Annotated in this window: 41 protein-coding genes and 2 tRNA genes; 22 read left to right on the forward strand and 21 right to left on the reverse strand. The window is 67.4% G+C overall.

Annotated elements, in window-relative coordinates:
- The first annotated feature begins 294 nt into the window (after positions 1–294).
- Both ACWDU1_RS02640 and ACWDU1_RS02645 read left to right on the forward strand, forming a co-directional pair.
- On the forward strand, positions 295–3,561 hold the full coding sequence (locus ACWDU1_RS02640; RefSeq protein WP_449995291.1) for an arabinosyltransferase domain-containing protein: 3,267 nt from the start codon (positions 295–297) through the stop codon (positions 3,559–3,561).
- 122 nt (positions 3,562–3,683) lie between these two features.
- The gene (locus tag ACWDU1_RS02645; protein WP_449995293.1) at positions 3,684–3,845 is read left to right on the forward strand and encodes a hypothetical protein; all 162 of its coding nucleotides are present in this window, start codon (positions 3,684–3,686) and stop codon (positions 3,843–3,845) included.
- 162 nt (positions 3,846–4,007) lie between these two features.
- Here ACWDU1_RS02645 and ACWDU1_RS02650 read toward each other — a convergent pair whose 3' ends face one another.
- Complete coding sequence (locus tag ACWDU1_RS02650) at positions 4,008–4,787, reverse strand: decaprenylphospho-beta-D-erythro-pentofuranosid-2-ulose 2-reductase (RefSeq protein WP_449995295.1); 780 nt, start codon at positions 4,785–4,787, stop codon at positions 4,008–4,010.
- Positions 4,784–6,259, reverse strand: coding sequence for an FAD-binding protein (locus ACWDU1_RS02655; protein ID WP_449995297.1), 1,476 nt, complete (start codon positions 6,257–6,259; stop codon positions 4,784–4,786). Before ACWDU1_RS02655 ends, ACWDU1_RS02650 begins: the two co-directional genes overlap by 4 nt.
- 181 nt (positions 6,260–6,440) lie before the next feature.
- Here ACWDU1_RS02655 and ACWDU1_RS02660 point away from each other — a divergent pair, with 181 nt between their 5' ends.
- Positions 6,441–6,902 carry a GtrA family protein gene (locus tag ACWDU1_RS02660; protein ID WP_449995299.1) on the forward strand — a complete coding sequence of 154 codons (462 nt, stop codon included), beginning with the start codon at positions 6,441–6,443 and terminating at the stop codon, positions 6,900–6,902.
- A 113-nt stretch (positions 6,903–7,015) separates the two neighbouring features.
- Here ACWDU1_RS02660 and ACWDU1_RS02665 read toward each other — a convergent pair whose 3' ends face one another.
- A complete protein-coding gene (locus tag ACWDU1_RS02665; protein ID WP_449995301.1) occupies positions 7,016–7,510 on the reverse strand; it encodes a hypothetical protein in 495 nt (164 codons plus the stop codon).
- 214 nt (positions 7,511–7,724) lie between these two features.
- Between ACWDU1_RS02665 and ACWDU1_RS02670 the strand changes: the two genes are divergently transcribed.
- Positions 7,725–8,351 (forward strand): DUF4282 domain-containing protein, encoded by a 627-nt coding sequence (locus tag ACWDU1_RS02670; protein ID WP_449995303.1) that lies wholly within the window; start codon positions 7,725–7,727, stop codon positions 8,349–8,351.
- 61 nt (positions 8,352–8,412) lie between these two features.
- On the opposite strand, the gene ACWDU1_RS02675 is transcribed toward ACWDU1_RS02670, so the two are convergent.
- Both ACWDU1_RS02675 and rfbA read right to left on the reverse strand, forming a co-directional pair.
- Positions 8,413–8,952, reverse strand: a complete 540-nt coding sequence (locus ACWDU1_RS02675) for a dTDP-4-dehydrorhamnose 3,5-epimerase family protein (protein ID WP_449995305.1) — start codon at positions 8,950–8,952, stop codon at positions 8,413–8,415.
- 22 nt (positions 8,953–8,974) lie between these two features.
- Positions 8,975–9,847 (reverse strand): glucose-1-phosphate thymidylyltransferase RfbA, encoded by an 873-nt coding sequence (gene rfbA, locus ACWDU1_RS02680; protein ID WP_449995307.1) that lies wholly within the window; start codon positions 9,845–9,847, stop codon positions 8,975–8,977.
- A 548-nt stretch (positions 9,848–10,395) separates the two neighbouring features.
- On the opposite strand from rfbA, the gene ACWDU1_RS02685 reads away from it, so the two are divergent.
- Positions 10,396–11,436 carry an ATP-grasp domain-containing protein gene (locus ACWDU1_RS02685; RefSeq protein WP_449995364.1) on the forward strand — a complete coding sequence of 347 codons (1,041 nt, stop codon included), beginning with the start codon at positions 10,396–10,398 and terminating at the stop codon, positions 11,434–11,436.
- Positions 11,437–11,475: 39 nt separating this feature from the next.
- Entirely contained in the window at positions 11,476–13,458 is a 1,983-nt protein-coding gene (locus ACWDU1_RS02690; RefSeq protein ID WP_449995309.1) for a hypothetical protein, read from the forward strand.
- Between the two features lie 7 nt (positions 13,459–13,465).
- On the opposite strand, the gene ACWDU1_RS02695 is transcribed toward ACWDU1_RS02690, so the two are convergent.
- Complete coding sequence (locus ACWDU1_RS02695) at positions 13,466–14,287, reverse strand: LLM class F420-dependent oxidoreductase (protein ID WP_449995311.1); 822 nt, start codon at positions 14,285–14,287, stop codon at positions 13,466–13,468.
- A gap of 55 nt (positions 14,288–14,342) precedes the next feature.
- On the opposite strand from ACWDU1_RS02695, the gene rfbB reads away from it, so the two are divergent.
- The gene (gene rfbB, locus ACWDU1_RS02700) at positions 14,343–15,353 is read left to right on the forward strand and encodes a dTDP-glucose 4,6-dehydratase (RefSeq protein ID WP_449995313.1); all 1,011 of its coding nucleotides are present in this window, start codon (positions 14,343–14,345) and stop codon (positions 15,351–15,353) included.
- A gap of 84 nt (positions 15,354–15,437) precedes the next feature.
- Here rfbB and ACWDU1_RS02705 read toward each other — a convergent pair whose 3' ends face one another.
- Positions 15,438–16,958 (reverse strand): DUF2142 domain-containing protein, encoded by a 1,521-nt coding sequence (locus ACWDU1_RS02705; RefSeq protein WP_449995315.1) that lies wholly within the window; start codon positions 16,956–16,958, stop codon positions 15,438–15,440.
- Positions 16,955–17,962: a glycosyltransferase gene (locus tag ACWDU1_RS02710; RefSeq protein WP_449995317.1), complete on the reverse strand. Its 1,008-nt coding sequence runs from the start codon at positions 17,960–17,962 to the stop codon at positions 16,955–16,957. The genes ACWDU1_RS02705 and ACWDU1_RS02710 overlap by 4 nt, the downstream gene beginning before the upstream one ends.
- Positions 17,963–18,061: 99 nt before the next feature.
- On the opposite strand from ACWDU1_RS02710, the gene ACWDU1_RS02715 reads away from it, so the two are divergent.
- Positions 18,062–18,613 (forward strand): GtrA family protein, encoded by a 552-nt coding sequence (locus ACWDU1_RS02715; protein ID WP_449995318.1) that lies wholly within the window; start codon positions 18,062–18,064, stop codon positions 18,611–18,613.
- Positions 18,614–18,760: 147 nt separating this feature from the next.
- Complete coding sequence (locus ACWDU1_RS02720) at positions 18,761–20,662, forward strand: glycosyltransferase (protein ID WP_449995366.1); 1,902 nt, start codon at positions 18,761–18,763, stop codon at positions 20,660–20,662.
- Positions 20,663–20,714: 52 nt separating this feature from the next.
- Here ACWDU1_RS02720 and ACWDU1_RS02725 read toward each other — a convergent pair whose 3' ends face one another.
- From ACWDU1_RS02725 to ACWDU1_RS02750, 6 genes are all read right to left on the reverse strand, one after another.
- A complete protein-coding gene (locus tag ACWDU1_RS02725) occupies positions 20,715–21,566 on the reverse strand; it encodes an SDR family oxidoreductase (RefSeq protein ID WP_449995320.1) in 852 nt (283 codons plus the stop codon).
- A 165-nt stretch (positions 21,567–21,731) separates the two neighbouring features.
- Entirely contained in the window at positions 21,732–22,436 is a 705-nt protein-coding gene (locus ACWDU1_RS02730; protein ID WP_449995322.1) for a hypothetical protein, read from the reverse strand.
- A gap of 114 nt (positions 22,437–22,550) precedes the next feature.
- Complete coding sequence (gene glfT1, locus ACWDU1_RS02735; RefSeq protein ID WP_449995324.1) at positions 22,551–23,555, reverse strand: galactofuranosyltransferase GlfT1; 1,005 nt, start codon at positions 23,553–23,555, stop codon at positions 22,551–22,553.
- A 71-nt stretch (positions 23,556–23,626) separates the two neighbouring features.
- On the reverse strand, positions 23,627–24,481 hold the full coding sequence (gene wzt / locus ACWDU1_RS02740; protein ID WP_449995326.1) for a galactan export ABC transporter ATP-binding subunit Wzt/RfbE: 855 nt from the start codon (positions 24,479–24,481) through the stop codon (positions 23,627–23,629).
- A gap of 13 nt (positions 24,482–24,494) precedes the next feature.
- Positions 24,495–25,391 (reverse strand): galactan export ABC transporter permease subunit Wzm/RfbD, encoded by an 897-nt coding sequence (gene wzm, locus ACWDU1_RS02745; protein WP_449995328.1) that lies wholly within the window; start codon positions 25,389–25,391, stop codon positions 24,495–24,497.
- Between the two features lie 169 nt (positions 25,392–25,560).
- The gene (locus tag ACWDU1_RS02750) at positions 25,561–26,151 is read right to left on the reverse strand and encodes a bacterial proteasome activator family protein (RefSeq protein ID WP_449995330.1); all 591 of its coding nucleotides are present in this window, start codon (positions 26,149–26,151) and stop codon (positions 25,561–25,563) included.
- Positions 26,152–26,377: 226 nt separating this feature from the next.
- Here ACWDU1_RS02750 and ACWDU1_RS02755 point away from each other — a divergent pair, with 226 nt between their 5' ends.
- Positions 26,378–27,580, forward strand: coding sequence for a cysteine desulfurase-like protein (locus ACWDU1_RS02755; RefSeq protein WP_449995332.1), 1,203 nt, complete (start codon positions 26,378–26,380; stop codon positions 27,578–27,580).
- A 17-nt stretch (positions 27,581–27,597) separates the two neighbouring features.
- On the opposite strand, the gene ACWDU1_RS02760 is transcribed toward ACWDU1_RS02755, so the two are convergent.
- Positions 27,598–28,599, reverse strand: coding sequence for an NAD(P)H-quinone oxidoreductase (locus ACWDU1_RS02760; RefSeq protein WP_449995334.1), 1,002 nt, complete (start codon positions 28,597–28,599; stop codon positions 27,598–27,600).
- A gap of 70 nt (positions 28,600–28,669) precedes the next feature.
- Between ACWDU1_RS02760 and ACWDU1_RS02765 the strand changes: the two genes are divergently transcribed.
- From ACWDU1_RS02765 to ACWDU1_RS02780, 4 genes are all read left to right on the forward strand, one after another.
- Positions 28,670–29,845: a lactate 2-monooxygenase gene (locus ACWDU1_RS02765; RefSeq protein WP_449995336.1), complete on the forward strand. Its 1,176-nt coding sequence runs from the start codon at positions 28,670–28,672 to the stop codon at positions 29,843–29,845.
- An 88-nt stretch (positions 29,846–29,933) separates the two neighbouring features.
- Positions 29,934–30,018: transfer RNA gene (locus ACWDU1_RS02770), tRNA-Ser, on the forward strand.
- Between the two features lie 103 nt (positions 30,019–30,121).
- Entirely contained in the window at positions 30,122–31,225 is a 1,104-nt protein-coding gene (locus tag ACWDU1_RS02775; RefSeq protein ID WP_449995337.1) for a FadR/GntR family transcriptional regulator, read from the forward strand.
- A gap of 106 nt (positions 31,226–31,331) precedes the next feature.
- Positions 31,332–31,940, forward strand: coding sequence for a putative glycolipid-binding domain-containing protein (locus tag ACWDU1_RS02780; RefSeq protein ID WP_449995339.1), 609 nt, complete (start codon positions 31,332–31,334; stop codon positions 31,938–31,940).
- A gap of 6 nt (positions 31,941–31,946) precedes the next feature.
- On the opposite strand, the gene ACWDU1_RS02785 is transcribed toward ACWDU1_RS02780, so the two are convergent.
- Positions 31,947–32,894, reverse strand: a complete 948-nt coding sequence (locus ACWDU1_RS02785) for a prephenate dehydrogenase (protein WP_449995341.1) — start codon at positions 32,892–32,894, stop codon at positions 31,947–31,949.
- A 58-nt stretch (positions 32,895–32,952) separates the two neighbouring features.
- Between ACWDU1_RS02785 and ACWDU1_RS02790 the strand changes: the two genes are divergently transcribed.
- From ACWDU1_RS02790 to ACWDU1_RS02805, 4 genes are all read left to right on the forward strand, one after another.
- Complete coding sequence (locus tag ACWDU1_RS02790) at positions 32,953–33,492, forward strand: tRNA adenosine deaminase-associated protein (protein ID WP_449995343.1); 540 nt, start codon at positions 32,953–32,955, stop codon at positions 33,490–33,492.
- Positions 33,493–33,520: 28 nt separating this feature from the next.
- Positions 33,521–33,955, forward strand: coding sequence for a nucleoside deaminase (locus ACWDU1_RS02795; RefSeq protein ID WP_449995368.1), 435 nt, complete (start codon positions 33,521–33,523; stop codon positions 33,953–33,955).
- 112 nt (positions 33,956–34,067) lie between these two features.
- A tRNA-Ser gene (locus ACWDU1_RS02800) sits at positions 34,068–34,155 on the forward strand.
- Between the two features lie 132 nt (positions 34,156–34,287).
- Positions 34,288–34,503, forward strand: a complete 216-nt coding sequence (locus ACWDU1_RS02805; protein ID WP_449995345.1) for a hypothetical protein — start codon at positions 34,288–34,290, stop codon at positions 34,501–34,503.
- Positions 34,504–34,510: 7 nt separating this feature from the next.
- On the opposite strand, the gene ACWDU1_RS02810 is transcribed toward ACWDU1_RS02805, so the two are convergent.
- Complete coding sequence (locus ACWDU1_RS02810) at positions 34,511–35,341, reverse strand: ferredoxin reductase (RefSeq protein WP_449995347.1); 831 nt, start codon at positions 35,339–35,341, stop codon at positions 34,511–34,513.
- A 173-nt stretch (positions 35,342–35,514) separates the two neighbouring features.
- On the opposite strand from ACWDU1_RS02810, the gene ACWDU1_RS02815 reads away from it, so the two are divergent.
- From ACWDU1_RS02815 to ACWDU1_RS02825, 3 genes are all read left to right on the forward strand, one after another.
- Positions 35,515–36,120 carry a TetR/AcrR family transcriptional regulator gene (locus ACWDU1_RS02815; protein ID WP_449995349.1) on the forward strand — a complete coding sequence of 202 codons (606 nt, stop codon included), beginning with the start codon at positions 35,515–35,517 and terminating at the stop codon, positions 36,118–36,120.
- A gap of 253 nt (positions 36,121–36,373) precedes the next feature.
- On the forward strand, positions 36,374–37,765 hold the full coding sequence (locus tag ACWDU1_RS02820; protein ID WP_449995351.1) for an MFS transporter: 1,392 nt from the start codon (positions 36,374–36,376) through the stop codon (positions 37,763–37,765).
- 60 nt (positions 37,766–37,825) lie between these two features.
- Positions 37,826–38,509 carry a VOC family protein gene (locus tag ACWDU1_RS02825; RefSeq protein WP_449995353.1) on the forward strand — a complete coding sequence of 228 codons (684 nt, stop codon included), beginning with the start codon at positions 37,826–37,828 and terminating at the stop codon, positions 38,507–38,509.
- Positions 38,510–38,578: 69 nt separating this feature from the next.
- Here ACWDU1_RS02825 and ACWDU1_RS02830 read toward each other — a convergent pair whose 3' ends face one another.
- The 4 genes from ACWDU1_RS02830 to ACWDU1_RS02845 all read right to left on the reverse strand — a co-directional run bounded on the left by ACWDU1_RS02830 (position 38,579) and on the right by ACWDU1_RS02845 (position 43,513).
- A complete protein-coding gene (locus tag ACWDU1_RS02830) occupies positions 38,579–39,163 on the reverse strand; it encodes a TetR/AcrR family transcriptional regulator (RefSeq protein ID WP_449995355.1) in 585 nt (194 codons plus the stop codon).
- Between the two features lie 4 nt (positions 39,164–39,167).
- Positions 39,168–41,366, reverse strand: coding sequence for an MMPL family transporter (locus ACWDU1_RS02835; protein ID WP_449995357.1), 2,199 nt, complete (start codon positions 41,364–41,366; stop codon positions 39,168–39,170).
- Positions 41,367–41,639: 273 nt separating this feature from the next.
- Positions 41,640–42,221 carry a flavoprotein gene (locus ACWDU1_RS02840; RefSeq protein ID WP_449995359.1) on the reverse strand — a complete coding sequence of 194 codons (582 nt, stop codon included), beginning with the start codon at positions 42,219–42,221 and terminating at the stop codon, positions 41,640–41,642.
- Between the two features lie 62 nt (positions 42,222–42,283).
- The gene (locus ACWDU1_RS02845; protein WP_449995360.1) at positions 42,284–43,513 is read right to left on the reverse strand and encodes a helix-turn-helix domain-containing protein; all 1,230 of its coding nucleotides are present in this window, start codon (positions 43,511–43,513) and stop codon (positions 42,284–42,286) included.
- A 202-nt stretch (positions 43,514–43,715) separates the two neighbouring features.
- On the opposite strand from ACWDU1_RS02845, the gene ACWDU1_RS02850 reads away from it, so the two are divergent.
- A complete protein-coding gene (locus ACWDU1_RS02850; protein WP_449995362.1) occupies positions 43,716–44,000 on the forward strand; it encodes a hypothetical protein in 285 nt (94 codons plus the stop codon).
- Positions 44,001–44,082 lie beyond the last annotated feature (82 nt).

A 44,082-nucleotide genomic window follows, 5' to 3' on the forward strand; every position in this document is an offset into this window, starting at 1 on the left:
CACCCTCGAGCGGCGGAGCCGCTCCAAAATCACAGCCCGACCCTTCGCGGAGGGGAAGCTCCACACCGCCTTCCTCTGGGAGGTCGCCTCCACACCGCCTTCCTCTGGGAGGTCGCCTCCAAGCCGCCTTCCCCTGGGAGCCCGGCTCCGAGCCACCATCTCCTGGAGGCCGGCACCAAACCACCATCCTCTGAAAGGACAGCTCCGAGACGCCCCCCACCCTCCGAGCAAGGGCCTTGCCGAAAGCTACGGCTAGAGTCGAGCCCCGTGCGACCGGACCGATCTCCCCGAGCGATGAACCGTATCCGTCTGCTGGCCCTGGTTTCCGGACTACTGGGGTTCGTCCTGGCGATTCTGGCGCCGTTTCTGCCGGTCCGGCAGGAGCGGACCGCGCTGGAGTGGCCGCAGGCGGGGACGGTCGATGTCGAGGCGCCGCTGGTGAGCTACCAGCCGCAGCGGCTGGAGCTGACCGTGCCGTGTTCGGTGCTGAGCACGGCCGAGGGCACGGTGGTGACCACTGTTCCGGACGAATCGGGCAAAGCGTCGGCTCGTGGGCTGCGGGTCACGGTCACCGGTGACACCTTGTCGGTGGTCCTGCGCGATGTTCCGCTGCTGTCGGCCGAACGGGCCGAACTGGGCGGTTGCGAATCGCTCGCGGTGACTTCCACCGCCGCGTCGACCAGCACCGATCTGGTGGGCGGGGCGCGGGCGGACGGCACCTCCTTCCGGTCGCGGGTGGATCGCGATATCCGGCCGCAGATGGTCGGTGTGTTCACCGATCTGCCCGAATCGCAGCTGTCCGGGATCCGGTTGCACGCCGATATCGATTCCCGTTTCACCTCCTCACCGACTCCGCTGAAGACGGCCGCGATCGTCGGCGCCGTCGTTTTCACCGTGATCGCGCTGCTGGCACTGCATATGCTCGATACCGCCGACGGCCGTCGCGCGCGCCGGTTCCTGCCGTCGCACTGGTGGCGGTTCCGGATCGTCGACGGCGCGGTGCTGGGCATCCTGGTGGTCTGGCATTTCATCGGCGCCAACACCTCCGACGACGGTTACATCCTGAATATGGCCCGGGCCTCCGAGAAGGCCGGCTATATGGCCAACTACTACCGCTGGTTCGGGGTCCCGGAGGCGCCGTTCGGCTGGTCCTACGAGGTGCTGGCGTGGATGACGCGGATCTCGGAGTCCAGTCCGTGGATGCGGTTGCCCACCCTGCTGGCCGGGATCGTCTGCTGGCTGGTGATCAGTCGCGAGGTGCTGCCCCGGCTGGGCGCCCGGGTCCGCGGCAATCAGGTGGCGCTGTGGACCGCCGGGCTGGTGTTCCTGGCCTTCTGGCTGCCCTACGACAACGGTCTGCGCCCGGAGCCGCTGATCGCCGCGGGGGCCCTGCTCACCTGGTGTTCGATCGAACGGGCGATCGCCACCGCGCGCCTGCTGCCGGCCGCGATCGCGGTACTGATCGCCGCCTTCTCCCTGGCGGCCGGTCCGACCGGGCTCATCTGTATCGCGGCTCTGATCGCCGGATCCCGCCCTGTCCTGCAGATCATCATCAAACGGGCCCGCGGCGGTGCCGGGGCGGGCGCGGTGTGGCGGTACGCGAGCCTGATCGCGCCCGGCCTGACCGCGGGGACGCTGGTGCTGGTGGTGGTCTTCGCCGACCAGACGCTGTCGACCGTGATGGAGGCGACCCGGGTCCGGACCGCGGTCGGCCCCAATGTGGCCTGGTTCGACGAACGCACCCGCTGGGATTCGCTGCTGATGCTCTCCCCGGACGGCTCGCTCGCGCGCCGCTTCGGTGTGCTGCTCATGCTGCTGTGCCTGCTGGTCTGCGTGCTGCAGGTGCTGCGGAAGGGCCGGATTCCCGGTACCTCGCGGGGCCCGTCGGTACGCATTCTCGGGATCGTGTTCGCCTCGCTGCTGCTGATGATGTTCACTCCCACCAAATGGACCCACCATTTCGGTGTGTACGCGGGTCTGGCCGGCTCGCTCGCCGCCCTGGCCGCGGTGGCGGTGGGTACCAACGGTATCCGGGCCCCACGCAACCGCGCTCTGTTCGCCGCCGCGGTGCTGTTTCTGCTGGCGATCACGTTCACCGGGTCCAACGGCTGGTGGTACGTCTCCAGTTACGGTGTCCCGTGGTGGGACAAGGCGCCGCTGGTCGCGGGTAAGGGCCTGTCGACCGTTTTCCTTGGGCTCAGCGTGCTCGCACTGCTGCTGGCATTGTGGCTGCACTACCGGGCTCCGTATAAACCCGGCTCGCACACTCGCCCAGGTCCGGAGGGGACACCTCGGCCCCGAACCAGCGCGCGCCAGCGCGCCGTATACACAGCGCCGCTCACCATCGCCGCCGGGCTGCTGGTGCTGTTCGAGATCGCCTCGCTCACGAAGGCCGCCATCGACCAGTACCCCGCCTATTCGATCGCGAAATCTAATCTGCGCGCGGTCGCCGGGGATTCGTGCGGACTGGCCGATGACGTACTGGTGGAGACGAATACCGCCGATTCGCTGCTGCAGCCCTACGAGGGCGATCCGGCGAACGGGCTGGTCTCCACCGAACCCGATGCGACGACCAGCGGTTTCACCCCGGACGGCGTGGCCGAGGATCTGACCGCCGACGCCGAGGAGACCGTCTCCGGCGGAGCGAACTCGGTCGAATCCGATACCGAGAACAAGACCACCTCCACCACCGGCGCCGGTACCGGCGGCGGCACCTCGGTACAGCCCGGGATCAACGGTTCCACGGTGGCACTGCCTTTCGGCCTGGACCCGGCCCGGACGCCGGTGCTCGGTAGTTACGTATCCGGCGACCAGCAGCAGGCGAAACTGACCTCGCAGTGGTACCGCCTCGACCTCACCGACGAGATGCGGGCCGACCCGGCCTACCGGGTGCTCGCGCTCACCGCGGCCGGGCGTATCAAATCGGTGGACGCCGACGGTGTGATGACCTACGGCCAGGATGTGACCGTGGAGTACGGGACCCGTGCCGCCGACGGCACCATGCGGGTGCTCGGCGCGGTGACCCCGCTGGATATCGGGCCGAACCCGTCCTGGCGCAATCTGCGGGTGCCGCTGGACCAGCTGCCGCGCGAGGTGAACGCGGTCCGGGTGGTCGCGGTCGACAACGACATCACCGGCCGGCAGTGGCTGGCGCTCACCCCGCCCCGGCTGCCCCGGCTGGCCACCCTGGATTCGGTTGTCGGCCATACCGATCCGGTTCTGCTGGATTGGCATGTTGGGCTGGCGTTCGGTTGCCAGCGACCGTTCGATCACAGCCACGGGGTGGCCGAGGTACCGCGCTGGCGCATCCTGCCCGACCGGGTCGGTTCGGATGCCTCCAACGCGTGGCAGGACCATATCGGCGGCGGTCCACTGGGCTGGACAGAGCTACTGCTGGAAGCCGATTCGGCCGCGACCTATCTCTCCGACGACTGGGCGCGCGACTGGGGTTCGCTCGAGCGCTACACCCCCTACCGGCCGGACGCCCGACCTGCCGATTTGTCCGTTTCCGCGGAAACCCGGGGCGGCCGAGCGGTCGACGATCCCATCCGTGAGAAGTGAACTGGCTTGCGCTACATCGAAACTCGTCTATCATGTGGCATCCCTCACATCTTGGTTTATTTCCAGGTGAGGGAATTCCGGAACGGATGACGAATGCCGGTGAGCGCCGTACCCTGGGACGCATGAACTCGGCCTTCGATGATATGGAACTGCGCGATCTCGTCGGCTTGCTCACCGACGAGGAGCAACGAGAACTACGACCGTCGGTATTACGCGTCCTCGGACGCCTGCCGTCTCAGGAGGTGCTGCGCCGGGAATTGGGCCAGCGGATGACACGCGTTTGACAGCCGCCGCGACCACGGGCGACCGTGCGCGGGAGGTGAGACCGAATACGACGAGGGCCGTCGCACCGGAGAGATCCGGAGCGACGGCCCTCGAAGTTTCGGGGGAGTCCCGACCCGTGTGGGACAGCGGGAAGCCCGGCGCACCGGCCGGGCCACCGCGAATCAGACGGGCAGTTTGCGGAAGATCGGGCGCGGGATATGGCGCAGGATCATCATCACGTACCGGAACGCGCCCGGCGCCCAGATGAGCTCCTTGCCCTTCTCCGAGGCGTCCACCGCCAGCGCGGCGACCTCTTCCTTGTCCACCGTGAACGGAGCCTCTTTGGCGCCCGTGGCCTTCCAGTGCTCGATGGTGGTGGTCGTGCGGACCTGCCCGGGCCGGATCACCAGGACCCGTGGCCCGTGGGGGCGCAGCGCCTCGCCGAGGCCGAGGTAGAAACCGTCGAGCCCGGCCTTGGTGGAGCCGTAGACGAAGTTGGAGCGGCGCACCCGCTCACCGGCCGCCGACGACATCGCGATCACGCGACCGTAGCCCTGGGCCTTCATCTTCTCGCCGATCAGCACGCCCACCGAAACCGCGGCGGTGTAGTTGATCTGCGCGATCTGCACCGCTTTACGCTGGTCCTGCCACAGCTCCTCGGCATTGCCGAGCAGACCGAATGCCACGATCGCGACATCGATATCGCCGTCGGCCCAGGCCTGATCGACGACCTTCGGGTGGCTGTCGGTATCGAGCGCGTCGAAATCGATCACATCGACCTGGTTCGCGCCGGCGGCCTTCATCTGGGCGACCGCGGTATCGCGCAGCGGATCACCCGGCACGACCGCCAGGATCACCCGCGCCGGACCCTTTTTCAGGTATTCCGCGCAGATCGCGAGGCCGATTTCCGAGGTCCCGCCGAACAGCAGAATGGACTGCGGATTGCCTACCGCGTTGATCACTGAAGCTCCAGCCTTCTCGCCATATCGGACATGAAAACGCCTGTGGGATCGACGCTGCGGCGTACCTTGATCCACTCGTCGATCCGGGGATACATCTGGTGGAAGGTTTCGGCGGTGGTGCGCGAATCCTTACCGGTGTAGAGCCGGCCGCCGAATTCCAGTACCCGGCGGTCCAGTTCGGTGACGAACTCGTTGAGCCCCGGCGCGATCGGGAAGTCCAGGCAGACGTTCCAGCCGGGGATCGGGAAGCTCAGCGGGGCCTGATTACCGGCGCCGAAGAGCTTGAACACATTGAGGAACGAATAGTGCCCGCTGGCCTGGATATCGATGAGGATCTTCTTGAATTCCTCGACCGCTTCCGGCGGGACCACGAACTGGTACTGCAGAAAGCCTCGCGTCCCGTAGGCGCGGTTCCACTCGCCGAGCATATCGAGCGGGTGGTAGAAGGCCGTCAGATCCTGCGGCTTCTGCCGGTAGGTCGCGCCCTTGCGGTACCAGATCTCGGTGGCGAGGGTGAAGGTCTTGTTGTTGAGCAGGCCGTTCGGGAACACATCGGGGAAGGTGAGATAGGTCTTCCCGGTGAAGCCCAGCGGGTTCTTCTGTAGTTTCGCGGGCAGCTGATCCAGTTTGGCCAGCGAACCGCGCGAGATCACCGCCCGGCCCAGTTTGGGCATCGGGCTGAGCGCGTCGAACCAGGCCGAGCTGTACTCGTAGTTGTCCTCGGTGCCGTCGCTGTGGAAGGCGATGGTTTCGTCGAGCCCGCTGGTGACATCGCCGTCGGCGATGAAGTAGGCGGTCTCGGTGGGGGTCATCTCGATGGTGGCCCGCAGGATGATGCCGGTGAGGCCGCAGCCGCCGACCGTGGCCCAGAACAGTTTGGCGTTCTTCTTGGGGCCGATGGTCTGCACCTGGCCGTCGGCGGTGAGGAGCTGGATCGAGCGCACATGGTTGCCGAAGCTGCCGGCGCTGTGATGGTTCTTACCGTGGATATCGGAGCCGATGGCGCCACCCACGGTGACCTGCCGGGTGCCCGGGAGCACCGGGACCCACAGACCGAAGGGCAGTGCGGCCTTCATCAGCTGATCCAGATTCACGCCCGCGTCGACGTCCACCAGCCGGGTGTCCTGGTCGATGCGGTGGATCTTGTTCAGCGCAGCCATATCGATGACCAGACCGCCCGCGTTCTGCGCGTTGTCGCCGTAGGAGCGGCCGAGACCGCGGGCGATCACGCCGCGCCGCAGATGCGCCGGTTTCCCGTCGTTGTCCTCGGCGACCATGGCCACGGCCTTGGCGATGAGTTCCGGATCACTCGTGGAGAGCACCTCGGCGGACGTCGCCGCCGTACGCGCCCAACCGGTGAGGGTCCGGGTCTGGGTGGGTAGCGTGAACCCGGTACCTCCGGTGTCGGGTTCACCGGCCGCCGAGGTCTCGGTACCGGACGCCTGATTCGAGGTCGGAGCTTTCGTGGACATCGGCTAAGAGGCTACAGGTATCGGTGGATTCCGGTTCAACTCGTTCCGATCTCCGGATCCCGTTGCCGTGACCCACCCGTGATCCCCCGGCCGCGGCCGGGCAAGTACATTTCGGGCGGTGCCCCCTGAAAGCAACGCAGTAGACCGGAGCGCCCGGGTTGCGCCGGGCGATGGTGCAGATATGACCGAAGTTCCCGCGTTTCCGGTGCCCACCGGTCCCGAATCCGAGGCTCCGGGAGAGCAGAGCGCTCCGATCGGCCTGAAAACGCAATTGCTGCGCTTCGTGGCCACCGGCGCGCTGTCGGCGGTCGTCGACTTCGGCCTGTATCTGCTGCTGCTCGAAGTGCTCGATATGCCGGTGAATCCGGCCAAGGCGATCGGTTTCATCGCCGGGACCACGACCGCCTATCTGCTGAACCGGCGCTGGACCTTCAACGCCCCGCCCAGCCGGGCGCGGTTCCTGGCCGTGGTCGCGCTGTACGCGGTCACCTTCACGGTCCAGGTCGGCATCAACTGGGTCTTCTACCACCTTCTGGACGACGGTCTGTGGTGGCGGGTCCCGGTGGCGTATGTGATCGCGCAGGGCACGGCGACGGTCATCAACTTCGTGGTGCAGCGTCTGGTGATCTTCCGGATCCGCTGAGGGTTCCGGCTACGGACCGGACTCCGGTCACACGACACAACGATGAGCCCCGGGTCCTCGCGGACCGGGGCTCATCGCTGTCGGGTTCGTACCGGGCGGTCGCCCGGGGTTGTTCAGCAGGCGACGCTGGTCAGCCGGCGGGCCCGGCGGGCCAATGACGAACGCACCGCGGCGCCGAGGGCGACCACCGGGGGTACCCAGCGGGCCTCGTCGGGACCCACGCCCCAGCTGGCCGAACCGGCCGAGAGGTGGGTCGGGGGCAGCGGGATTCCGTCGCCGTCGGTGTGGACGACCGCGCCGGCCTCGCGCAGCGCCTCGACGGCACGCTGGGCCTTGCGCATTCCGGTGACCAGATGGATTTCACGGCGCTCGGGCCCCGGAATCTCGATCACCGGACCGGTCAGATCGTTCGCGCGCAGATAGCGGCGGACCGACGCGGCCAACTCCCCGGTGACCTCGACGGCGGACAGGTCTTCGTCGGTGATCAGGCACAGGCCGTTGGTCGTTTCGGCGACAGTCCAGCCACGCTGGGCATAATCCCGCGCGGCAGCGGACTTGGCGGCCGCCGAGACGGAAGTCGGAAACGTCGTACGCACTGTCATCTCCATTCCCCGGTTTATTGAGCTCCGGCTTTCATGGTTCGTATCGGTGCCGGGTGCCCGGGGCGTTACGCCCATCCAGAGATTTTTTTCCACTGTCGGGTTCCTCTCATCTTCGGCCCCCGGCTATGTCCGGTTCGCACAAGTCGATCGGGGCGTCCGGCCGGCCGGATCGGCGGGTCACCTGTTGGCTTACGGGCCGGAATCCAGGGAGGATCCGGGTATGGCCACTGACTCATCCGACGAGGCTCCGGATACCGGGCCGGCGGCGTCATCCGGGCCGCCGGAACCGGTGAACGGAACCGGAACCGGCTCCGCCGAGCCCCTCGGGCCGGCCGTGCGCCGGCCGCGCCGCCGCCCGAGCTGGCGGGCGGCGGCCGCCCGGCGCTTCGCCGACGCCGCGGCGGCCGAGGAGGACGAGCGACGCCCCGAGCCGGGCCCGGCGAACGTCCGGCAGTGGGGCGCCGACGCCGTGCGCGGCCTGCTCGACGTCCAGTTCCGCCGGCCCGTCACCCGGACCCTGCTGCCGCTGGTCTATCTGCTCGGCCTGGCCTTCGCCCTCGCCGCGCCGGTCGCGCTGACGGTGCTGGCCTGGCAGGCATCGGCACTGCTCGGGGTGCTGGCGGCCCTGCTGTCGGTGCCGCTGGCGCTCTCGATCGCCGCGGCCGTGCGGCTGCTGCTGGAATTCCTGGTGAACGCGTCCCGGCTGGCGACCCGGGTCGAGCACATCAGCGATATGGCCGACGATCTGTTCCATGTGCTCTCGGATGTGGCCGAACCGATGAATCAGCTCTCCGAGGACGTGCGGGCGGTGCAGTTCTGGCGGTTCCGGCGCGGAACCCGCAAATAGCCCGTGCTGCCGGGGGTCTCCCGGCGGGCCCCCGCCCGGACGTCCGTGGCGCCGGCGCGGCTCAGCGATCCCGCAACCGTGGCGCGGCTTCGTCCTTCGCCGAACGCAGATAGGTCAGCGGCCGGCCGTCGCGCCCGGTGACCGGCCAGTCGATGGCCAGGTCCGGGTCCAGCGCGTCCAGGTCGTGGTCGTGCCCGGGGCTGTATTCCAGTGAGCACAGATAGGTCAGGACCGAGCCGTCCTGGAGGGAGAGGACAGCGTGTCCCAGTCCCTCGGACAGGAAGACCGAACGGCGGTCGAGATCGTCGAGTACCACGCTGTCCCAGCGCCCGAAGGTGGGCGAGCCCGGCCGCAGATCCACCACCACGTCCAGGAAAGCGCCGTAGGCGCAGGTCACATACTTGGCCTGCCCGGGGGGATCATCGGTGTAGTGGATCCCGCGCAGTACCCCCGCGGCGGAGACCGAGGTGTTCACCTGCAGCAGATCGAGAGTCCTGCCGGTGGCCTTCTCGAATTCCGAGGCCCGGAAGGTCTCGGCGAAAGCGCCCCGGGCGTCGCCGTGGACCCGGGGGGTGAACACCCAGGCGCCGGGGACCGCCATCTCACTGATCCGCACTACACACTCACCAACTTCGTCCGTGCTCGAGCAGATCGAGCAGGTACTTACCGTATCCGGATCGGGTGAGCGGGTCGGCCAGCAGGCACAGCTGCTCGTCGTCGATATAGCCCATTCGCCACGCCACCTCCTCCGGTACCCCGATCTTCAGTCCCTGCCGTTCCTCGATGGTGCGCACATAGTTCGCCGCGTCCAGTAGCGAATCGAAGGTGCCGGTGTCCAGCCAGGCGGTCCCGCGGGCAAGGACATCGACACTGAGCCGCCCTGCCTCGAGATAGGCCCGGTTGATATCGCTGATCTCGTATTCGCCGCGGGCCGAGGGAGTGAGGGCGCGGGCGATCTCCACCACGTCGTTGTCGTAGAAATACAGGCCCGGCACCGCGTAGTTCGACCGTGGGACCTTCGGTTTCTCCTCGATCGAAATGGCCCTGCCGTCCTCGAATTCGACCACGCCGTAGGCGGTCGGGTCCGAGACCCGGTAGGCGAAGATGGCGCCGCCGTCCAGATGGGCGAAGCGGTGCAGGCTGGTGCCGAGTCCGGGGCCGTGGAATATGTTGTCGCCGAGCACCAGGGCGGCGGAATCGGTGCCGATATGGCCGGCGCCCAGGACGAAGGCCCGGGCCAGCCCGTCGGGAACCGGTTGTACGACATAGCTGATCGCGATCCCGAACTGGGAGCCGTCGCCGAGTAGCCGGGTGAAGGATTCGGCGTCCTCGGGTGTGGTGATCACCAGCACGTCCCGGATCCCGGCGAGCATGAGGGTGGACAGCGGGTAGTAGACCATCGGCTTGTCGTAGACCGGGACCAGCTGTTTGCTCACTCCGCGCGTGATCGGATGCAAACGCGACCCGGTGCCGCCCGCCAGAATGATTCCGCGCATATCCGCTGAGTCTGCCAGCCCGGGGCATACGGTCCCGCGTGCGGTTGCGTTAGCGGCGGACAACCGGTGCCGGGGCAGGGGCCGGCAGCGACCCTGATGACCGGCGGGGCCTGCCCGGCATCGGCGTTACGGTCCTGTGCCGGTTTGGTTTCGCCCGCTCCGGGTACCCCCCGACAATGAGGGCGATAAGAAGATCCGATCCGGAATCGTATCGAGACGATTGACTCGGATTCGGGTGAAGTATCGCCCGAGGCCCGTTCCGCCGGGGCAGCCGGGACGAGGCGATGAGATCGCGCCCTCCTGAATCTGACGCTGTGAAAATGGATTGAGAGGGGCACGTCTTGTCGATTCCGGAAAAGGAGTCCAGAAACCGGAACCCCGAGAAGGGTTATATCGCGCTTCTCGGCTGGAGTCTCAACGCCGTCGAGGCCGTGGACCGATTCGATCGCCGTTATGTCGTCGTCGCGCCGGACTGGGCGCGTGAATATTGCGAAGAATACGATATTCCATATGTACCCTGGAACTTCGAACGCCTCAACGATCGTTCGATGGAAATTGCGGAGACGCTGCAGGACATGGGGGTCGATGTAGCCATCCCGATCTTCGAGGAAACCGTCGAATGGGCCGGGGCGATCAATTCCGTCCTGATGGACAACCCACGGCTGTTCGGGCAGGCGATGCTGCTACGCGACAAATCGCTGATGAAACGCCGGGCGCAGCTCGGCGGAATTCGCGTGGGTATTTTCGAGGAGGCCCACGAACGGGACGATGTCATCCGGTTCCTGAAGCGCGTCAATCAGACGTTGATGAAACTGGACGGCGACCCCAACGACCCGATTCATGTCAAAGCCTTCGACAAGGCCGGCTGCCTGGGACATCGGGTCATCCGGACGCCCGACGAGATCGACACGATCCCCGACGACGAGTTCCCGGTGCTGATGGAATCCCATCTCGACGGCTGGGAATTCGCGGTGGAGGCGTGGATACACAACGGGAAGATCCGGTTCCTGAACATATCCGAGTATGTGACGCTGGGTTATTCGGTATTCGTTCCCGCCACCCCGGAACTGGAAAAGTACCGGCCGGAGATAACGCGGCAGGTCGAACGTCTCATCAAGACGTTCGATATCGAATTCGGCTTCGTGCATCCCGAGTATTTTGTGACGAGCGACGGCGAGATGTATTTCGGCGAGGTCGCCTACCGCCCGCCCGGTTTCAAGGTGTTCGAACTCCTGGAGCGAGCCTACGGATTCAATGCCTACCATGCGCTGGTCCTGGCCTTCGATCCGAAGACGACGGAGGAGGAGATCACCGAATTCTTCCCGCAAGAGGTGGTGGACGCGGTCGGGCATGCCGGCACCTTCGGTGTATACCCCCGCAGGCGTGTGGTGAGCCAGCTGTCGCTACCGGAGGAGACCGAAGATCATGAATACTTCGAATCGCACGAGTTGTCCTCGCCATTGACCGAGAAAGTAACCAAACGCACGGCGTTCGGAAACCATTGGGGACTTCTGTACTTCTTCGGAGACGACCCGTACACTCTGCGGGATCTGTTGAAACGACAGGAAGAACTCGATTTCTATATCTGAACCGTTCGGCACAACGGTTCGGCCGGGGAGGTTCGGCTCTTGAGTCCAGTCAACGGCGGCGGGACGTCCCTGGACAGACATCTGGCCACATTGGACGGCGCCACACAGGCACTCGCCGATACCAGCGAATTCGGCAAGCAGGTGAAGCTGTCACGGGTGCTCGGCGCCCTGCGCCGGGTGCTGCCGCTACCCGGCGGGTGCGCCGCGGTCCGGGCGCGCGCGGCCCGGCTGGAGGCGGCGGGATTGTTCCTGGGTACGGACTGGGCGCGGCCCCAGATCTTGATCCCGTCGCTGAGCACCGGGTCGCTACGCAGTGCCAATGCCGACACCGTGGTGCTGGAAACCGTGAGTGACCTGCGGCTGCTGGCCGTGGCGAAGGGTGAGTACGCGCATCCGATGGTGTCCGCCGAAGAGGCGCATCATCACCTGTCGCATGTGCTGGCGATCAATATCACCCTGCTGTTCACGCCCCCGTCCGAGACCGAACGGGTGCGGCAGGGCCGGATGGCGCAGGTTTCGCGGGAACTGCTCCGGCATCTGGTGGAGGAGATCGGCTACGAGAAGGTCCTCGAGAATCTCGTCGACGAGATCTGGCGGATCCTGCGCCAGCGGCCGATCCAGGTGGAACCGGTCAAACAGATGATCACCCAGATCGCGGTCGCCCGCAGCAACCCCGAGATCGATCTGGGCGCCAGCGGGCTCGGTGCCGATCGGTTGATCAGCAGTCTGTACGGCACCACCGACGCCTGCCGGGAGGATCCGGGCGTGGAGGTCTATCGCACCCGGCTGGAAACGATGGACGCCTCCGCCCTGCAGTACGAGACCGCGGGCTTCGCGCGGTCGATGCACGACACCGGGCTGGTCTCGCCGTACCACGCCGTACTGGTGCGATTCCTGCTCGGCAAGGGCGAGTACCTGCTCGGGGAGGCGCTGGGCCTGTCCAGCACCGGGCGGGAGAGCCTGCTGTGCTATCACGAACTGGTCCGCAGCCTCATCGCCGAGGCGGTGCATGTGGAGACCGCCCAGTGCATCTACGGGCTGGCTCTGATGCTCGAACGCGGGATTCTCTACGAGGGACCGGTCGCGCCGGCGCTGTGGCGGCAGCTGGCCCTGCAGCTGTCGCCACACGCCCAGCAGCGCCTGAACGAGGCGTTCGGACCCTCGCCGTCCCCGCGGGCCCGGTTGCTGGCGGGTGTGTTGTCCATCCTGGGGCAGCCGCTCGGGGTGGGCCAAGGTGACAATCCGACCTGTCAGTCCGCCCGGGCGCTGTCCATGTGGGCCTACAACGACCCCGACTATCTGCTGCAGATCGTGGTCTGGGCGGCGCGCGACGACGAGGTCGTCATGCATTTCGAGGGTCGCCCGATCTCCTCGCGTGACAGCGCGGCGGGCCTGGCGACCGAACTGCCGGTGGACTTGGACCCGGTATCGCTGCTGGTGGTGCCCCATCTGGACCGCATCTACGCGGAAATGGGACGGGCCTGCGCGGACCGCGACGGCGATCCGCACCGCTGGGTGAACCCCGAATTCCACGGCTGGTGGTCGGGGCGGGGCTTCCGGATCAATGTCGACGTAGCCACGGGCAACCTGATCGATCTGGACGAGTTCCTCCGGCACTTCTACGCCGGCTACCACCCGTTCCACAACGGCAACCAGCCGCTGATCCACCCCCAGCCCGCCGGGATCGCCGTCACCGACAGCGCGGCCCGGTTCGTCGGCTGGCATGCGATCACCATCCTGCGGGTGGCCCTCGATCCGCAGGAGCAGATGCGGGTCTACTTCTACAACCCCAACAACGACAGCGGCCAGGACTGGGGTGACGGCGTGGTGGTCGGCACCGCGGGTCAGGGCGAACGGTTCGGTGAGGCCTCGCTGCCCTTCGAACAGTTCGCCTCCCGCCTCTACATCTTCCATTTCGATCCACTGGAACCGGGCGAGCTGGCGTCGGTGAACCGGGAGGAGCTGGACCGGGTGATCGGTTACGTCAAGCGCAGCTGGGGAGCCAATCGCCTCCTGATGTGACCAGCGCTCAGCCGCGGTACCGGTCGATCAGGGGAGTCCATTCGTCCAGCGTGCGCAAGGTTTCCTCGGCCGGACGCGTCGCCAGGCGCAGAGTCACCCGCTCGACGCCCGCCGCGGCGTAGGCGTCCAGCACCGCCGGATCGGGTGGTACCGCCGTGACCGTGACCGGGACATCGTGGCCGGCGATCACGGCCAGCTGCCCGGCGACCGCCCCCGCTTCCGTCACCCCGTTCGGGATCCAGCCCAGGCCGAGCCGGATCGCGCGTTTCGCGGCCACCTCTCCGCCGCCGATCAGAATCGGCGGATGCGGGGTCTGCACCGGTTTGGGCCAGGCGTACATCGGGTCGAAATCGATGTGCTCACCGTGGTATTCGGCGAGTTCGTCGGTCCATATGCGGGTGATCGCGGCGAGTTGTTCGTCGAGGCGGGCGCCGCGGGTCCGGGGATCGGTGCCGTGATCGGCCATCTCCTCCCGGTTCCAGCCGACACCCACACCGAATACGGCCCGGCCGTTCGAGATCCGGTCGACCGTGGCGACCTCCTTGGCGGTGTGGATGACATCGCGCTGGATCAGCAGGGTCACCCCGGTGCCCAGGGTCAGCCGGTCGGTGACGGCCGCGATGGAGCCGAGTGCGACGAAGGGGTCGAGGGTGCGGAAATAGACCCGGGGGAGTTCGCCGCCGCCCGGATAGGGCGATTGCCGCGCCGCCGGGATATGCGAGTGCTCGGCGAGGAACAGCGAGTCGAAGCCACGCTGCTCGAGTGCCGGTCCGAGCGCGGTAGGAGCGATGCCCTCGTCGGTCAGGAAGGTATTGACTCCGATCAGCATGTCAGGTCCAACCACGCCCGCCCGGAAATATTTCTCCGGTCCGTAGAGTGAACGCGTGCGCCTACTCGTGACCGGCGGAGCCGGGTTCATCGGAGCGAACTTCGTCCAATACACCGTGGCCGAACGCCCGGACGTCGCGGTGACCGTAGTGGATGCTCTCAGCTACGCGGGTAACCGCGCCTCCCTGGATCCGGTGGCCGATCGCATCGAGTTCGTGCACGGCGATATCGCCGATACGGCCCTGGTGGAGCGATTGGTCCGCGATTCCGACGCGGTGGTCCATTTCGCCGCCGAATCGCATAACGACAATTCGCTGGCCGAACCCTGGCCCTTCGTGCAGACCAATATCGTCGGGACGTATTCGCTGTTGCAGGCGGTCCGGCACCACGGGGTGCGGTTCCACCACGTCTCCACCGACGAGGTGTACGGCGATCTCGGCCCGGAAGAACCGGCGTTCACCGAGCGCACCCCCTACAACCCGTCGAGCCCGTACTCGGCTACCAAAGCGGCCAGCGATATGTTGGTGCGGGCCTGGGTCCGGTCCTTCGGTATCCGGGCGACGCTGTCGAACTGCTCCAACAATTACGGGCCGTACCAGCATGTGGAGAAGTTCATCCCACGCCAGATCACCAATCTGATCGACGGAGTGCGACCGCGCCTGTACGGCGCCGGGCATCAGATCCGGGACTGGATCCACGTGGACGACCACAATCGCGCGGTCTGGGCGGTCCTCGAACGTGGCCGGATCGGGCAGACCTATCTGATCGGCGCGGACGGGGAACTGGACAACCGCACCGTGGTCGAGCTGATCCTCGCGGAATTCGGCCGCGCACCCGATGATTTCGACCATGTCACCGACCGGGCCGGCCACGACCAGCGCTACGCGATCGATTCGACCCTGCTGCGCACCGAACTGGGCTGGACCCCGCGCTACGGCGATTTCCGGACCGGACTGGCCGCGACCGTCGCCTGGTATCGCGAGCACGAGGCCTGGTGGCGGCCGGTGAAGGAGTCCACCGAACGGGCGTACGCGGCGGCGGGGGAACGCACCATAGCCGTCCCCTGACCGGCCCTCCGAACGGCGAACGGCCCGCCCCGGCGAGCGCCGGGACGGGCCGTCGCGACGACCGGGTCTATCGGGGTACCGCCCCTACGCCCAGACGTACAGGTGGTACTTCGCGACCGTGGTGACCAGCGCGATGAGGGCCGCGATCACGATCGTCCATTCCGCGGCCCGGCCGGGTGGGCGGTCGCCGGGCCCGCGCAGCCGCAACGGCAGCCAGCGCAGCAGCACCGCGAACGCCACGATGGCCAGCGGTATGAAATACCGGCCCTGGACCCCATCGATGATGTAGTAACCCACCGGCGTGAACGACATGTAGAGGGTCACGTAGATCATCGCGACGCTCGCCGCCATCGTCAGCGCGACCACCAGCGTGCGCCGGAAATCCGGCAGTTCGAGCCGTTCTGCGGTGCCCAGCGCCACCGCGAAGGCCAGCAGGCACGCCACGATCGCGGTCGCCGGGACGTTGATGTAGGAGAAACCGAGTTCGCCGAAGAATTCGGTGAACCATTCCTGATCGCGGCGCAGGATGCTCTCCCAGAACGTCCGCAGGAAACCGAACGGGCCGGTGAGGATGCCGGTCAGCTGTTCGCCGGTGTCCACCGTGTACCACTGGTGCCGGGGTCGCATGAGGCTGGTGCCCTCCCCGGTGGGCGCGGCGATCTTCATCCATACCGCGAAGCCGAGCGCGCCGAGCGCGGCGCAGGCCCAGGTGAGCCACCGGCGCCACCCGGTCAGTCCCATACGCTCGGCCGGGATCAGCACCACCAGCAGCGCGAGCAGCACATAGGTCGGTTTGCACAGCGGGAGCAGTATCGCTGTGCCCATTACTGCCACGGTTTCCGCGCGGCCCAGCCTGTCGCCCAGGAAGAGACCCTTCACCAGCAGTGCCGACACCAGTACCGCCAAGGCGTTGGTGAGAGTGTCGGCGGTGACGGTTCCGGCCTGGAAGACCGCGATCGGGAGGACGGCCACGGTGAAGGCCAGCCATTGGATCCGGTGCGCGCGCAGACTCCACAGTGCGAATCCCACCACCAGCAGGTAGGCCGCCAGGCCGGAGAGCCGGGTGAGCCGCACCAGCGTGCCGGCGTCGGCGTCGATCAGTTCGGCGAACCGGATACCGATCGCGTTGGGGACGTAGGGGACCGCCGAATAGGCGGCGGTATTGGTGAACCAGACCGTCTTCTTGTCGTCGGTGACCGGTGCGTCACCGAGCCGCTGGTAGGTCTGCGGTTCGGCGACCATCGGGAACGGCTCACCCGGGTTGTGCGTGTAGTCGTCGAGCGCGAATCCCATGAGGGCCTCGACCGCCGCCGGCACCTCACCGCCGTAGGACACCCCGCGGTCGTCTTCGATCTGGGACGGCAGCAGCCCGCCGTGCGCCACCTGATAGGCCCGGCCGAACTGGGTGAGCTCGTCGTGCCCCCAGAACGGCGGGCTCATCACCGCGAAGATCAGGCCGAAGATCCCGGCCAGCAGCGTGAACGCCACGGTCGCCGGGCCCGCCCGGCCGATCAGCGCCGTTCCGGCGCGACGTGGTCCGGACAGGCGGGACCGCCCCGCGTTCTGCTCGGAACCGGCAGAGCGGGTCTCGGTCTCGGTGGTCAACGGACGTCCTCGGCAGCCACTCCGGTCCGGTCGGCGCCGGTGGCGGCGGCCGGGTAGGCCGGTGCGGCGGGCGCCTCGTAACGCAGGTAGATCAGTCGCGCGGCCTCGTGGCGGGAGCGGCGGATGCCGTCCAGGATCAGGCCCGCGGTCCAGGCCAGGAAGCCGACCAGCAGCAACGTGCAGGCCAGGAACAGGGTGGGGAAGCGGGGGACCGTATGGGATTCGTAGTATTCCGCGATGATCGGGATGGTCAGGACCACCGAGATGATCCAGCCCAGGGTCCCGAACAGGCCGTAGAACGCGACCGGCCGCTCGTGCCGGGCCAGGCCGAAGATCAGTGCCAGGATCTTGAAGCCGTCGTGATAGGTGCGCAGTTTGCTCTCGCTGCCGGCCGGGCGGTCCCGGAAACCGACGGGTACCGCGGTCTGCGGAACCCGCAGATGCAGCGAATGCACGGTGAGTTCGGTTTCGATCTCGAATTCGCGCGAGACCGCGGGAAAACTTTTCACGAAACGCCGGGAGAACACCCGGAAACCGCTGAGCATATCTTCGACGTTCTCGCCGAAGACCTTGCCGACGACGCCGTTGAGGACTTTGTTTCCGGTTTCGTGACCGGACCGGTAGGCCGATCCGCCGACATCCTGTTTCCGGACACCGAGTACGTGGTCGAACGGACCCGAGAGCAGGGTCTCGATCATCTGTGGTGCCGCGGATGCCTCGTAGGTGTCGTCGCCGTCGATCATCAGATAGACATCGGCTTCGATATCGGCGAAGGCGCGGCGCACCACATTGCCCTTGCCCTTGGCCATTTCCACGCGCACGATCGCGCCGGCGGCACGCGCCTTCTCGGCGGTCGCGTCGGTGCTGAGATTGTCGTAGACGTAGACGACAATTCCGGGAACCGCGGCCTTGAGGTCGGTGACGACCTTGGCGACCGACGCTTCTTCGTTGTGGCACGGGACCACGGCAGCAATACGCAGTCCATCGTTTTCGGTGGATTCCACCTGGTCAAATCCTCGAAATCGGCTGATAGTGGGAACACGGGGAGAGTACCGGGTGTGAGCGCGGTGGGGAGGCTCAGGTCACTGCGGTACCGTCGGCGCGTGTCATCTGGTGAGTCATCGGCCGTGGTCGCCGCCGACGCCCCGGCTCCTCCTTCGCTGGCCCGGCGGGTGCGAACGGGGCTGCGGCAGAGCGCGGCGTTCCTGGTGGTCGGCGTGGTGGGTTTCCTGGTCGACGCCGGGACCTACAACGCGCTGGTGTTCAACTTCGGCGCCTGGGGCGGCGAGGGGTTGATGTACGCGGCGCCGCTGCCGGCCAAGATCATCGCGATCGCGGTGGCGACGGTGGTCACCTACTTCGGCAACAAATGGTGGACCTTCGCGCACAAGCAGTCCGGCAGCCCGGTGCGTGAGTATGTGCGATACGCGGTGATCAATGTGATCGCGATCGGCCTGCAATTGAGCTGCCTGGGCTTTTCCCGGTACGTCCTGGATCTGTCCACCCCTCTTGCGGACAATATCTCCGGAACATTGGTGGGTCAGATAGTGGCCGTCGTGTTCCGGTATTGGGCATACGACAAGTTCGTATTCACCGGCGAGCCCGCCGAACCCGATCGGGCAACGACCGAACGGGCGACCGGCGTGGCTGATTGATATCCTCGGCCCCGCCGCGAACCGTTATCAGGGACACGTCTGTCCCGTCGGCACCAGCATGACGAGTCAGGCCCGGAGGCGGTAGTGGAGCGTAACCACGCAGGGCCCTCGCTCATGCGCGAAAATATTGAGGATTTCGAGGACTTCATGGACCAGTCGGCTATGCAGGCCGTTACCGAGACGAACGATCACCCTGCGGCCGCACCCGAGTCGCTCCGCGCCGAACACCACCTGGCGCCGGACCGCCTGGTGCTCGCCAGAGGTATCTTCACCGGCCCCTCGGCGAAGATCAGCGACGAGCTGTATGTGGTGGTCAAGGGCCGTGCCACCCGCGACCGGCTGAGCCTGCGCCTGGACAAGGGCTCGAGCGCGCATACCAACACCTACTTCGGCCGTTTCGCCGCCAGCTACTGGCAGCGCTGGACCGTGGTCACCGAGGTGCAGGCGACGATGACACTGCACGTCGGCAAGAAGGCGAGTGTGCGGATCGTGGCCTCCGATATCGCCGGGCACCGGCGGATCGTCGGGACCGCCGAGGTCACCGCCGGCGGCCCGCTCACCCTGACCGCGCCGCTCGACCAGTTCGTCGACGGTGGCGCGCTGTGGCTCGAGTTCGACGCCGTCGGCGGCGACCTCGCGGTCTCCGAACTCACCTGGACTGCCACCGCCCCCGAAACGGTCCGGCCGGTCGCCATCGCCATCTGCACCTTCAACCGCGCCCAGGACTGCGCCGAGACCGTCGCCGCGCTGGCCTCCGATCCGGCCGTACTGAGCGCCATCGACGCCGTCTACGTGGTCGACCAGGGCACCGACCTCGTCGAGGACCGGCCGCTGTTCCAGCAGATCAAGCCGGGCCTCGCCGATAAACTGCGCTATATTCGCCAGCCCAACCTCGGCGGCGCGGGCGGTTTCACCCGCGGCCTGTACGAGGTCTCCGCGGCCAACGAGCACGCCGACGTCATCCTCATGGACGACGACATCCTGTGCGAACCCGAAACCGTGCTGCGGTTGCAGGCCTTCGCCAACCTCACCGTGGAACCGACCCTGGTCGGCGCGCAGATGCTCTTCCTGCTCAACCCCGACTACCTCAATGTCGGCGCCGAGGATGTGCATCTGCACAAGCTCATGCACGGCCAGAAGGTCCCCAAGGCGCTGCGCAACACCAGCATGCTCAAGAAGAACCAGGAACGGCGGGTCGACGCCGGTTACAACGCCTGGTGGACCTGCCTCATCCCGGCCGAGGTGGTGAAGAAGATCGGGCTGCCGCTGCCGATCTTCTTCCAGTGGGACGATGTCGAATACGGCGTCCGGGCCCGCGAGCACGGGTTCGTCACCGTCACCCTGCCGAACGCGGCGGTATGGCACGCGGACTTCTACTGGAAGGATTTCGACGACTGGGCGCGCTACTTCAGCACCCGGAACTCGCTGATCGTCAGTGCCATGCACGCCGATCTGGACCCGAGCACGATCACCCGCCAGCTGTTCCGCAATATCGCCGAATATCTGGTCGGTATGCAGTACGGCCTGGCGCACACCACGCTGCAGGGCATCGAGGACTTCCTGCGCGGGCCCTCGATCCTGGCCGATGGCGGCGTGGATGTGCTCAAACGCGCCCGGACCAGTCGCGCCGACTATCCGGAGACCATCAAGCATCCGGCCGCCGAGCCGACCGTGCCCTCCGGTGACATCCGGGTACGCCGCGCCGGCGGCGAACCGAGCCGGCTGCTGCTGGTGCTGATCAAGCGGGCCGTCCAGCAGTGGACCGGACGGGTCCAGCCCGGACTGGTCGGGGTGACCCGCGAGGACGCGCACTGGTGGCATGTATCGCTGTTCGAACACGTGGTGGTGACCGACGCGTCCCAGTCCGGGGTGCGGGTGCGCCGGCGCGACAAGGCCCGGGCCCGGGCCCTGCTGCTGCGCACGGTGAAGACCCTGCGCACCCTGTACCGCGAGCTGCCGACCCTGCAGCAGCGCTACCGGGCCGCGCACGCCGAACTCACCAGCCGCGAGAACTGGGAAAGGCTCTACGGCATCGAGCCCCGGAACTGATCCCCGGGTGGGCGGCGGTCGCCGGACCGCCGCCCACCGGGCGTTTCCGGTATCAGAGGAAAAGGTCCGTGGTGAGCGGTTCGTCGCCCGGCGTCACCCGGTACTTGTCCAGATCGGTGATGCCGCGGGCGGCCAGGACCTCGTCGTCGAGGAAGAAATTGCCGGTCGTCTCCGCGGCCGGGGAGGTGAGCACCAGGTAGGCGGCATCGGCGTAGATATCGGGGGTGCGCGAGGTCCGCACCATCTCCTCGCCGCCCAGCAGGTTGCGCACGGCGGCGGTGGCGATGGTGGTGCGCGGCCAGAGCGAATTCACCCCGATACCCGCGGATTTCAGCTCCTCGGCCAGGCCCAGCGTGGTCAGCGACATCCCGTACTTGGCGATGGTGTAGCCGAGTGAGGACCCGGCCCATTTGGGATCCAGGTTCAGCGGCGGGGACAGGGTGAGGATATGCGGGTTGCGCCCGGCCGCCGCGGATTCGCGCAGGGCCGGGATGCTCAGCTTGGAGAGCAGGAAACTACCGCGGCAGTTGATGTCCTGCATCAGATCGTATTTCTTCATGGCCAGCGTCTCGGTCGGCGAGAGATCGATCGCGGAGGCATTGTTCACCACCAGGTCGATACCGCCGAAACGCTCCGTGGTCTGCCGGACCGCCTCGGCCACCGAATCGTCGAGCCGGATATCGCCGACGAACGGCAGCACCGTGCCGCCCGCCGCCTCGATCTCGGCCGCCGCTGTGTGGATGGTGCCGGGCAGCTTCGGATGCGGCTGATCGGTTTTGGCGATCAGGGTGATGTTCGCGCCGTCGGCACCGGCCCGTTTGGCGATCTCCAATCCGATACCGCGGCTGCCGCCGGACATGATCAGCGTCCGGCCCTTCAGCGATGTGCCCTCGGTTCCGGCCATGGCGTGCCCTCCTGTCGTCGCGACCACGCCACGAGCCCGCGGCGCTGCCGTTCCGAGGTTAGGCAACCGGCGCGGCCTTGCCCAGAGGGCGCGCGATCATCGCTGGTCGGCGCGGTCGCGATCGGAACCCGGGGCGGCCGGACTGCCGGCGCCCCGGGTTCACGCTCACATCGTGGCGATGAGCAGGATGTTCAGCAGGAAGATGAGCGCGACGAACGCCCAGATCACGTACATGACCACCATGCCCGGGGTTTTCTGCGGGCCCGGGCCGATCGCGCCGTTGAGGAAGATGATCGCCGGTGTCCGGTAGAAGTAGCGCGCCCCGGGACCGGGGGAGACCGAGGCGGCGATCTCGGCCGGACCCATATCGAACAGCCAGGGCGTGGTGACCCGGATGTGGTAGTTGCCGGGCCCGACGGGGACGTGATTGTCACCCCAGCGGGTGTTCGGCACCTGCTGGCCGTTCACCAGGATCTTCGGTTTGGTGATGGCCAGCAGGAAGGCCATCGGGGTGTAGGAGCAGTTCACCGTGATGCCGGGCGGATCGTTCGGCGCCGGCTGCCCCGGATGGCCGTATGGTCCGGCCTGCGGTCCACCGGGCCCGAACTGGGCCTGCGGCTGTCCCATCGGCTGGGCGTACGGTCCGCTCGGATACTGCTGAGGTGCGCCGGGCGGGCCGAATCCGCCCTGCGGCGGCTGACCCTGCGGCGGCTGGCCGGGAGGCGGTGCGCCCCACGGCTGGCCGCCCTGCGGCCCCCCTGGAAACTGTGGCTGCCCACCCTGGTTCGGCGGTGCGAACTGCTGTTGCGGTGCCGGGAACTGGCCGGGCGCGGGCTGGCCCTGTGGCGGCTGACCGCCGGGGTAACTCATCGATCTCCTCCCGAATCTGCGGATTGCCAGCCGAACTTACCCGGCGGGGAGGAAACTCTCGCATCGGCCGTCAAGACCTGTTGCGAGATTCGTGACCGATATACGCGCTACGCCCTATTCCGGTTTCTGGAACTGCTCGTTGCGGCCCAGGCTGCGCAGGTGGAACCACTCCCGCAGCCCGGCCGGATCGCGCCGGGTCACCAGGAAGAACCAGGAGAAACGAATCCATTCCTGCGGCAGCAGCTTTCGCATACCGGGCTGGGACATGAGATAGCCGCGATTGCGATAGGTGAAATAGCGCTTCACCGGATCGTCCGGGTACTGGGTATGCATCCGGCCACCGAGGATCGGCTTGAACTCGGCCGCGCCGTTGGGGTGCAGGTAGGCGGTTTGCAGGCAGGTGCCGAAGGGTAACCCGGAGCGCACCAGCCGCCGATGCACCTCGACCTCGTCGCCGCGCACGAACAACCGCAGATCCGGAACGCCGATCACATCCACGGCCTGCGCCGAGATCAGTGCGCCGTTGAACAGGGAGGCGATTCCGGGCAGGAAATCCTCGCGGCCCAGTTCCGAACGCAACCGCCGCCACACCACACCACGGCGCAACGGGAAGGCCAGCCGGTCCGGTTCGTCGATATCGCACACCACCGGCGACACCTCCACCAGCTCGTGCCGGCGGGCGCAGTCGAACAGGGTGGTCAGCACTTCGGGGCCCTCGGGGCGGCCGTCGTCGTCGGCCAGCCACACCCAGTCGGCGCCGAGACTGAGCGCGTGCAGCATACCCAGCGCGAAACCGCCGGCCCCGCCCAGATTGTGGGCCGAACCCAGATAGGTGGTCGGCAACGGCTGATCCGCCACCAGATCGGCCACCTCGGCCTCGTTCCCGTTGTCGACCACGATGAGATGGTCGACCGGGCGCGACTGGGTGGACACCGCTTTCAGCGATTCGGCGAGCAGATCACGCCGCTTATGCGTCACGACAACGGCGACGATCAGGGCGTCGTCGCCGTAGACGACCTCGGGCAGTACCGCAGCGGACGGGTCGGGCGAAGGCTCCTGCGCTCGCGAGGGCCCTCCGTGGTCACGCTGCGCTTCCGCCTCCGTGCCTGACTCGCTCATGCTCTGTTCTTCGGGCACGAGCGAGGGCCCTCCGTGGTCACGCTCCGCTACCGCCTCCGGGCCTGACTCGCTCATGCCGTGTTGTTCTCCAGTTCTCGTTCGCTGCCGGACGACGCGTCCGCCCCGGCCTTTTCGGCTTCCAGCTCGCGCAGCACCGTCGCCACATGGTTACCCGCTTCCGGGCCCTCATAGGCGCGTACCACCTCTTCGATCCCGCCGCGCAGCCGGATCTGGCCGTGATCGATCCACATCGCGGTATCGCAGAGCTGGGCCAGGAATTCGTTGGAATGGCTGGCGAAGACCAGCAGTCCGGATCGGGCGACCAGTTCCTGCAGGCGTACCCGGGCCTTCTTCATGAATTCGGAGTCGACCGCGCCGATCCCCTCGTCCAGCAGCAGGATCTCCGGATCGATGGAGGTCACCACGCCCATCGCCAGCCGCACCCGCATACCGGTGGAGTAGGTGCGCAGCGGCATGGACAGATACTCGCCCAGTTCGGTGAAATCGGCGATCTCATCGATCTTGGACAGCATCTGTTTACGGGTCTGGCCCAGGAACAGGCCGCGGATGATGATGTTCTCGTACCCGGAGATCTCCGGGTCCATCCCGACCCCCAGGTCGAATACCGGTGCCACCCGGCCGCGGATCCGGGCGCTGCCGCGGGACGGTTCGTAGATACCCGAGAGCAGCCGCAGCAGGGTCGATTTGCCGGCGCCGTTATGGCCGACCAGACCCACCCGGTCGCCCTCCTTCAGCGACAGGGTGATGTCGCGCAGCGCCTCCACGACCACCACATCGGACTGGTTGCGGCCGATCGCACCGCCGGCCTTGCCGAGGAAGGCCTTCTTCAGCGAACGCGATTTCGCGTCGAAGATCGGGAACTCCACCCACGCGTCGCGGGTCTCGATACTCACGTGATCGGTCATGATCGCCTGACTCCTAAACCCAGTAGGGCACGCGCGAACGGTACTGCCGCATGGCGATGGCCGCGGCGATCCAGCCGACCACGGTGATGGCGCCGACGATCACCCAGTGATACAGCTTCTGATCGTCGCCGAGCAGTGGCGCGCGCACGATCTCCAGATAGTGGTAGGTGGGGACGATCTCGGCCAGCCGGGCCCGTTCGGCCACATCGCCGCCCTGGGCCTCCAGGCTCTTGGTGTTCCACATCACCGGGGTGAGCACGAACAGCATCAGGGTCATACTGCCCAGGATCGGCGCGATATCGCGGTAGCGGGTGCTGAAGATGCCGAACAGCACCGAGACCCACATGGCATTGAGGAACAGCAGTGCCAGCGCGGGTATCGCGAAGATCGCGGTCCAGTGCAGATCACGCCACACCCCGAACAGTGCCAGCACGGCCACATAGATCAGCAGGTTGTGGGCGAAGAACAGCACCTGCCGCCACACCAGGCGGTAGATGTGCACACTCAGCGCCGACGGCAGCTGTTTGATCAGCCCCTCGTTGGCGATGAAGACCTCCGCGCCCTCCAGGATCGAGGCGTTGATGACATTCCAGACGATCAGGCCGACCGCCACGTACGGGAGGTACTGCTGCAGCGGCTGGCCGAGCAGCGCCGCGTACAGGATGCCGATGGCGGTGGCCTGCACGCCGGTGGCGATGGTGATCCAGAACGGACCCAGCACCGAACGCCGGTAACGCTGTTTGATGTCCTGCCAGCCCAGGGAGAGCCATAGCTCACGCTGACCGAATCCGTCGCGGATATCGCGCCAGGCCCGGGTCCAGGATTGCGAATCGGACCGGATGGGCGCGGGTTCGGTCGTCGCGGTGGCGGCGCTATCGGCGTCGGCCACCGGGGTCTGCTCGGAACTCACGGGCGTCTCATCTGCGGCGGGGGTGTGGTCGGAGCGCACCGTGCTCTCGTCGGTGCTCTCCGGGGATTCGGTGTTTACCAGGTCGGAGCGAGCGGAAGCTGCAGGCACGGTGCACGACACTACCCCGACCGGCGGGGCCCGGTAGCGGGAGGCATATACACCACCGCCGTCACAGGTACTGCCCGGTGCCCCCGATCGACTGGCCGGGCTGCGGGCCGCGTCCGTCGGCGGCGTGGATACCCGGGGGCAGGGCGCCCTGGCGCATCTGCTCGAGCTGCGCCCGCGCGGCCATCTGCTGGGCGAACAGCGCGGTCTGGATGCCGTGGAACAGCCCTTCCAGCCAGCCCACCAGCTGCGCCTGCGCGATCCGCAGCTCGGCGTCGGAGGGGACCGCGTCCTCGCTGAAGGGCAGAGCCAGCCGTTCCAGTTCCTCGCGCAGTTCCGGAGCCAGCCCCTGTTCGAGTTCGCGGATCGACGATTTGTGGATCTCGGCCAGGCGGGTGCGGCTGGCATCGTCGAGCGGAGCCGCCCGGACCTCCTCCAGCAGTTGTTTGATCATGGTGCCGATACGCATGACCTTGGCCGGCTGCTCGACCATATCGGCCAGTGATTCGGAGGCCTCGTGATCCGGGGCGCCCTCCGGGGAATCCTCCCGGCCCGGGAACGACGCGCTCGTCGCGGCGCCCGCGGGCAGCACGACGGGCCGGCCCTCCGGGCCGATTACGACAACGGGATCCGATGCGTCATCCGAGTGCGTCATGTTCCCCATCATGTCGTGTTCGCGGCGAACGCGCTAAGCCGGTGCGGTGGTGCGGCCCAGCGCCGGCCCGGTCCGGCCGGTGACCTACGTCGCGCGCGGTGAGTTATGCGTATTCCGCACAGCTGGTCATCGGCGTTGTGCACAGCACAGTCGGCTTTGTAGTGCACAGCACACTGGGCCGGACCAGGGTTACCGGGCGCCGGGCCGTGGCCTTAAAGTGACCTGCATGACTTACGACGTCGCGCGGGTCCGGGGACTGATCCCCGCTCTGGCCGACGGCTGGATCAATCTGGCTCCGCAGGCGGGCATGCTTGTTCCGGATTCCGTCTCGCGCGCGGTGTCGATCGGTTTCCGCACGTCGTCTTTCTCGCATCTGGGCCGCCATCCCGCGGCCAAACGCAGCGCGGAGGTGCTGCACGACGCCCGGGTGGCGGTCGCCGATCTCGTCGGCGCCGACCCCAGCGGTGTCGTCCTGGGCCCGGACCGCGCGGTACTGCTGGCCTGGCTCGCCGAATCCCTGAGTTCGCGGCTGGGCCTGGGCACCGGGATCGTGCTCTCCCGCCTGGACGACGAGGCGAACGTGGCGCCGTGGTTGCGTATCGCCAACCGCTACGGCGCGCATGTGCGCTGGGCCGAGGTGGAGATCGAGACCTGTGAGATGCCGGCCTGGCAGTACGAGGAGCTCATCGGGCCGACCGCCCGGCTGGTCGCGATCACCGCGGCGTCGCCGATCGTGGGATCGGCGCCATCGGTGCGGGTCGCGGCCGAAAGAGTGCACGAGGTGGGCGGCTTACTCGTCGCCGACGCGGTCGGTGCGGCGCCCTACGCGCTCATCGATATCGACGATCTGAATGCCGATGTGGTCGCGTTGAGCGCCCCCAGCTGGGGAGGTCCCCAGGTGGGGGCGCTGGTGTTCCGGGACCCGGCCTTCCTGGACCGGATTCCGTCGATGGCGCTGAACCCGTACGCCAAGGGCCCCGAACGGCTGGAGGTGGGCGGGCACCAGTACGCGTTGCTGGCCGGGCTCACCACCTCGATCGACTACCTGGCCGGGCTGGACGAACGAGCCAAGGGCACCCGCCGGGAGCGGCTGGAGATATCGGTGACCTCGCTGCAGGACTACCACGACCAGCTGTTCGAACATCTGATGAGCACCCTCGAGGGTATTTCCGGGCTCACCGTGATCGGCCGCGCCTCCACCCGGATCCCGACGGTCAGTTTCACCGTCGACGGGATGCAGGCGGAGAAGATCGCGGCGCAGCTGGCCGATAAGCGGATCAATGTGCTGGCCGGTCCACACGGCGGCAGCCGGCTGCTGGACGCGCTGGGTGTCAACGACGAGGGCGGAGCGGTGACCATCGGTCTCGCCCCGTACACGACCCGGCGCGAGATCGACCTGTTCGGCCGGGCCCTGTCCGCCCTGAGCTGATATCGGCTGCCGGCTCCTCAGCGGCCGCCGATGCGCAGGATCACCTTGCCGAAGGTCTCGTGCTCGTCGAGCATCTCGTGGGCACGCGCGGCGTCGGTCACCGGGATCTCGGCGTGGATCACCGGCACCACCGCGCCCTCGGCCAGCAGCGGCCAGAGCCGGGTCCGCACCTCGGCGATGATGTCGGCCTTGCTCCCGCGTCCGGTGGCCGGGCGGTCGCGCAGTTTGAGCGCCCGGACCGTCCCGCGTTTGGCCATCAGCGCGCCGAGGTTCAGCTCACCGTTGATTCCGCCCTGCATCCCGATCACCAGCACTTGCCCGTCCAGCGCCAGGGCCTCGACATTGCGGCCCAGATAGGCCGCGCCCATATTGTCGAGGATGATGTCCGCGCCCGGCCCGCCCAGACCTTCTTCGGCGCGGATGAGGTCCACGAAATCGTGATCGCGATAGTTGATCAGCACTTCCGCGCCGAGTTCCGCGCACCGCGCGAGCTTGGCCGCCGATCCGGCCGTCACCGCGACCCGGGCGCCCAGCTGTTTCGCGACCTGGATCGCATGGGTGCCGATCCCGCTGCCGCCGCCGTGGATCAGCAGCAGATGGCCCGGCCGCAGCCCGGCTGTCATCACCAGATTCGACCAGACCGTCGCCGCCACCTCGGGCAGCCCCGCCGCCGCCACCAGATCGAGCCCCTCCGGCACCGGCAGCACCTGCCCGGCGGGAACCACGACCCGCTCCGCGTAACCGCCGCCGGACAGCAGCGCACACACCCGGTCGCCGACCGACCAGTCGCTCACACCTTCGCCGACCCCGGCCACCACGCCCGAACATTCCAGCCCGGGTACCGCTGTGGTCCCCGGTGGCGGCGCGTAGAGGCCACGCCGCTGCAGTAGATCGGCGCGGTTCACTCCGGCCGCCGCGACCTCGATGAGCACTTCACCGCGGCCCGGTGCCGGGTCGGGCGCTTCGGACCATTCCATGACCTCGGTCCCGCCGAAGCCGTTCAAGTTGATCGCGCGCATCGCCCCATACTGCAACAGAAATAGCCGAGGGTCTGCCCACGGTGCCCGGACACGGCTAGCGTGACTGTCCGTGAGCAGCTTCATCGACTTCCAGAACGAGATCTACCTCCAGGGAATGGGCGGTGCGATCCCCGACCTGCCGATGACGGCCGACGGCTTCGAGGCGAAGGCCCGGGAGCTGCTCGATGCCCGCGCGTACGCCTATGTGGCCGGTAGCGCGTCGAGTGAACGGACCGCCGCCGCCAACCGGGCCGCGTTCGAGCGCTACCGGCTGGTCCCGCGGATGCTGTGCGGCACCAGCGGGCCCGGCGCCCGGGATACCGCCGTGGAGGTGCTGGGCACGAGATTCGCCGCGCCCGTGCTCACCGCGCCGGTGGGCGTGCTGGAGTTGCTGCACGAAAAGGGCGAGGTCGTGGTCGCGCAGACGGCGAAGGAACTCGGAATCGGCAGCATTCTGTCGACAGCGTCCTCGTCCACCATCGAAGAGGTGGGCGCCGTCGCGGGCGACTGGTGGTATCAGCTGTACTGGCCCGCCGACGACGAACTCGCGCGATCGTTCGTACAGCGCGCCGAACGGGCCGGGGCCTCGGCGATCGTGGTCACCGTGGACACCCCCTCGCTCGGATGGCGTCCGCGCGACCTGGAGCTGGGACATCTGCCTTTCCTGCTCGGCAAAGGTATCGCCAACTACCTGTCCGACCCCGTCTTCCGGGCCAAGCTCCCCGCCCCGCCGGAGGAGAGCGAGGACGCCATGCGGCTGGCGATCCTCACCTGGGTCGGCCTGTTCGGCAACCACAGCCTGCGCGTCGCCGACCTCGCTCGACTGCGGGAATGGACCGATCTGCCGATCGCGGTCAAAGGTGTGCTGCACCCCGACGACGCCCGGGCCGTGGTGGACGCGGGCGCCGACGGTGTGCTGGTGAGCAACCACGGCGGCCGCCAGATCGATAATTCGATCGCCGCCCTCGACGCCCTCGGCCCGATCGTCGCCGCGGTCGGCGACCGCGCCGACGTGCTGTTCGACTCCGGGGTCCGCACCGGCTCCGATGTACTCGTCGCCCTCGCTCTCGGCGCCAAGGCCGTCTGCTACGGCCGGCCCTGGGCCTACGCGCTCGGTATCGCCGGTCAGGCCGGGGTGCGTCACGCCCTGCGGCTGCTGCTCGCCGATTTCGATTCCGCCATGGGCCTTTCCGGTTGCGCCGACCTCGCCGGAACAACCCGCGACCTGCTGGCCGTCCCGCGCTGACCCCGTCACCCGCCGCGCCCGCCGGCGCTCGTCCCGGAGTCCCGGGATTTCGCTGGCAGCGGGGTGCATCGGTTACCATCGAGGCCCTGGAGACGTGGCAGAGCGGCCGAATGCACTCGCCTTGAAAGCGAGAGTCGTGAGAGCGACCGGGGGTTCAAATCCCTCCGTCTCCGCTCTGAGTCCGCGGTTGGACGTCCTTCCCCCGCGGCTGCCGACGACAACTACGGAGTCCGGGCCCGCCTCCGGTTCGACTGTCCCGCATGCGAGTTCTGCCTGGTGGAGGTTACGCGATACCGGCGGATCGCCCAGCTGGCACTGCTGGTCGTTCTGCTCGTGTTCGGGAGCCTGGCTGTCGCGTTCGGATTCGGGGCGCAGCAGTTCTACCTACCGCTCGCCCTGGCGGTGCTGCCCGGATGCTTTCCGCTGATGATGATCGCCGGAGTCCTGGCCTGGAGTCGGTCCGGGTTCTTCGCGGATGTCTGGCTCTCGGATGAGACCGATCACCTGATCGTGTCGGCACATCCCGATTTCGTGGCGGCCGTGGATCGGCAGCGGGGGAGCCGGCCGGCTGAAGGGGGTTGGCCGCCGCGATACCGGCGCGGCCCGCCCGCGCCGGAGGACCGGGATCGGCGAGGTCGGCGCCATCTGGCCGGGGTGGGAACGCGCGGCTATCGTCGTTGCATGAGGCCAGTTCCGGTTCCGCCGCTGAACCGTCGCTCGCGCAGTGTCGGTTCCGAGGTGGCGGCTCATATCGAGCAGATGATCGTCTCCGGCGAGCTGTCGGCGGGCGATCGGCTGCCGGCCGAACGGGAGCTCGCCTCGAGTCTGGGTGTTTCGCGGACCTCGTTGCGTGAGGCGATGTTCGAACTGGAACGTAAACAGCTGGTGGTCCGGCAGCAGGGGCGGGGCAGTATCGTCGCCGCGCCGCCCGCGGCCGCCGCCGAACTGTTCGGCGGGCTGTCCGGGCTCGACGCCGAACTGGGTAACGCGGTCGAACTGCGCGATATCGTCGAACCCCGGATCGCGCAGTTCGCGGCCCTGCGCGCGGTCGAATCGAATCTGCTGTCGCTCTCGCGCGTACTCGACGATTCCGATGAGAACCTGGCTGTGGCGGAGTCCATCCGGCTCGATGTCGAATTCCACAACCTGCTCGCGCATGCCGCGCAGAACCCGCTGCTGGTGGCGCTGTGCGCGATGACGACCAGCTGGACCGAGCGCACCCGCGAACTCTCCCACAAAACGCAGCTGGGACGCCGTATCTCCATCCAGGGACATCACGCGATCTACGAGGCGGTCGCCGCGCGGGACGGGGCGGGCGCGTGTGCCGCGATGGAACAGCATCTGCGCGATGTGCGGGAGATCGGCCTGCGCCGACTGTGACCGACCGCCGCTCCGGGACCGGCCGCGCGTCCCGGCGGGTGGGACCCGTATGGGCGCGAACGCCCGCCTCGCCGCCGTGGCAAGAGGTGTTGCGTACGGTGGACACGTGACGCAAACGAGTGACGAAACTACTGGTCCGGACGCCGCGCCGGCGCGGTGGCCGGCTGTCCTCACCTGGCGCGCCTTCGACAACTCGCGGATGGAATCGGTCCGCGTGACCTTGAACGGAAACCGGATCCGCGCGAGTGGCCGCATCATCGGCGGCGGTTGTGGCGAGCATCCCGCGTTCAGCGCGTCCTACGACCTGGTCACCGACGAGAACGGCGCGACCCGGCGGTTGTCGCTGCGTAGCACCACTGCCGCCGGGGAGCGGCACGCCTCGATCGCCCGCGACGAGGAGAACTACTGGCTCGTCGACGCCACCGGCACCCATATCCGCTCCACCTTCGGGGGTGCGCTGGACGCCGACGTGGTGCTCAGCCCGTTCTTCAACACCCTGCCGATCCGCCGTTTCGGCCTGCAGCACGCCATGGAGGATGTGCAGGTACCGGTGGTGTACGTCGGATTGCCCGATCTCACGGTGCAGGAGGCCGACCTGACCTACAGCAGCGCCGGGGACGGCATCAGCGTGCTCTCACCGGTGTCCAGTGCCACCCTGACCGTGGACCCCGACGGTTTCGTCCTCGACTACCCGGGTCTGGCCGAGCGGGTCTGACCACGGTCACAGCCGGGTGATCACCCCGCCCGCCCGCCCGGCCTCCTGCAGCCGCTCCAGCCAGCCGTCGGCGCCGGGCTCGATATCGATGATCTCCCAGCGTTCGGCGGTCTCGTAACGCCGCCGCGCCGCGTATCCGGCGGCGGTCAGGTCGTCCAGCGAGGTGGACGTATCCAGTGCCGCCCGGGCCTCGGTCAGCGCGGCCAGGGTTTCGTCCAGTACCGCCAGCAGGGCGTCGGAATTGGGTTCGCAGATCGCGCGTACCAGATCGGGGGCGGTGCCCGCGACCCGGGTGCCGTCGCGGAACGAACCCGCCGCCAGCCCGAGGGCGAGGTCGCCGCCACGGGCCCCGGCCACCGCCAGCGCCTCGGCCAGCACATGCGGCAGATGCGAGATCCGGGCGACGGCCCGGTCGTGTTCGGACGCGATTACCGGCACCGCGACCGATCCGCAGTCCAGCGCCAGCCGGGTCACCCGGGTCCAGGTGTGTGGATCGGTGCCCGCGTCCACACCGACCGCCCAGGCGGCGCCCCGGAAGAGTTCCGGATCGGTTGCCTGCCAGCCCGATTCGGACGTTCCGGCCATCGGGTGACCGCCCACATAGCGCTGCTCGAGCCCGAAGCGCCGGACCGCCGCGGCGACCGGGGCCTTGACGCTCACCACATCGGTCAGCCCGCAATCCGGCGCGTGCGTGGCGATCGCGTCCAGCATGGGATCGACGGCCGGCATGGGGACGGCCACCACGATCAGGGCGTCGGAATCGGCGGCGCGGCCCAGCGTGGCCGCGAGGTCGCCGGTGACGTCGAATCCGGAGGCGCGCGCCGCCGCCACGCCCGGCGCCGAGCGGTTGTATCCCCAGGTGGTCCGGCCCGCCGTGGCCGCCGCACGCAGCAGCGATCCGCCGATCAAACCTGTCCCGAGAACACAGAGCGCCGTATGGTCGTCAGCAGTCACCGGAACAGATTCGCATACGACTTCATCTAAGCGCCCCGGGCCGACTACCGTTGCGCCCATGGCAGCACAGCGCTCGGGCACGAACGGGGCGGCGTCGGATGATTACGACGACGTAGAAGGCTTCGCGGTGGCCGTTGTCCGCGAAGACGGCACCTGGCGGTGCAGCCCGCTGACCGCGGCCGCGCTCACCACATTGTCGGCCGCGGAGAACGAACTGAAGGATCTGCGGTCCTCCGGCGCGGTCTTCGGGCTACTCGATATCGACGACGAGTTCTTCATCGTGGTCCGGCCCGCCCCCAGCGGTACCCGGCTGCTGATCTCGGATGCCACGGCGGCGATCGACTACGACATCGCCGCCGATGTCCTCGAGGAACTGCATATCGAGATCCCCGATATCGATCCCGACGAGCTCGACGATATCGACCCCTACGAAGAGGGCGATCTCGGCATCCTCGCGGATCTGGGCCTGCCGGAGCCGGTGTTCAGCGTGATCCTCGCCGAAACCGACCTCTACCCGGACGAGCAGCTCTCGATGATCGCCCAGCGCCTCGGGTTCGCCTCCGAGTTCTCCGCGGTGCTCGACAAACTACCCCGCTGAGGTGAGCGTTCCGCTCTCCGATACCGAGATGGTGCGTACGGCGCTGGCCGTCGCCGTCACCGCCGATCCCCGCGACGTCCCGGTGGGAGCGGTGGTGTTCGATGCCGCGGGCCGGGAACTGTCCCGCGCCACCAACGCGCGCGAGGCCACAGGCGACCCCACCGCGCACGCCGAGGTGCTGGCCCTGCGCCGTGCCGCGGCGGTGCACGGCGACGGCTGGCGGCTCACCGGCGCCACCCTGGCGGTGACCCTGGAACCGTGCACCATGTGCGCCGGCGCCCTGGTCGCGGCCCGGGTGGACCGGCTGCTGTTCGGGGCGTGGGAGCCGAAGACCGGAGCGGTCGGGTCGCTGTGGGATGTGGTCCGTGATCGGCGTCTCAACCACCGGCCCCAGGTGCGGGGCGGGATTCTGGAGCACGAATGCGCGGCGATCCTGGACGATTTCTTCCGGTCCCAGCGCTGAACCGGGGCCGCGGCCCGGCGGACGGTGGTCGATCGCGCCGGGAGCGGATGGCAGATCGGCAGGTCGAGCCCCCGATTTAGGGAAAACCGGCGGTTCCGGTACAGTCGTGGGCGGTGGCGTGTCCGAGCGGCCTAAGGAGCACGCCTCGAAAGCGTGTGAGGGGTAACCCCCCTCCGAGGGTTCAAATCCCTCCGCCACCGCTTCGAGCCCCTCATCCGGAGATCCGGGTGGGGGGCTTCTTCGTGCACGGACCTCGGGCCGCCGGTGGGGTGCCGCCGTCGCCAGATTTCCGAGCGCGCCGTATCGGACACCGGTGGAAAGAGCGAGGAACAATGACAATTCCGCAGTACACGATTTCCCACTTCTCCCAGTCGAACCCGGCCGGAGCCGATCAGGGCGATATCGCATCACTGTTGCGGACCGTGGCCGCATCGATCGAGAGCCTCGGTGACGTGACCGTGCAGGACCTGGTTCTGCACAAAGAGATCACCGCCGCGTGCCCGTGGCCGTCGATCACGGTGTACTACTCCGAAGAGCCGAAAGAGTAGGTGAATCTCAGGCCGATTGCCGGGTCTGCGCGCCGCGGTGGGTGTGCCGGGATCGTGCCGGGAGTGTGGCGCCGATCCGGGCCGCGGGAAAGCGTTCCAGGTGCAGGGTGCAGGTCGGGTTCACGCGTGGCAGCACCCGGACGGCCGCTTCCACCATCGGTGCGGGGCCGCAGACGTACACCGCCGTACCGGGATTCGCCCGGGAGAGCAGTTCCGCCATATCCGGGGGGCCGAATTCGTCGTCGGGCCGGACGAGTGCGCCGGGAAGCCGGTTGATGAAAGGCATCGATTCGCGGGTGCGGCCGGTGTAGACGAGCGTGCCGCGGCGACCCGCCGCCCGCACCATGGGCAGCAGCGCGGTGATACCCATACCGCCGGCGACGAACAGGTATTCGGGTACGTCCACGAACGGGAACGTGTGCCGGGGCCCGAAGACCCGGATCGTATCGCCGCTGCGCAGGTCCTCGTGGATTTCGATGGAGCCGCCGTCGCCGTGCGGGGCGAGCCGGACGGCGATCCGGTAGGCGGAACCGTCGCGCGGATCGCCGCACAGCGAGTACTGCCGCAGCCGTCCGGAGGGCAGGAAGAGGTCCAGGTGCGCGCCGGGCAGCCAGGCGGGCAGCGGGTCGCCGTCGGGGTCGACCAGCACCACGCCCACCACGTCCGCCGCCTCCCGCTGCACGGCCGCCACCACCAGCTGGAGGTTGAACCCGCTGTGCCAGAAAGCTTTCGGGCGCGGCAGCAAGGAGGAGGGTCCGTGGGCGACGAGTATCGAACGGCAGGCGTCCACGGCCGCGCCGATCATCTGCAGGCCGCGGGGCGGCACCTGGGTGCCCATCAGCTGTCCGCCGCTAGTCGGGCCGGACGACACACCAGAAAGTAACAAGCGACTGCTTGGCTGGTCTGCACCATCCGGCGAATCTACACCGCAACATAATTAATAGCAATGTTGCAATATTGCGAGTGCCCGATAGGTGTTTGTGCTCACGCGGTACTTGCTAGCGTTATCTCATGTCCGCCGCGTACCCATCGTCCCCCGGACTGCAGGACGGTATCGAAGCTCGCATTCTGGACGCGGCATTGATCAGGTTCAGCGAGTTCGGCGTCAAGAAGACGACCATCGAAGATATCGCCCGGCAGGCCGGCGTCGACCGCGTCACCGTATACCGTCGCGTCGGTTCCCGCGACGATGTCGTCCAGGCGGTCGTGAGCCGGGAGGTCGCGGCCGTGCTCACCGAGGTCGACGCCATCTCCATCCGGCACAGCATCCTCGACGACCTGGTGGCCGATATCTTCGTGACGGTTATCAGCCGCTGGCGCGAGCACACACTGGTGAAACGCATGCTCGTCGTGGAACCCGAGCGGATCCTGGAGAAACTCACCACCGAGGGCGGCCCGGTCTTCGCCATGTCGGTCGCCGCCGCCCATTCCGCCCTGTGCCGGGCGGCGGACTCCGGGCTGCTCGCCGAACCGGCCGATCTGCTGACCCGCGCGGAAGTGGTGTGCCGCCTGGTGCATTCGTTCATCCTGTGCCCGTCGGGCCTGGTGCCGCTGGAGTCGGATACCGACCTGGACCAGTTCGCCCGGACCTACGTCGTACCCATCGTCACCGGCTGAGCGGGAAAACCCGCCACGCCTTCGATTGCGGACGGATTCGTGCACGAAACCATCCGCCGGGCTCTGCGCGAACTCGCCCCGCCGCGCTAGCCGCTGGCCGGCGCGGCGATCTCGCCTTTCCTCCCGCGGATGGCGTCTTCGAGCCTCAACTCGGATACCGGTACGGACCGGCGTCCGGACCTGCAAACTGAGCGTTGGAGCGGCCGGCTCGTACCCGTGCCCTCCGCGTATCGGTGAACGGGAGGACTCGCGAATGTCGGATACCACCACCGAGGGCACGGCGGGCCCCGGAAAGCAGGCGGCGGCCTCGTCGCCGGCGAGCACGCGCCGCGCCGTCCTGAACACGCTGCGCGGATCGTCGGGCAACCTGGTCGAGTGGTACGACGTCTACGTCTACACCGTGTTCGCCTCGTATTTCGAGAGCCAGTTCTTCGATTCGGCGGATAAGAACTCCACCGTCTACGTGTACGCGATCTTCGCGGTGACCTTCCTCATGCGCCCGGTCGGTTCGTGGTTCTTCGGCCGCTACGCCGACCGCCACGGCCGCCGCGCCGCGCTCACCTTCAGCGTGTCGCTCATGGCGGCGTGTTCGCTGGTGATCGCGGTAGTGCCGGGACGCGAAGTGATCGGCGTGGGCGCGGCGGTGATCCTCATCCTGTGCAGGCTTGTGCAAGGATTCGCGACCGGCGGCGAATACGGCGCTTCGGCCACCTATATGTCCGAGGCGGCCACCAAGGAACGCCGCGGGTTCTTTTCGTCGTTCCAGTACGTCACCCTGGTCGGCGGCCATGTACTCGCCCAGCTCACCCTGCTGGTGCTGCAGGTGTTCCTGGACAAACAGGAGATCTCCGATTTCGGCTGGCGGATAGCGTTCTTCATCGGCGGGATCGCGGCGGTGGTCGTGTTCTGGTTGCGCCGCAGCATGGACGAATCGCTGACCGAGGAACAGCTCGACGCCGTCCGGCGCGGCGAGGACTCCGAATCCGGCTCGCTGCGGGTACTGGTGCGTGACTACTGGCGTCCGCTGCTGGTGTGTTTCTTCGTCACCATGGGCGGCACCCTCGCCTTCTACACATACAGCGTGAACGCGCCCGCCATGGTCAAGTCGGCGTTCGACGGTCACGGTATGACCGCCACCTGGATCAACCTCACCGGTTTGATCTTCCTGATGCTGCTCCAGCCGATCGGCGGCCTGATCAGCGATAAGGTCGGCCGTAAACCGGTACTGGTGTTCTTCGGGATCGGCGGCGTCACCTACACCTGGTTCCTGATCAGCTTCCTGCAGGACGCGACCTCGGTGGCCGGGACGCTGCTGGTGACCTGTATCGGCTACATCCTGCTCACCGGCTACACCTCGATCAATGCCATCGTCAAAGCCGAACTCTTCCCGTCCCATATCCGCGCCCTGGGCGTCGGCGTGGGGTACGCGCTGGCCAATTCCGCGTTCGGCGGTACCGCGCCGATGATCTACCAGGCCGCGAAGAACGGGGGACATGTCACCTGGTTCATCGTGTACGTCACCGTCGTGATCGCGGCGTCGCTGTACGTCTACCTCTTCGTCCTGAAGAACAAGACCGAGACGGCACTCGACCGGGAACAGGGGCGCGCGTTCGTCCGAGCCGGGGATACCACCGACGTGCCTTGACCTGAATCGAGGTTGAGGTCATAGCGTCGGTGGCACCTCCGAACCGAATGGATGTGCGCCATGAAAATCCGGGAAGTAGCCATCACCGCAACGGACCTCGACGGTGTCGCGGCCTTCTATCGGGATGTGCTGCAGCTGCCGGTGTCCACGGAGGCGGGAAGGGTTTCCGTCGAGATCGGCGCCGGCCGCCTGGTCGTCACCGAAGGTGAGCCTTTCGCCGGAGTGCACCACCTGGCCTTCGGAATCTCACCCCACGATTTCGAGACCGCCCGGCGCTGGCTGGACGGACGCGTCGAACTGCTCCGGTTGAACGGGTCGGAGATCATCGAGGGTCCGGCGGGCTGGGATTCCCGCTCGCTCTACTTCCGCGGCCCCGAAGGGATCGTGCTGGAACTCATCGCCCGTCATGCCGATGCCGGAGTGCCCGCCGGCGACGGCGAGCGGCCGGCGCTGTTCTCGATCAGCGAGGTCGGACTCGGGGTGGCCGATGTCGGGCGCGCGGTCGCCGAACTGCACGACACCTTCGGGCTGCCGCCTTTCCCACCGCAGCTGACGCAGTTCGCGCCGACCGGTGGGCACGACGGGCTGTTCATCGTCGCCGATACCGAGCGGATCTGGTTTCTCACCGAGAGCGACTACCCCGCGCGCGGACCGATCGCCGTGCGCATCGAAGCACCCAGGCGGGGCAAATCGGCCCTCGGCCCGCTCATCGATATCGAGGCGACCGGCACCCAGGACCAGTGAACAGCGGACTGCCGGAAACGGCGAGGTATACCGGACTTCAGCGTGTTCCGTTCGTGCGAGTGCGGGATCTCAGAGTGGCAGACCATTTTCCAGGAACTCCAGCGCCTCGTTGACAACGGCGTAGATATCCGGGTTGTTCTCGTCGACCGCGCGGAGGTAGGCCATCACCGCGACGCCTGCCACCGCTCCCGTCCAGTAGCGGACATACGGGTCGTCCGGTCGGCGGCCGGTTCGCTGGGCCACGGCCTCGAGAAACGGCGGCAGATCCGTTTCGACCTTGGCCGCCACGGATGCTCGCAACTCCGGCACGGTGGCGATCAGTTTCATCCGGGTGGTCTCCAGCGCCGCCATATCGACATCCGCGCTCGCGAGAACCGCGAGAAGCGCATTGCGCATTGCCCGGAGCAGGGGCAGTTCGGCGGGTTCGGCGAGGAACTTCTCCAGGAAGATCGGATCGACGCGGTCGTACAGGACGGTATCCGGTTTGCTGGGGAAGTAGCGGAACAGCGTGCTCGGCGAGACCTCGGCCGCCGCCGCTACTTCCTCCAGCGTTGTCTTGGCGTACCCCTGCTCCCGGTAGAGGCGCAGCGCGTGATCCTGGATGGATTCACGCGTGCGCTTCTTCTTGAGTTCTCGCAGGCCACCGGTACTCATGAACTCATCTTGCCGAACCCTCGACCGGCCGGACAACCGCGCTCGCGTCCGTTTCGGGAGCGTTGTCCGGGAGTTGGCGGCCTTCGACGTCCAGATCCGGCAGTATCCGGTCCAGCCATTTCGGCAGCCACCATGCCTTGTCCCCGACGAGTGCGAGTACCGCGGGAACAATGGTCATCCGCACCAGGAAGGCGTCGACAGCGACCGCCGCCGCGAGCGCCACACCGATCTGCACGATATCGCTGGCGTCGCCGGTGCTGAACCCGGCGAAAACGCTGACCATGATGATCGCCGCGGCGGCCACCACCCGCGCCCCGTGCCCGAATCCGGCCCGGACGGCCGCCGTCGCGTTCGCCCCGTGCACGTACTCCTCCCGCATCCGGGTCACCAGGAACACCTCGTAGTCCATTGCCAGCCCGAACACGACGCCGATGATGAAGATCGGCAGCATGCTCACCACCACGTCGGTGGTGTGGATGCCCAGCCATTCCAGCCACCCCCACTGGAAGACGGCCACCATGACACCGAAGGTCGCACCCAGGCTGAGCAGGAATCCCAGTGTCGCCTTGAGCGGGACCACGATCGACCGGAAAACGGCCATGAGCAGCACGAACGACAGGCCGACCACCACCAGCAGGTAGGTCCACAACGCCTGCGCCATCCGGTCGCTGAAATCGATGATGATGGCGGCGGTTCCGGTGACGGCGATCCGGGCGCCGAACCCTTCGGCGGTGCCGGCGATATCGCCGCGCAGTGTGTGCACCAGTTGCTCGGTCTCCGCGCTGTCGGGTCCACCGCGCGGGATGACCGCGATGATCGCGGTATCGCCGGCCGGGTTGAATTCCGGCGGCGCCGCCGTCGCGACCCCCTCGGCGCCGGCCAATTCGGTGTGCACGCGCCGCGCGGCGTCGCGGTGGTCCGGGGTGCCGGCGAGATCCACGACCACCAGCAGCGGTCCGTTGAATCCCGGACCGAAACCCGCCGCGATCGCGTCATATGCCTTGCGCTGAGTGGTGTGCTCCGGATAGGTGCCCTGGTCGGGTACGCCCAGCCGGAGATCCAGTGCCGGAAGGGCCAGCACACCGATACCGATCAGCGCGGCGACCAGCATGGTCACCGGCCGCCCGGTGGTCAGCGCCGCCCAGCGCCGCGCGAGAGTGCGCGTCTCACCGCCCGCGCTCTCCGTCCGCCCCCGCAGACCGCGCCGCAGCACCCGCATACCGGCGAACCCGAGAAGCGCCGGCAGCAGAGTGACCGCCACCAGCACCGCGACGGCCACCGTGAACGCCGCCGCGATACCCATCTCGGTGAGCAGCCCGATACCCACCACGGCGAGACCGGTCAGTGCGATCACCACCGTCGTCCCGGCGAAGAGCACCGCCGAACCCGCCGTGGCCACCGCCCGCCCGACGGCCTCCTCCGGATCGGCGTTGCGGGTCAGCTCATGGGTGTAGCGGGTGACGATGAACAGCGCGTAGTCGATACCGACCGCCAGCCCGAGCATGAGCGCGAGAATCGGGGTCGTGACCCCGAGGTCGAGAAAGGCGGTGGCGGTGAGAATGCCGAGCAGGCCGACCGCGACCCCGGTGACCCCCGCGATCAGCGACATCCCCGCCGCGACCAGCGATCCCAGCGTCACCACCAGCACCACGGTGGCGATGAGCAATCCGATGAGCTCCTTGCTCACATCGGGCATCAGCTCCATCACGTCCCCGCCCACCGCGACGCGCAGTCCGGCGGAATCGCTGCGTTCCACCAGATCCATCAGTTCCTGGCGGCTCGACTCACGCACGGTCTCGAACGACACCGCATAGGTCACCTCGGCGACCGCGACCCGCCGGTCCTCCGAAATGAGCCCGCTCTCGAACGGACCCTGCACCGCCGCGACCTCGGCGGCCCCCGCGGCCTCCTGCACCACCTCGGTGATCCGCCGCCGCGGCTCCGGATCGGTCACCGCACCGTCCTGCGCACTGAACACGATCAGCGCGGTTCCGCCGTCCAAGGGCAGTTCGGAGAAGCGCTCCTCCAGCAGATCGAACGCTTCCTGGGATTCGGTCCCCGGCAGGCTCAACGACGTGGCGGAAGGCTCGGCGAGCGTCGCCGCCCCCACCCCCAGCACAGTCAGGAGCACCACCCAGAGCAGGAGTACGAGTCGCCGGGCGCGATAGCTGAATCGCCCGATTCGATAGAGCATGGCCGACATGACAGCCTCTCCTATTTGGTAGTTGATGTCTTATGACAGTAACTACCATTTTTTGGCCAGGCAATACCCAGCCTTTACTTTCGGAGGGGTGAGGTGGGTTCACGGGTCGTACGGCGTGCGTCCAACCGCGCCCGTCGAGGTCACAACCACCGCGAGCGCACTGACAACCCCCCAAGACGGCTCTCCGCGCCATGGTTCTCAGGTGAGATGCAGTTACGCCAGGATCCTCAAAGGCGGCCTGTTCGATCCGCCGATTCGCAGGTGGAGCGTGAGTCAGAGAGCGGTCCGCGGCGGTGCTTGGTCAGGCGCCGAGAGCCACGGATGTTCAAGTAGGGCAGCCCAGGCCGCCGCCCACGGGAGGCGGTGTATCTCCGTCTCCCCGGCGCCGGGTTCGTGCAGCCTGTAGGCGTCGTCGAGCACGGTGACACCCCAATCCGAGAGTTTGCGGATGGCGTCCTGAACCGCCGGGAAACTCATCTGCGCCTGATTGGAGAACGGTACGGCCACAACAGGAAGCTTCTTGCCGACCGCTTCGACCAGCAGGCCCAGCGGGAGCGTGTCGGAAATGCCGAGGGACCATTTGGCGACCGAGTTGCAAGTGACCGGAGCGACGATCATCGCATCGGCCGGTGGCAGCACGTCCGGGGTACCCGGCTGCTTGTACTCACTGCGTACGACGTGACCTGTCTGGTCCGCGAGTGCGTCGACGTCGATGAACTTGCGGCCGTCGGGTGACGCCACAACGCACACATCCCACCCGTCGGCCTGGGCGATGTCGACCAGTTTGCCGATCCCTCGGGCGGCGGGGGAGCCGGTGACGATCGCATACAGGACAGCGCTTCCCTGGTCGTTCATCTGCCCATCGTCTCAGGCCCGGCAGGCGATATGCAGTGCCGCCGGGCCTCCCAGCGCCGGTCCTACGTCGGCACGACGCCCACCCGCCGGGCAAGCTGCCCGAGTTCACCGGTGGTCAGTTCTCGCCGTGCCGAGCGCATCATGTGCCCGACCAGTTCGCGAACGTGAGCCATACCGCGCACCTGCTGTGGCCCGATGTGTTCCGCCCGAAGCAGCGCGTACAGCGCGTCTCGGTAGTTTCGCCGCAAGGCGTGCGCGCGTCCGACTTCGACAAAGTATTGAGCCCGGCGGCTGGGTGTCTTGATCGCATGAGGGTCGAGCAGCGTTGCCAGTTCCAACGCTTTGTCCGGCTCCTGCCGTTCCATCGCCGCGGACATACGCCACAACACCACGTTCTCCGGACCGAATGTCGAATTACGCACTATCGAAGTATTCGGCCGAGCATCGGTGAGACGGTCGGCAACTTCTGCCGCCTCGGCGAAATGGCTGCCCGTTTCCTTGCCGAGCGCTGCCGCGGTCAACGCGCTCTGCAGGTGGAGCATCCCGTATGTCTCCAGTTCGCCTCGAGACACGGCCGCTGCCTGCAGTCTGTCGGCCGAGGACTCCGCGCAGCTCAGTGCAGCAGACAATGTTCCCGGACGGGACAACAGCACCTGGCTACGCACAAACGCTGCAGCCGCGTATCCCGCTGTGTCTCCGGTGTTCTGAGCGGCCTGCTCAACCGCCTGCGCCGCGGTCCATGCCAGCGAGCTGTACCCGCGCACTCGCAAGGCGATCGCGGTGTCGAACAAGACCGACGCGAGGATGTTCCATGCTGTCGTTCTGTCGGACTCGGCCGCAGCATAGGTGTGCCGGTAGCACCCCGTGATCAGCGGCGCGAGCATCGGCCCGAGTTCGGCGTACTCGCACGCGAGACGTGTTCGGCCGACCTGTCCGGCTGCGGTCGCCAATTCACCGAGTGTGCGCTGTTCTGTCCCGTGCTCGGCATGTCCTGCCATCCACAGGGCCGTCTCGATATCGGAGATGCTCGCATGGAAGGCAGCGGCCGATGGGTCGAGCTGTTCGAGTGGATGTCCGGTTAGGTCCGTAACCCGTACGCCGAGCGCTGTCGCCAGTGCGTAGAGAGTCCGGCGGGAATCGATAGGTCGCTCACCGTTCTCGTACTTCGCTATGGCTCCACGGGAGAGACCGGCACGGTCGGCAAGTACCTGTTGCGATATACCGCGCCGAGCGCGAATCGCGCGTACCTGACGGCCGACGAACTGATCGTCATCTGGCCGAAAGTCGGTCATATACACACTGTCCCACAGCGGGACGAATCGCGACCGTCCCGCTGCAAAGCTTCATTCCCGGCCCCGCCGCCGGACCGAGCCCCGACTCTCCGGCGGCGGGTGCCTGCCAACACGACGAGTCGGGCGCAAGGGGTGTCAGGTGGGAGAACTTCCAAAGGCCGTCGGGCTGATCCGCACCGATGTCTTCGGGAAGGGTGCGGATGTGCACCGCGTCGCCGAACGTTATGGCTACCGTCTGGTGTGGACGGTACGACTGGACGTCGGCCCGCTCGCGTCCGCGTTGATCGTGGCCGGCATCGTGGTCGAACACGCGGCGGTTGCAGTGGTAGTTCCGTCGTTGGAGCACGTCGTCTCGATCCGCCACGCCATCACCGACTTGGCTGCGCTGGCAACGCCGATGCAGTTCTATCCGCGAGGTCATCGCTGGCCCGCCGTCGATCAGGGCGAATCCGGCCCGTCCGAAGCAGATCGAGACGGTACGCGGTGACGATCATCGGTCTGGCAATCGCCGCGGGTATCCCCTTGCTGGTTCTGGTGTGGTGCCTGTTCTGGCCGCAGCACTAGGGCAC

The organism is Nocardia sp. NPDC003345 (assembly GCF_053589395.1).

Excerpts from the sequence above, each read along its gene's own strand:
- ACWDU1_RS02820 (WP_449995351.1), top strand. The coding sequence starts at position 36,374 with ATGTCGGATACCACCACCGAGGGCACGGCGGGCCCCGGAAAGCAGGCG.
- ACWDU1_RS02750 (WP_449995330.1), bottom strand. The coding sequence starts at position 26,151 with ATGACGCACTCGGATGACGCATCGGATCCCGTTGTCGTAATCGGCCCG.
- ACWDU1_RS02645 (WP_449995293.1), top strand. The coding sequence starts at position 3,684 with ATGAACTCGGCCTTCGATGATATGGAACTGCGCGATCTCGTCGGCTTG.
- ACWDU1_RS02815 (WP_449995349.1), top strand. The coding sequence starts at position 35,515 with ATGTCCGCCGCGTACCCATCGTCCCCCGGACTGCAGGACGGTATCGAA.
- ACWDU1_RS02825 (WP_449995353.1), top strand. The coding sequence starts at position 37,826 with ATGAAAATCCGGGAAGTAGCCATCACCGCAACGGACCTCGACGGTGTC.
- ACWDU1_RS02810 (WP_449995347.1), bottom strand. The coding sequence starts at position 35,341 with ATGGGCACCCAGGTGCCGCCCCGCGGCCTGCAGATGATCGGCGCGGCC.
- ACWDU1_RS02730 (WP_449995322.1), bottom strand. The coding sequence starts at position 22,436 with ATGAGTTACCCCGGCGGTCAGCCGCCACAGGGCCAGCCCGCGCCCGGC.
- ACWDU1_RS02795 (WP_449995368.1), top strand. The coding sequence starts at position 33,521 with ATGGTGCGTACGGCGCTGGCCGTCGCCGTCACCGCCGATCCCCGCGAC.
- ACWDU1_RS02790 (WP_449995343.1), top strand. The coding sequence starts at position 32,953 with ATGGCAGCACAGCGCTCGGGCACGAACGGGGCGGCGTCGGATGATTAC.
- ACWDU1_RS02685 (WP_449995364.1), top strand. The coding sequence starts at position 10,396 with ATGGAAATTGCGGAGACGCTGCAGGACATGGGGGTCGATGTAGCCATC.
- ACWDU1_RS02640 (WP_449995291.1), top strand. The coding sequence starts at position 295 with ATGAACCGTATCCGTCTGCTGGCCCTGGTTTCCGGACTACTGGGGTTC.
- rfbA (WP_449995307.1), bottom strand. The coding sequence starts at position 9,847 with ATGCGCGGAATCATTCTGGCGGGCGGCACCGGGTCGCGTTTGCATCCG.
- ACWDU1_RS02845 (WP_449995360.1), bottom strand. The coding sequence starts at position 43,513 with ATGACCGACTTTCGGCCAGATGACGATCAGTTCGTCGGCCGTCAGGTA.
- wzt (WP_449995326.1), bottom strand. The coding sequence starts at position 24,481 with ATGACCGATCACGTGAGTATCGAGACCCGCGACGCGTGGGTGGAGTTC.
- ACWDU1_RS02755 (WP_449995332.1), top strand. The coding sequence starts at position 26,378 with ATGACTTACGACGTCGCGCGGGTCCGGGGACTGATCCCCGCTCTGGCC.
- ACWDU1_RS02695 (WP_449995311.1), bottom strand. The coding sequence starts at position 14,287 with ATGCTGATCGGAGTCAATACCTTCCTGACCGACGAGGGCATCGCTCCT.
- ACWDU1_RS02655 (WP_449995297.1), bottom strand. The coding sequence starts at position 6,259 with ATGTCCACGAAAGCTCCGACCTCGAATCAGGCGTCCGGTACCGAGACC.
- ACWDU1_RS02725 (WP_449995320.1), bottom strand. The coding sequence starts at position 21,566 with ATGGCCGGAACCGAGGGCACATCGCTGAAGGGCCGGACGCTGATCATG.
- ACWDU1_RS02660 (WP_449995299.1), top strand. The coding sequence starts at position 6,441 with ATGACCGAAGTTCCCGCGTTTCCGGTGCCCACCGGTCCCGAATCCGAG.
- ACWDU1_RS02675 (WP_449995305.1), bottom strand. The coding sequence starts at position 8,952 with ATGGCGGTCCCCGGCGCCTGGGTGTTCACCCCCCGGGTCCACGGCGAC.
- ACWDU1_RS02805 (WP_449995345.1), top strand. The coding sequence starts at position 34,288 with ATGACAATTCCGCAGTACACGATTTCCCACTTCTCCCAGTCGAACCCG.
- ACWDU1_RS02840 (WP_449995359.1), bottom strand. The coding sequence starts at position 42,221 with ATGAACGACCAGGGAAGCGCTGTCCTGTATGCGATCGTCACCGGCTCC.
- ACWDU1_RS02760 (WP_449995334.1), bottom strand. The coding sequence starts at position 28,599 with ATGCGCGCGATCAACTTGAACGGCTTCGGCGGGACCGAGGTCATGGAA.
- ACWDU1_RS02835 (WP_449995357.1), bottom strand. The coding sequence starts at position 41,366 with ATGTCGGCCATGCTCTATCGAATCGGGCGATTCAGCTATCGCGCCCGG.
- ACWDU1_RS02665 (WP_449995301.1), bottom strand. The coding sequence starts at position 7,510 with ATGGAGATGACAGTGCGTACGACGTTTCCGACTTCCGTCTCGGCGGCC.
- ACWDU1_RS02670 (WP_449995303.1), top strand. The coding sequence starts at position 7,725 with ATGGCCACTGACTCATCCGACGAGGCTCCGGATACCGGGCCGGCGGCG.
- glfT1 (WP_449995324.1), bottom strand. The coding sequence starts at position 23,555 with ATGAGCGAGTCAGGCACGGAGGCGGAAGCGCAGCGTGACCACGGAGGG.
- ACWDU1_RS02830 (WP_449995355.1), bottom strand. The coding sequence starts at position 39,163 with ATGAGTACCGGTGGCCTGCGAGAACTCAAGAAGAAGCGCACGCGTGAA.
- ACWDU1_RS02720 (WP_449995366.1), top strand. The coding sequence starts at position 18,761 with ATGGACCAGTCGGCTATGCAGGCCGTTACCGAGACGAACGATCACCCT.